Below are 57671 nucleotides of genomic sequence, written 5' to 3' on the forward strand. Positions count from 1 at the left end.
ACCGTGAGGCAGATGGCCGTGGGCGAGGAGTCGTTCTCCGGTTCGGGGTCGATGTCGGCGATCACCTGCCCGGCGGAGGCGGCCTCGCTGGCGCCGGGTGGGGAGGTGGCCTGCTCCGCGACGTACACGTTGACCCAGGCCGATGTGGACGCCGGCTCGGTGACCAACACCGCGACCGCCACCGGCATCCCGCCCTCGGGCACGCCGGTCGACTCTGCGCCGTCGACGGCGACCGTCACGATGGAGCCCGCGCCGGGGTTGACGCTGCAGAAGACCGCGGCGCCGGCGACGGTGCGGTGGGCGGGCGAGGTGGTGAGCTACAGCTTCCTGGTGACCAACAGCGGCAACGTCACGATCGAGGACCTCACGATCGAGGAGTCCGCGTTCTCCGGCACCGGAGAGCTGTCGCCGGTGACCTGCCCGGCGACCTCGCTCGCGGCGAGTGCCCAGACGACCTGCACGGCGACCTACACGGTGACCCAGGCTGACGTCGACGCTGGTGACCTGTCCAACACCGCGACCGCCACCGGCAGCCCCCCGACCGGGCCGCAGATCGAGTCGCCGCCGGACACGGCCTCGGTCACCACGCCGGACGCCCCGGGCCTGAGCCTGGTGAAGTCGGCCGCACCCAGCGGTCCCGACTCGCTCAAGCCCGGCGCCCAGATCACCTACTCCTTCGTGGTGACCAACACCGGCAACGTCTCGATCACCGGCGTCACAGTCGCCGAGCGGTCGTTCACGGGCACCGGGTCGATGTCGGCCATCACCTGCCCCGCGGCCGCGGCCCGGGTCGCGCCCGGTACGCAGGTGACCTGCACCGCGGCCTACACGGTGACCCAGGCCGATGTGGACGCCGGCTCGGTGACGAACACCGCAACTGCCACCGGGACCCCGCCCTCGGGCACACCGATCACCTCGCCCCCCGGCAGGGTGATCATCCCCCAGCCGCCCGCAGCGTCGCTGTCCATGGTCAAGACCGCCGACGTCGACCGGCTCGCCGCGGTCGGCCAGAAGATCACCTACTCCTTCCTGGTGACCAACACGGGCAACGTGACCCTCAGGGCCGTCGCCGTCGACGAGGTCGCCTTCACCGGGTCCGGCGAGCTGTCACCGGTGACCTGCCCGGCCGCGACCGGCTCGCTGGCCCCGGGCGAGCAGGCGACCTGCACCGCCACCTACACCGTCACCCAGGCCGACCTCGACCGGGACTCGCTGGACAACACCGCCGCGGCGACCGGCACCCCGCCCTCCGGCACGCCGGTGACGTCGCCGCCGGACACCGTGACCGTGCGCTCGACCGGTGCCGCCTCTCTCGAGCTGGCCAAGGAGGCCGACGCGATCGACGTCGACGGCGACGGCGCGATCGCCGTCGGAGACCGGATCGAGTGGACGATCCGGGTCACCAACACCGGCACGGTGACGGTCCGCGGCATCAACGTCTCGGACCCCACGGCCGGCAAGGCGACCTGCCCGCGCAGCATGCTCAAGCCTGCCCGGTCGATGACCTGCACGGTGAAGTCACACACGGTCAGTGCCGGGGACGTGAGGAGGAAGTCGGTGCGTAACACAGCCGTCGCCACGGGTAGCGACGCGGCGGGCCGGTTCCTGTCCTCCAACGACGACACGGCCACGGTCGTCCTGGCGGCCGACGAGTCCGACGATCCCTCCGGCGTGGTGCTGCCCGACACCGGCGCGGGACCCTGGCCGCCGGTCGCGGCCATCGCAGGGATCACGGCCCTCATGGCCGGCGCGTTCATGCTCCTCGCCGCGCGACGACGTCGGTCGACCGGGTCCGCCCGCTGACCTGGGCCCCGGTCTCAGGGTTCCGTTCCCGGGCCTCGATGTGGCCGAACGCCACCAGGCTCCAGAGGGTCGATTTTGGCTCAGGTCTGGCGGTCTGAAGCTCCGCGAGGCCACCACAGGCCGGCTGGCCCGGCTTCTGCTGAGGTTGCGCGATCAGAGCGTGAACCGGCAGCGCAAGGCCAAGGTCGTCCTCGGGGCCATGCTCGACCTCGCGGTCCGACACGATGCGGTCCCGACGAACCCGGCTCGCGGGACAAGCCGGGTTCACCGACCCAAGCAGGAGACCAAGGCCCTGCGGATCGAGGACCTGGTCGAGATCCGCGCTGCCGTACGCCGGTGGATCAACGCGGACCGCCCCGGACCCAGGGCCAACGGGAGACATGGCCGACATCATCGACCTGATGCTCGCCACTGGGTGCCGCATCGGCGAGATCCTCGCGTTGCGCTGGAGTGACCTGGAACTCGATGGCGACCTGCCCGTCCTCACGGTGTCGGGCACGATCAAGACCGAGACAGGAAAGGGCACCTACCGGAAGTCCACGCCGAAGTCGACGCAAGCCGACGCACGGTGGTGCTCCCCCGTTTCGCCGCCGAGTTGCTACGTGTGCGCCGGGAGTTCGCGACACCCAACGAGAACGGCGCCGTTTTCGCGACCCGCAACGGCACCTGGCACCAGGTGGTCAACATCGAGCGTCGGTGGCGCCAGATCCGCAAGGACACCGGGTATGAGTGGGTGACCCCCCACACGTTCCGCAAGACGGTCGCGACACTGATCTCCGAGGCAGCGACCTCCAAACTCGCCTCGCGCCAGCTCGGTCACTCCTCGAGCCAGGTCACCCGGGACCACTACATCGCCAAGCCGCCCGTCTCGGCCGACCTCTCCGAGCTCCTCGAGCGGCTCGCTGAGAACGACGACGCGAGCTCGGATTCGTAGGACGCCAAACCGTTTACGACTAGTAAACGACCACTATGGGGATCCACGTCAAAACGGAAACCGCCTCTGATCCCGCGTTTCCGCAGGTCAAAGGCGGTTTGTCGGTCGGGCTGACAGGATTTGAACCTGCGACCCCCTGACCCCTCGACATCAGAATCGATGTCATTGCGGCAGTTTGCGCTGGCCCGCCCGACTAGGCGGAAACGTGCTCTGACCTGCAGGAATGGCGACCAGCCGGCATTGCTTCGCTATGTTGCGCGCTGCTCCACTTTGCGGACTTTCGCGCCTCAATCCGTGTCCAAAGTGTGTCCACCCTCGAATCCCGCCGGCTGCACCTCTCGTTGGACGAGGTCGTCGACGAGCTCGACGTGGTGGACGGATTCGACCGCGGCGTGGGGTCGATCGAGTAGCGGAACCGTCGGGGCACTGCTGGGGCTGCTGATCGGGACGGCCCAGTCGCATCTGCTGAGTTGTCGGCGCGCTGGTTTCGCTAGACCGGCAGCGCGCCGACGTGGCCGCTGACGAGTACCCGCCGGTGCCGGTGCTGGCTGTTGTCGATCGAAATGACCGAGACCGAGGCGGCGGTAGCCGAACTGCGTGCGATCTCGACGCCGCCTGCGCTGGATGACCTCGTACGCCGCCCACTACGAAGCGGACTGAGTACGGGACTGTCTTCATCTCCCGCCAGGCGGAGAAGGGATGGAAGGACTGCCTCGCCACCTATCGCAATGCGCTGGTCGACGCATGGGATCGGCTTTGTTTGGAACCGGCCCACGAGGACGGCACCCGTGTCTACCGGATGAAAGCCAACCTGGCACCAGGCGTTTACCAGGGGCAGGAATACGACCGGTATCAGTACAAAATTCCAGGCGGTGGCCGCATCTGGTACTTCATTGACCGGAGTACCAACAAAAGGCCAAGGTCGCCGGATGGGTCCTCATTGAGGATGTACATACGGCGCACCCGAACGAGACCAAGTAGGACTGGAATCCGAAGCTACCCCGGTCCACGCTTCTCCGCCTCGGAGTAGCGAGCAAGCCGCCCATTGAAGCGCCGACCCCATCGATCGGGGCGAGACGAGTACTGCCGGGCAGGTGGCGGTATGAGCGGCGGAGTCGACCGGATGCGAACTTGGCGTACCTGCTGAGCAGGCGGGACCGGCTGATCAAGCCGGTCTCGATCACCCTCTATCGGATGAGTGTCGCGCGGTCTCAGCACGCGTGGCTCGCGTCCCAGCCCGCGAAGCCTGTATGCATGCCGGGATTGTGGGTCCCGTCGAACCCCATGGTCTGGGCACATGTGCGTACGTGCTGCCCGTAGTCCTGGCCGGTGCCAGCAGCGGTTGCCGCCCCAGCACCGGCGGACGTCGCTACTGCCGCCGCTATGGCCACGCCTAGTGCACTTGCCAACAGTCGCAACATTTCTCGCTCACCTCTCCTTGTTCCTCGGGTTGACGCCGGTTCCGGCACCGCTCTGCCAGGAGGCCGGCTCGGGCTCCTCGGGATGCTGTACCTCGTCGGTCGCCGCCGGTTCCTGGCCGGCCGCCGGGCGAGTAGCCGCCCTTGACCGTGACCTCGACCTGCTGCACGCCGCCGCGCCGCTCGGCGAACCGCACAGTCTTTGGGCCGAAGAAGACCCACGCCAGCACGGCGACCAAGACCGCCACGCCGGCGAGGACCAGGACATCCACGCCGTTCACGGGGCGCCGTGCTGGTGCTTGTGGTCATCGTGGTCTTGCACGCCGCGCATCATGAAGAACATCATCAGCGGGCAGGCCAGGACCAGCGGGAGCACGATCAGGGTTCCGGGAGGTACTCCAGCGAAGGCAAGCCCGACGATCAGTACTGCCAGTGCGACCACATAGAGGGGCAGTTGTTCTCTCTTCATCGTCTACTCCTTGCTCGGAGCACGGACTGCGGGCCGTGCCCGTTTCCCCACCTCCGATCCTCGTCCTCGCCACCCCACCCAGGCAGGGCAGCAGGTCCCCCGGGCACGGGCCCTTGGTCACTACCCCCCGGAGGTAGGCCACCGCAGACTGAAAGCAGGCCCCAACCACATCGGGGCATGCAGCAGTGAGGTGACAGCCATGCAGAACTGGAACGACGGGCACATGGACGACGGTTGGGGCATCGCGATGATGCTGACCATGCTGGGTATCTGGGTCGTGCTCATCGCCGCGATCGTGTTCGCAATCGTGTGGAGCGTGCGGGCCACCACAACCTCCGAGGGAGCCTCGACTCTGCCCCCAGCCACCTCGGTTCCGGGCTTGGGCAGTGCCACGAGGAGTGCCGAACAGATCCTGGCCGAGCGGCTGGCTCGCGGCGATATCGACGCCGAGGAGTACCGGACTCGGCTCGACGCTCTCACACCGCCTAACCAGCCGTGACCACCGAACACGTTGACGCGATTCACGATGCGATGGGCGACCCCGGTTACACCGCTCACAAGCACGGCCACGCCAGCCGGCTGACCACGCTGAGCCGGTTCGGCTGCTGCACCGCCGCCGAAGCCGAGGACGTCGTGGCACGGCTCTTGCGTCACGGTGCGGTGGTCACGCCGGCTGGGCACACCGTTCGCGTGGTCGCGTTCGGCAACGCCCACGGCTCACTCTCGAACGGACCTTGCCACGCGGTCACCCTGGACCACGTCATCGGCTACCTCCAAGATCACCCTCGCGCCCTCTGAGACCAGGTCGTCCACACCAGCTCATGCCCGCCGGGACTCCTGACGCGGCTGGAGAAGGCCAGTCGCGCCAGCCTGATGCCGAGGCGCCGCGATGACGCCGATTGCTTCCAGCTGCGACTGCGACCGGACGCACCACACCCGCCGCGTGGTGCTCACCGGTGGCCCGGGCACCGGCAAGAGGGCGAGTACCTGGAGAGCCAGGGCTACGAGCCGGCCGGCTGCCACCACCACGAGATCTACCTCAACGACCCGCACCGCGCTCGGCCCGAGAACATTCGCACCGTCCTCCGCATGCCCGCTCGTGAACAGTCAGCGTCTGCCGGTGGCGTGGCGTCGAGCCGATCGCCGAGTTGATGGCCGCCTCGACTCCCGACGCCGGGACGTGGTCGTCGGACCTGCTGCTGCCGAGGTCGATCGACTCCTACGTGATCACCGACGTACCGGTCTGCGCGCCGCACGACCGCGTCGTCGACGTCCGGGAGTCGCTGATCGGACGATGCTACGAGTCGATCGACGACGTCGCGGTCTGCGAGGACGGCGCGTTGGGACGTCTGGTCGGGCTGATCCCGATGGAGGCGGTGCTGTCGGCGATCTCACCCATCCTCCGGACTGGTCCGTTCGTGCACTTGCGTCCATTCGATCGCCCGGACGCGGCACGTCGGCACCTGCCAAGCGGCCCGAAGACACCTTCCGTAGGACCCCTTTGCCGATGGGACCATGGTCAGGAGCGGGTCACCGCGCGCGAGCTCGGGCAGGCGCCATCACGGTGGCGGCGGCGCACCCGGCGCGGACCGAGGCACGGTTAACCGGCGACGTCCATGGCGCTCGACCTCGCCCGACTGGTACCAATGTACGCCGCGTCCGCCGTCATGCTGTGGCGTCGAGCCGCGCGGGGCTTCGTCCTCGGAGCGCTGGCCCTTATCGCCGGGCTGCTGCATCAGGTGAGTTACGTCGTCGCGATGCCGTTCCAGGTCGCCGCCGAGGTCCCGGGCGCGGCCTCCTACGACCCGGGCGAACCGGTGATCGTGCTCCTGTACCTGCTCGGGTGCTTCTGCTGCTGCGCCGCCGGCGCGGATCGGTGATCGGCACCGTGACCGGAGGGCACCGATGACCCGGATCGAAAGCCGAACCGCCATCACCCGGACCCCTCAAGAGGTGTTCGATTTCCTGGCCGACACGCGCCACGAACTCGCGTACAACCCGGTCGTCGTCTCCGCACCAAGGTCACAACCGCCCCCATCGGGCCTGGGACACGCTACGTGCAACAGGTGAGGTCCATCGGCGGGCTGCGTCACGTGGAAATCGAAGTGCTCGAACACCACCAACCTTCCCGACTGCGGTGGCACATCACCTCGGCCGGTATGGACGTTGAGGGCGACATCAAGGTCCGTCCAGCGCCAACGGCAGCGTCGTCGACTTGAACTGGGAGTTCCGCCCCGCGAACCACAGATCTCGAATCATGGCCGACGACAACCGGCCGAATCGACTGGAGCCTGCGTCCTCGCCGAAGACGCTGGTGGGGCGGCTGTTCCCGCCGCGGAACTACGCGGTCGCGACTCGGTAGCCGCCCGCCGGGTGGTAGCAGCCAACCCGATCGGTGCCCCGCTCACCACGGCTGGGGCTGGCACCCTTGCGACGGGATCACCTTGGAGGTCCGTGGCCGGCGCACCGGACGGCCGCGGCGTACCCAACACGACCGCTCATCGGTTTCGCGGATTGTCGCGTTCCTCGACTCCTAGTGAGCGCAAGTTGCCAACCGAAGCGCTTACTGTGCCTCCTTCAACCTGCTACGGAACTCGAGAGCAGGGGCAATCCGGCTGGCGCACGCGACGACCAGCGCCTCGTCCTGATCCGTGAACTCCCGGTCGACAGCGAACCGCACGACCGACACACCGCCTATGAGTCGGTCGTCCAGCAGAATGGGGACCCCAAGGACGGCGCGGATTGGAAACTTCTCGAGAAACGCCGCTTGCTGTTCCGAGGCCTCGGCAGGCACATAGCCGCGGGGCATCCGCCAACGTCGAGGCTTACGCTCCTGCATCACAGGCAACCACAGACCGCTATCAGCGGGCTGGGTCGTTTCGCTCATGATGGACGCCATTGCGGAAGCGATCATGGGCTCTGGATGGTGGGCTGCTAGCGGAAGCAGTGACTGTCTGTCCTCCGAGAGCACACGCACGGTGACGGCATCCGACGTGGCAATGGCCAAGTGCTCCGCGATAAACCGAAGCAACTCCTCCACAGCCTCAACGCACTGCTTGTCCACTCGTGCGAGCAGCCAGAGGAGGCGCGGGTCATGAGCGAGGTCGTCCACCATCCGGACACCCCCTCTCCGGACCAAGTCAACGCTGAGCCCCTCGCATCGCGCAAGGGGGCATGCCACCTATAACTGACCCCGGGGCAGATATCGACCAGCGACGGAAAGTTCAGTTCGCCCCGCCCTCGGATTCGGGTTCGGCATGAGCGCCATCGTGCGTCCGGCACCGCGTCGGGCACGGCCCGAGATCCCAAACTGGCGGGACCTTGGACCCTCTTCGACCGCCTCGGCCACCGCGACGGGACCGCTGGCCGCCTCGAGGCCGTAAGCCGCCGGCGGCTCGCGTCCACCCGGCGCTCACTGCCCGGCCGGCGCGGGGTATGGACGTGGCGGCCAAGCCGCTCTCGGTCGAGAGGAGCCGAGCAGGCTGCCTTCGCCGGCGGCCGCATGTAGCCAGGGACCTGCCACGAGCCACTGCGCCCGCGCCTACCAGGCGTTCTGCGAGTTCGCCGCCGATGCCATCGACTCCGAGGAGTCCCCCGCCTGAATCGATTGGCGAGCGATCATCGGGCCGCCGGAGTGATCCTCACTAAACCCGGGCTGCCGGGTCCAAGGTCGACCCGCCGGTAGCACGCCGTTCCCACGGCCCCCCTGGTCAATGATGACTGAAGTGGTCGATCCTGGGATCCGACGGACTCGGCTCGGGCGGGCCGGGGCCCGTCGGGCTCGGATCTGTCGGGACGGCAGGCTCGGGGTCATCCGCCCCGGAGATCGCGGGTCCGATGACGAACGCCGACAGTGCGAACATCCCGGTGAACACCGCCACCGCGATCGTCGGTGCCCAAGGGGTCACGAAGCGACGCTGGATGCGCCGGAGCATCGGCGCCATCAGCACCAGACCGAGCACGTAGAACAGGACGTTCCCCGAGGCGCCGGTGATAACGGCAGCGCCGGCCAGGAGGCTGACATGGTGCAGCACATGGGGCGCGATGCCGAGGACGGTCCCGATCGTTGCTCCGGCGGCGTCACGGATCACCTTCAGCCGGCCTTGGCCGTCCGGTCGCGGCCCGTCTCCGAGGGCGGCCTGGCCGGGCTCGGCGACCGCCTGTCCGCCATGAGCGTGGTCGGTGTGCTGTCTCATCCCCCTCAGCTCCGGTAGGACAGCACGGTCATCATGCCCGTCTCTGCGTGGTAGATGTTGTGGCAGTGCAGCGCCCACTGGCCGGGGTTGTCGGAGTCCAGGTCGACCTCAAGCGACTGCATCGGCTTCACAATCACGGTGTCCTTGCGTGCACCGCCCTCCACGAGGCCAAAGGTGTGCCCGTGGAGGTGCACCGGGTGGAACATCATCGATTGGTTACGAATCCGAAGCCGGACCCGTTCGCCCGACGCGACGTCGAGGGCCCTGGTGTCAGGGAAGCTCGCCCCGTTGATCGTCCACCGGTAGGGCATTATAGTGCCGCCGAGGACGACATCGAACTGCCGGTCGACGGAGCGACGGACCAGGCCCACCCCGCTCGAGGCGGCCAGGTCCGTGCCCAGGAGGACCTGACGCCCGAGCTCGCGGATCCGCACTTCCGGCTCCGGAGCTGCGCCGGCGGCGGTCCGGACGAGCGCCATCCCGACCCCTGCCTTGCCTTCCGCGGCGGCCACGAGAGGGAACACGCCGTCCGCCAGGTCGACGGTCACGTCGTACCTCTCGCCCATGCCGATCAACAACGCGTCGGTGGTCACCGGGCGGACCGGGAAGCCGTCGCTGTGCGTGACCGTGAGCCGATGCCCGCCCAGGGCCAGCCGAAACGCGGTATCGGAGCCGGCGTTGATAATCCTGATCCGCGCGCGCTCCCCCGGCTTGCCGGACAACGTTGCCGGCGCCGCCGGCGTCCTCCCGTTGACCAGGTACTGCGGGTAGTCGACATCACCGGCGCCGCCGAGCAGCGACGAGAACATCCCCTCGCCCATGGCGCCGCCGTGCCCCATGCCCGACATCGACACCAGACCGACCAGCACGTCATCGGGCGTCCGACCGGTGCCGTCGACCCAGTCGTCGAGAACCACGACCCATTCCTGGTCGTACCCTCCGGGCTCGGCGCGGTCGTCGACCACGAGAACGCCGTACAGGCCCCGGTCGAGCTGCACCCCAGAGTGTGGATGGAAGAAGTAGGTGCCGGGATCCGGGGTGGTGAGCTCGTAGGTGAACCCGTCGCCGGCGCGGATCGGGTCCTGGGTGATGCCAGGCACGCCGTCCATGTCGTTGCTAAGCGCCAGGCCGTGCCAGTGGATGCTGGTCTCGTCCGGAAGGCTGTTGGTCAGCTCAACCCGGAGCAGGTCACCGGCAGTCGTGCGGAGCACAGGTCCCGGGACCGAGTCGCCATAGGCCCACGTCTCGACGGTTCGCCCGCCAAGGTCGACCGTGGTGGGCTGCGCCGTGATCCGATGCGCGACCACCCGCTGCCCCCGTGCACGACGTAGCCGCTCGGCGGCACGGACCTCTTCGGAGTGTGGGCCGATCAGCCGCGTCCCGGCCGGCCCCGGGCCGCTGCCTCCGCAGGATGCGACGGATCCGGCCGCCAGCACGCCGAGGGAGCCAAGCAGCACCGACCGCCGAGGAAGCTGGCGACTGGTCATCGGTCTGCCCGTCGCATCGTCGCGAGGCGCTCGTGGCAACCCATCCCCACTCGTGGTTCCACCCATGACGGCATCCCTTTCGACTTGATTCCTCCGCTTCGATCGTCGGCAACGGCGCCGGGGACGACCAGAGCAATTCGCACCACCGGGCCGGCCAAAGGTCCTGTCGCAGCGATGGTCAGCGCGAGCCGTCCTGGGCGCGCAGCCGTAGAGCGTTGCCGATGACGCTGACCGAGGACAAGGCCATGGCCGCTGCGGCGATCATCGGCGAGAGCAACATCCCGGTCACCGGGTAGAGCACTCCCGCCGCGATGGGGATGCCGGCGGCGTTGTAGGCGAACGCGAAGACCAGGTTCTGCCGGATGTTCGCCATCGTCCTCTCCGACAGCTGCCGTGCGCGGACGATGCCGGTCAGGTCGCCGTTGAGAAGAGTGACGCCCGCAGACTCGATCGCCACATCGGTGCCGGTCCCCATGGCGATGCCCACATCGGCCGCAGCCAGGGCCGGGGCGTCGTTGACGCCGTCCCCAGCCATCGCCACGATCCGGCCCTCGTCGCGCAGCCGGTTGACCACATCCGCCTTGTGCTCGGGCAGGACCTCGGCCTCGACGCGGTCGACCCCGAGGCGTTCGGCGACGGCCTCGGCGGTGACGTGGTTGTCGCCGGTGAGCATGACGACCGCGACGCCTTCGTCACGCAGCGCCGTGAGGGCGTCGAGGGTCGTGGCCTTGACAGGGTCGGCGATGGCGATCACCCCGGCGGGTCGTCCGTCGACACCGACGAAGATCGCGGTGGCCCCGTCGCCGCGCAGCCGGTCGGCCTCGTCGGCGAGTCCACTGGTGTCGACGTGCTGGCTCGTTGCGAAGGTGGCATTGCCGAGGAGGACCCGCCTGCCCTCGACGACTCCGAGTGCGCCGCGGCCGGCGGGTGAGTCGAAGTCGTTGACCTCGGGGATCGTGATGCCCTTCTCGGTGGCCGCAGTGACGATCGCCTCGGCAAGCGGATGTTCGGAGGCGCGCTCCACTCCGGCAGCCAGGCGCAGGATCTCGTCGGGGTCCAGGGAGTGCTCACCTCCGGCACTGCTCGCGGGAACGACCTGGGTGACCGCCGGGCGTCCCTCGGTCAGCGTTCCGGTCTTGTCGACGACCAACGTGTCGACCTTCTCCAGGCGCTCGATCGCCTCCGCGTTCTTGATCAGCACACCCATCCGGGCACCGCGTCCGACACCGACCATGATCGACATCGGCGTGGCAAGGCCGAGCGCGCAGGGGCAGGCGATGATGAGTACGGCGACCGCGACGACCAGGGCGTGGGCGAGCCGAGGATCGGGGCCTGCCAGCGCCCACACGACGAACGCGATCACGGCGACGCCGATGACGGCGGGCACAAAGATCCCTGCGACCCGGTCCGCCGCCCGCTGGATGGGTGCCCGGGAACGCTGGGCCTCCGCCACCATCGCCACGATCCGCGACAGCAGCGTGTCCCGACCGACCCGCTCGGCGCGCATCACGAAGGAGCCGGTGCTGTTGATGGCGCCGCCTATCACCAGGTCGCCCTCGGTCTTGGTGACGGGCATGGACTCCCCCGTGACCAGGGACTCGTCGACCGAGGACCGGCCCTCCTCCACGACACCGTCCACCGGCACCTTCTCGCCCGGCCGGACCCGGAGCCGGTCGCCGATCTGCACCAGGTCGAGGGCGACCTCCACGTCGGTGCCGTCCTCGCGCACCCGTCGCGCGGTCTTCGGGCTCAGGTCGAGCAGCGCCTTGATGGCCCCCGAGGTCTGTTCCCGGGCCCGGAGCTCGAGGACCTGCCCGAGCAGGACCAGCGTGGTGATGACGGCAGCAGCCTCGAAGTACACGTCGACGGAGCCGTCCTCGCGGAAGGCGTCCGGGAAGATCCCCGGCGCAACCGTGGCGACCACGCTGAACAGCCAGGCCACTCCGGTGCCCATGGCGATGAGGGTGAACATGTTGAGGCTGCGGGTGCGCACGGACGTCCACCCGCGCTCGAAGAAGGGCCAACCGCCCCACAGCACCACGGGGGTGGCCAGCACGAGCTGGGTCCAGCTCGACTCCGTCACCGAGAGGAGGTCGTCGATCGGCTGGAACAAGTCCGAGCCCATGCCGAGGACGAGCACCGGGACGGACAGGACCACGCCGACCCAGAACCGGCGGGTCATCGAGGCCAGCTCCTGGGACGGACCGGCGCCGGCGCTCACCGTGACCGGCTCCAGCGCCATCCCGCAGATGGGGCACGCGCCCGGTCCCGGTCGCCGGACCTCGGGGTGCATCGGGCACGTGTACTCCGCCGCTTCCCCAGTGCCAGCGAGAGCCGCACCTCCGAGGTCGACGGGATCAGGTCCGTCGCTGGGCGCGGTCACGGACCGATTCATCACGTTCCACCGGTCCATGGGTCACTCACCGCCACAACCGCCTCCTCAACGGCGATCGACGTATTCATCGAAGCCGTCGCGTTCGGTGGTGTCCGAGTGCCGATGGTTCTCCTGCGAGCCGTGCATTCCGGGCATCAGGAACATCATTGCCAGCATCATCAGCGGGCAGGCCAGCACAAGCAGGTAAATCGCCGGCAGTCCTGCCAGGAGCGCCAGCCCGGCGGCGCCGACGATAGCCAGACACAGCCCCCAGTGCTTCATCATCATGACGTCCTCCTTCATCGAGACCAGTCTGATCTCGGCGATCCGAGCACGGCAGGGCCGAACGTCCCGGACCCGGCGCCGGAGGTCACCTGGCGTCCGAGCCAGGGTCACTGTCACCGGCTCGGTGTCGTCCCATCGCCCAGCTCACCCGCTCATCACGTGGTTGTCGACCCAGCGCTCCAATTGCGGTACGAGCAGCAGAGTGAAGACTCCGGCCACCATGACGACGTGCACGAAGACATTCCACGTCACGGTGCCCGCGGTCTCACCGCCCGCCCGGGCAGCGATCCGGAACGGGACCAGCGCGATCAGGCCGAGCGCCGCCGATCCGAGCGCCACCGCCTCCCACCAGCCATGACGAGCAAAGAGCCCCCAGGTCGCGACGCAGAACGCGGCGACGGTGAGCAGAGACAGCACCCGGGTACTCGCCCAGAGAAGCCCGGTAGTAGAAACGTCGCGGCCAGCGAACGCCGGCGTCAGCCACAGCCAGGTAGTGCCGGCCAGGAACAAGGCGACACCACCCAGGTTTCTAATGGTGAACATGACCATCACCTCCAACGCCAGCATGCTTCGAGGGACTGCTCCTCGACAGGGCCATTGAGCCCGTCCCCCAGGGACATCGGTCATGCGTACGAAGTGCGGTTCCACGTGCCACATCCGCCCACACGCGTGTCTCACTCGGCAGTGATGGCCTGCAGGACATCGACCTTGCTGGCGCGCCGGGCAGGCCCGATCGCGGCCAGCACGCCAATGGCAGCCGCGATGACGAGGTACACCGCCAGGGTCCCCGTCGGAACCGCCACGGTGGTGATGCCCTCCGCTGCGAGGGCGCGACTCAGTGCAACACCGGACACGGTGCCGAGAGCGATGCCGGTCAGAGCTCCGAGCACGGCCATCAGCACGGACTCGCGACGGACGACGGTCCGCACCTGGCGGCGCGTCGCGCCGACGGCCCTCAGCAGGCCGAGCTCCCGGGTGCGTTCGACGACGGAGAGCACGAGGGTGTTGACGATGCCGAGAATCGCGACGAGCACTGCCAGGAGCAGGAGCGCGGTGACGATCCCCAGCAGCTGGTCGACGGAGTCCTGCGCCTTCTCGGTGATGTCCTCGGGATCGTTGACCGTGACGTTGGGATAGTCGGCCAACGCGGTCTCGATATCTGCTTTGGCGCGCGCGGCGTCGATGCCGGGAGCGCTGTTCACAGGATGGCGCCGTCGAGCTTCGACGTCACGTTGGCGGCGAGGTCTGGCATCGTCATCAGGTAGGAGCTTCACAACGCGGCTGAGCTGGATCGTCAACGGGCTGGGCGGACGATCCGCCTCGGCCGTCATAGCGGCGATCTCGGCCAGCGTCGTGCGCTCGCCCACGGCCACCACCACGGCACGCCCCTCGCCCGCGATCACGAAGGTGCCTGCCATCAACCGATCGCCGACCTTGCGGGGCACGGCGCCGCTCTCGCCGGTCACCAGCGACTCGTCGAGAGCGAGACCGTGCGCCTCGGCGAGCACCATGTCGGCGCCGATGCGGTCGCCGGCGGCGAGCAGGACGAGGTCGTCGATGACGAGCTCGGTCAAGCCGATCGTGGTCGTCGTGCCGTTGCGCATCACCCTCGTCGCGGTCGGCAGGAGAGCACGCAAGCGCTCGGTCGAAACGTCGGCGCGGTACTCCTGCCAGAACGCGAACAACGCGTTGAGGACGACGATCACCACGATGGCGACCGCGATCTGCGGCATCCCTGCAAGCAGCGCGATGCCGGCACCGATCCACAGCAGAACTGCGAGCAGGTGGGTGAGCTGTCGGGCGAGCAGCGTCCAGGGTCTGGGCCGGGGGGCCTCGGGCAGTCGGTTCAACCCGTCACGCTGACGTCGCAGGGCGACGTCCGCCGTCGTCAGGCCTGACGACGGGAGGTCGAGAGGACGTCCAAGCTCCTCGGTGGCCGACAACGACGGTACGGACATGACACCTCCCTTCCGCCAACAGTCTCGATTCGTGCCAGTCCTCGTCGCTCGGGGCGAAGGTCGCTCACCCGAGGGACCATGTGCTCTGCCTCCGAGCCGCGGTCTGGATGAGGCTGGTCGCATCCGACCGATGGGAGGCGACCATGAAGGCTCTACGACTCGAGTCGTGGCACAGCGCGCCAGTGCTGCGGGACGTTCCCGTGCCCGCGCCTCGGGCAGGCGAAGTAGTCGTCCAAGTGGGCGGCGCCGGCGCCTGTCATTCCGACCTCCACCTGATGCGCGACTTCTCCGAGGGTCAGCTGCCCTGGGGTCCGCCGTTCACGCTCGGTCACGAGAACGCCGGCTGGGTGCATGCCGTCGGCGACAGTGTCCACGGACTGGAACCCGGCGAAGCGGTCGCGGTGGTGGGTGCGTGGGGCTGTGGCTCCTGCCCACGTTGCCTCGCCGGTCTGGAGACCTACTGCGACCACCCCGAGCGCGCTCGGCCACCCGGTGGCGGTGCGGGACTGGGGCTGGACGGCGGCATGGCTGAGTTCCTCCTCGTGCCGAGCTCACGTCACCTCGTCCCACTGCCCGCGGGACTCGATCCAGTCCACGCGGCACCGCTCACCGATGCTGGGCTGACGCCGTATCACGCGATCAGACGATCACGGGAGAAGCTCGCTCCCGGCTCCACGGCGGTGGTCATCGGCATCGGCGGCCTCGGCCACCTGGGCGTGCAGATCCTGCGCGCGACCACCGCGGCCCGGATCGTGGCCGTCGACTCACGGGCGTCCGCCCGTGAGCTCGCCAAGCGCTGCGGCGCCGACCTCGTGCTGGAACCCGGTGAGCACCTCGCACAGGCTGTCCGCGAGGCCAGCGACGGACTCGCTGCAGACGTGGTCCTGGACTTCGTCGGATCCGACGAGACCCTCGCTTCGGCAGTGGCGTGCGCACGACAGCTCGCCGACATCACGATCGTGGGTCTCGGGGGCGGTTCGTTCCCGTTCTCGTTCTTCAACGTGCCCTACGAAGCGAGCATCCAGACGACCTACTGGGGCAACCGCGGCGAGCTCGTGGAAGTGCTCGACCTTGCCGCGCGCGGCCTCCTGCACGCGGACGTGACTACGTTTGGACTCGAGGAAGCACCGCTGGCCTACGACCAACTGCGCGACGGGAAGGTGAACGGCCGCGCGGTCGTGGTCCCCAATACGGAGTACCGGCCGTGACGCTTCACCTGCCGGTGTCGGCAGGGATGCTTCACCTGCCGGTGTCGACAGGCAGAAATCACTTGCAACCCTGAGGGAGGAAACACCATGGACTGGCCGACAGCTGTCGTCATCGTCGCGGCGCTCATCGCCGTGGCAGCGATCGTGAGCTCGTACTTCGCCTCGCGCAGCCCCAAGTAGTCCCGCCCTCGGGACCTTGTGCTCTCCTCCGCACGACCCAAGAGGTTGAACATCGAGGTATGTCGACGACTTTCGACGTCCCCGATGAAGGTGCGAGCCCGAGCGGCTGTCGGAGTGGCCGCGGGTCCCCCGACCGCGCGACCATTACGGCCAGGAGCTGTTGACCAACGTCCGCCGCGAGGCTCCGCACCGGGCATACCTGCCGCTCGCAGTGGCCGGTTTGGACCTCGCCGCGAAGCTCCTACTGAATGTCTTCCTGATCCTGGCGGTCATCGATCCGTCCTAGGGGAACGTGAAGCCAAGCACCGGTCGCGCATCCAGGCATGCGACGAGGTGGACCGGCCCGCGACACCTTGTCCTTCAACGGCTTTGCGGCCGCCACCGTGGTGAGGATCGCCTGACCTCCGGCCCAACCTCGCGCGTCGCGTCAGTCGGGCTCCATCTGCGAGAGGCGGCGTGGGCGGGCGTGCGGCGGGGCGTGGGGCCGGATGCGCGAGCAGGCCACCTCGAGACACTCTGCGCGGCTGCCGCCAGTGTCGATCGCGTGGCTCGTCGGCCAGGGATCGGCGGCTTCGCGAAGGGCCGCTGCGATGATCTCGTCGGCATCGGAGACATCCGTACGGCGGCGGATCCTGTCGTCCGCCGTTCTCGCATCGACCTCGCATCGGAGCGCGACGAGGTCGGCGCTCACGCTGTCGGCCAGACGGGCCGCGGCGGCGCGCGCGGTCGCAGTCGTCCAAGAGGCGTCTAGGACGACCGACTCGCCCCGTCGAAGCAGCACCTCGGCTCGATCCTGGAGTGCTGCGTAGGTCATCTCGGTGTGCACGGCGTCGTAGATCCCGCCGCCGACCGGCGCGGCCGCTGCACGACAAGGGTCGATGCCGATCAGCTCCTTGCGTACGCGGTCACTGCTGAGGACGACCATGCCCAAGCGGTCGGCGACATCGCCGGCGAGCGTGGTCTTGCCGGACCCGGGCGGGCCGCCGACCAGGACCAGCGTGACGGCGCCTGCCCGGAGGTGGGCCAGGGCGGCGTCGGCGTAGACGCGTGGGCTCGCTGCCGGCCACCCATGTGCCGCCCCGGGGAGGCAGCCGACTTTGGCTCGGACGAACGCCCGGTAGGCGATGAAGTGGTGCACCAGGGAGGCAGGCGCGGGATCGTCGAGGTGCTCGGCCCAGGTCTCGATCAGCGTCGCTGCCGCTTCGGGGGCGCCCAGCCGCTCGAGGCCCATTGCCAGGAATGCGATGTCGTCGAGTCGATCGACGTACCGGAGACGGTCGTCGAAATCGAGACAGTCGAGCAGGCGCGGGCCATTGGGGAGGCAGAAGACATCGTCTGCGGTCAGGTCACCGTGACCGTCGACGATTGCTCCTCGAAGGATGCGATCGTCGAAGAGGTCCTCTCGACCGTCGAGGAAGCGCGTCGCCAGCGCGGCGACCTCGTCAACGGTCTCTGCGTCGAGCAGGTCTCCGGCGTAACTGCGCGTTTCGTCGATGTTGGCGCGCCACCGCCGCCGCAGGGCGTCGCGCGTGCCTTCTGCGACCACCTCGGGGCCGCTCCGCGCCCGGGCGTGGAAGGTCGCGATCTGTCGAGCGACCCGCTGAACCTCCACGGTGACGTCCGCGTGGTCGCGCACCATCCGCGAGAGCTGGAGACGGCCTGGCATCCGACGCATCACCACGACCGGCTCCGCGGACCCGGACGGATCCCGCAGCTCGCCGACACCGAGGTAGACGTCTGGCGATAGTCGCCTGTTGAGGCTGACCTCGCGCTCGCAGGCCTGCAGGCGCGCCTGCGGGTCGCGGAAGTCCAAGAAGGCCAGGTCGACCGGCTTTTTAAACTTGTAGACACGGTCCCCGAGCATCACGACCGCTCCCGAGTGGGTCTCCTCGAGCCAACACCAGGGCATCCACACGGCGGATCGCTCGTTCATGCTTCCGAGCGTGGTTGCCCGTTGCAGATTCAGCCATGGGCGTAGTGCCCGGCGTCATAGGACCAACGACCCTCCACCGAGATCACCCGTCGCAGAGACGACCGAGATCACTCGTCGCAGAGACGCTGGTCTTGACCCAGAAGGACCGCAAGTGACAACTTCGACAAGAAGGGCAGCCTCGCGCACGACGGCGGCGAAAGCGTCGAAGACGATCGTTCTGACGGTCGTCGTTCCTGCTGACTGGACAGCCAGACGGACTCCCGGCGGCGGTCTCGTCGTCGGCTTCAAAGAGCCCGGCCACGCGGAGGCCTCCTCGACGCAGCCTTCGAGCGCGCTTCGACGGCGTCGGCTGCTCGCCGCGCGCCACTGGCCGGCTCAGGGATGCCGCATCTCGCGGGCCTCTCTCCCTCGCGCTAACGCGCACGCGACGACGCTAGTCCTGTGGATAGTCGCGGTCGCTGTGCGGGGGCGCTGACCCAGCTTGCTCTCCCGCTGCTGGGTGTCGCCGCGCTGTTCGGGATGATCACGCCGGGCATCGGCGACCTACTCGAGCCGGAGCTCGCGCCGTCGGTGGTCGACCGGCTCGGTGGGGCCCTGGTCGCCGCGATCCTGTCCGTGATCGCCGTGGTCGTCGCCTACTCCGTCTCGACGGTGATCAGGCACGCAGACGAGACGAGGACCAGGGGCGCACAGAGCTTTGCTGTCCACTGCCGTCGGCCCGTCACGCTGGGTTCGCGGTCACGGCGGGCCTCGCGTTCGTGGGAGCTGCCTAGTTGCTCGCTGTGGCCGGCACCGCGCCCTGGATCGGCTACAGTCCGGCCGGAGGCCCAGGGATCGGCAACCTCGCGCTCGCTGCACTGGCGCGGCGCCCGCTACGTGGGGCGTGAGCGCTGTTTGGGCCTTTGTCTCGCGATTCGCCGGTTCTGGCCTGTTGCCGCGTGGGCACGGTCAGCCCTCTTCCTGAGGCTGGCATTCGTCGGTGAGTTGCTCGAAATGCCCGGCTGGATCATCAGCCTCTCGCTGTATTCACACGTGCCGGCACTAGCTGGGGCCTCCTGGGCTTGGGGGCAGAACTCGGCCCGACCGCGGTGGCGTGGGTGCTGACGCTCGCAGCAGGATGGCGGTTCGAGCGTCGCGACCTCGGGTAGGACCAAACCCCGGTGCTGGTTTCAGCACCTGACCGCCGCTCTCGCAACGCCGAGCGTCACGCCTCGTAGCCGAGGTCGTACCTCCTCCATGCGGCCTCCCAGGCCCGGCCGCGACTCCGTCCAAGTCCGCACCGCACGCCCAGGAGAGCGACCCACACCATGGTCATCGCGGCCAGCAGAACTGTTATGGCGGCGATGCCCGCCCTCGCCCCCGCCTGCGACGAAGTGAGTGGCGGATCGCTGAGATCGCCGTCGGTAGTGGTCCACACCGTGACGTCGCTACCGCGAAGCGCCGTCAGCGGGACGGGCACGGTGGCTCGCAACTCGCGGCTGTTCGAACCGACCCACACAACTTCCGCGGTGGTCGACGTCTTGCCCGGCATCGGTGTGGCGGGCACGGGGTCCCCGACCAGGGTCGCCGTGACGAGTTTGCGGTCGATTGCCTGCGAGCGCGCCTCAGCGAGCGAGCGGTCCCTCACCTCCGCCCCGACGACACCGGCGACCGGCAGCGCCGCCACGCACAGCAGCACCGCCGAAAGCAACACGGCAACCTCGACGCAATCGCTCCGTCGGCACAGCGGACTACGGCTGAGGACGAGCCGGATGACCCGGAGCGACCAACAGCGCTGGAGCAGCGATAGATCTGGCCTGAGATGTGACCGGCGCTCCGGCCCGGTGCGCGTGTACATGTCCAGCACCGTGCCGCGTTTCCGGAGGCACGGGTACGGCCATGGGGCCTGGTCGCCACAGGACTTCGGTCCCGAAGCGGCGGCCACGGCACGAGCAATAGGTACCCGCTGTCGCCTGATTGCGAACGGGAGACCAAGCAGCGTGACACCGTCCGTGCGTTGACCGATGCCATCTTCATCACCTCGATCGAGGACGAGGCATGAGCGAGCACCACAAGCGGATGAGCGGCCGCCAGCGACAGGCGCGCGACCACAAGATCCCGGGAGGTACGTAGCCTGTTCATCCGCGGGGGATCGACCAGAAAAGCGCGGTGCCGGCACCCGGCGCGGACTCGATTGTCAGTGTTCCTCCGCGTTGCTCGGCGCGGGCACGGATGTTGGCCAAGCCGCTTTCGACCACGTCGGGGCCCATGCCCCGCCCGTCGTCGCGGACGCTGAGCGAGATCAGGTCCGCAGCGGCGAGCACCACCTCGACCGCTGTGGCCTCGGCGTGACGGCTCGCATTGGACAGCGCCTCAGCGAGCACAGCCAGCAGGTCTGGGGTGACATCGGAGCTGATGAGCGAACGGACCGGTCCCTCGAACCGCAAACTTGGGCGGAACTTCAGTGTCGAGGCCGCCCGCTCGACCAGCCGGGTGACCTCTCCCTGGATGTCGTTGGACTGCTCGGCCGAGCCCAGGCCGAAGATCGCGCGCCGGATGTCCTTGATCGTGGCATCCAGGTCGTCCACCGCCTGTTCGACGCGCGCGGCCACTTCCGGGCGATCGGTTAGTCGCGCGGCACCCTCCAGGCCGAGGCCTACCACGAAGAGACGCTGGATGACCAGGTCGTGGAGGTCTCGGCCGATCCGATCGCGGTCCTCGAGGACTGCCAGACGGCGCTGGTCGTCCCGTGCCTCGCCCAGCTGGAGGGCGAGCGCGGCCTGCTCGGCGAAGCTGGCAGCGAGCTGCGTGTCCACCGTGTAGTACCGGTCCTCGTTGGACCGCCGCCACGCGAGGGTCAACGCGCCCTTGGCACGGGCGGACGGGTTCAGCGGGACGGCGAGCAGCGGGCCGACGTCTGGCAGCCCGGGCAGTTGCAGGACCTCGCCACCGCCGTCCAACTCGGCAACGTCCTCGACCGACGCTGGCTCGCTCTTCTCGAGCACCAGCCGCGCCATCGGGTCAGCGACCGAAAGCGCAGTCAGGTCGGCGCCGCTGAGCTGTGCGCCAGAGATCGCAGTGACCTCGACGTGGTCCTCGTCATGGCCAGCGACGGTCCACACAACATCGGCACCGGCCACTTGGCACGCAAGGTCGGCGATGGTCTGCATCGAGTCGTTACCGCGCTTCGGGTTCGATAGGAGCGCGACCACACCCGCCGTCGCTGTCCCCCACTCCTCCCGGGTCCTCGCCTCCTCGTAGAGGCGGGCGTTCTCGATGGCGACACCCGCCGCGGCCGCGAGTGCGACCACGACCTCCTCGTCCTCGGCAGTGAAGTCGCCCCCACCCACCTTCTCGGTGAGGTACAGGTTGCCGAACACCCGGTCCCGGATCCGAACGGGCACCCCCAGGAAGGACCTCATCGGCGGATGCTCAGGAGGGAAGCCGTACGACGACGGGTGCTCTGCGATGTCGTGCAATCGCAGGGGCTCCGGGCGGTCGATGATCAGGCCGAGTAGTCCATGACCCGTGGGCAGGTCGCCGATCGTCGCAGCTACGTCGTCGGAGATCCCGTGGTGGACGAAGGTCCGCAGGCGGCGTTGGCGTCCTGCGCTGAGAACGCCCAGGGCGGCATAGCGGGCATCGGCCAGGCTGGTCGCGATGGCGACGATCCTCGACAGCACACCGTCGAGGCTCAGATCTGCCGAGATCGCGACGACCGCATCGAGCAGCAGCTGCAATCGCGCCTGCTGGTCCAGCGCGCCGTGCATCCGGTCGAGCACCGCGCGGACCAGCTCCTCGAACTCGACCTCGTCGAGCCCTGGCACCTGGTGGGCTTCGTCCCTCTCGCCGGATCCCGTCGCGTCCATCCCCTACTCCTGCCGCGTAGTCCCCGTCGCACCACGCTAACAGCGCACGTGGGGCGATGGGTCGAAAGTCCCCCGCCTGCAGGACCCATGCACCTGTTCGTCCATGGCCTGCGAGAAGAGCATCGAGGTCAAGGAGGTGCGCGATGGACGCGGCGGACGAGAAGCGGGGAAGGCTCGTTGAGCTGACCCAGGACGAGTGCTGGGAGCAGATCCGGTCCCGACCCGTTGGACGAGTTGCCTGGATCGGCACTGAGGGAGTCAGCGTGCTCCCCGTGAACTTCCTTGTCGACGGGCGGGAAGTCGTGATGCGCACGACTCCCTACTCCGCGCTCGCCCGCGAATGTCCAGACCGGGAAGTGGTCTTCGAGGTCGATGACCTGGATGAGGAGCACCGTGCGGGGTGGAGCGTGCTCCTCCGGGGCCGGTGCCGACGGGAGGAGCGGACGAGCAGCGGAGTCACCCCATGGGCGAGCGGACGGCGGATACTCGGGCTGCGCATCGAGGTGCGCTCGGTGACCGGCCGACGTGTGCTTCCTACCTGAAGCGCTCAGTCGCCCTTCGGGTCGCCATGCTTGACCGCGAAGATCGCTGCCTGGGTCCGGCTCGACATGCCGAGCTTGGCCAGAAGCGAGGAGACGTAGTTCTTCACGGTCTTCTCGGCCAGATGAGTCTCCCGGGCGATCTCGCGGTTGGTGAGACCTTTGCCGATCAGTTCGAGGATGCGCTGCTCCTGGTCGGTGAGCGCCTCGAGCTCCTTGTTGACCGGCGGTCCGGTCCGGATCCGCTCGAGCACCTGCGCGGTCACCGAGGGATCGAGGGTCGACTGACCCGCGGCGACCCGGCGGACCATGTCGACGAGGGCGTGGCCGCGCACCTGCTTGAGCACGTACCCGGCCGCGCCGGCCATGATGGCGGCGAAAAGGGCGTCGTCATCGTCGTATGAGGTGAGGATGAGGGCAGCGATGCTCGGATCCTGCGATCGCACGTCGCGGCACACGTCGATTCCGGAACCGTCAGGGAGGCGACCGTCCAGGATCGCGACGTGTGGGCGCAGCGCCGGTATGCGCCGGGCCGCCTCCGCTGCCGATCCTGACTCGCCGACGACCACGATGTCGTCCTCAGCCTCCAAGAGACCGCGGATGCCCCGCCGTATCATCTCGTGGTCATCCAGGAGATAGACCCTGATCTCGTCACCGGTCTCGCGGACCGGCGCCGTCTCTTCTGCCTCGGTCACACATCCACCGTAGCCCCCGACCGCCTACGCGTCAGGGCGGATCGACCCGCGAAGCAAGGGACCTTCGACTCTGCCCCACCGCGGCTGGACAGCCGACTCTGGATCGGAAGGGACAGGTGTGACGAAATGACGACCAAGAGGACCGCGAATCGCGACGAAGCCCCGACGACGGCAGTGGTGGAGCGGCTCGTCGAGCTGGCCCGCCACGCCCCCAGCGTGCACAACACCCAACCCTGGATCTGGCGCCGCAGCCCGACCGGAGTCGACCTCCACGCTGACTTTGCCCGGCACCTGCCCGCGGAGGACCCCAGCGGGCGCAACCTGGCGATCAGCTGTGGCGCCGCGTTGCACCACCTGCAGTTCGCGGCACATGCCCTCGGCTGGGAGACGGCAGTTTCACGGCTTCCGCTGACAAACGACGAAAGTCTTCTGGCCCGGGTGGCCCTGGGCCGGAGTGCACATCCGATGGTTTCACCTGAGGCTGTGGAAGTGCTACGTCAGCGGTGCACGGACCGCCGACGCTTCACTGCCTGGCCCATGCCGACCGAACGGCTGCAGGCCCTGTGCCGGATTACTGAGGAGTGGCGGACACACGCCGTCGCGATCACCGACGCGGCAGCGAAGTTCCGCCTGGAAGTAGTCGTGAATCGCGCCGTCACCGAAGGAGAGCTCGACGGGAGACGGCTGCGTGAACAGGATTCGTGGGTCGGCAGGCGAACCTCCGACGGGATCCCGCTCGCCGTCCTTCCGGCCGCTTCAGACCCGCTCCGGGCGCGCTCCCGATTCGGCCCCGGCCTGCTCGAGGACGCCCGCATGGCGATCGCCGGCGGAGACGGGCTGATCGTCCTGGGCAGCGACGCGGACGACGTCGGCAGCTGGTTGCGAACCGGCGAAGCACTCAGCGCGCTCTGGCTCGAAGCCACACGTGCCGGCCTGTCCGTGGTGCCGATGAGCCAGCCGATCGAAATCGACTCCACCCGCCGCGAGATCCGCGACGAGGTGCTCGACAACTCTTTCGTCCCTCATCTGCTGCTGCGGATCGGGTGGCAGGCGATGGGTCGCAGCGACCTGCCTCGCACGCCTCGGCGACCCGTTAGCGACATCCTGCGTTGATGTAGCGGCGCCGGACCGCGGTCCGCATGAACCGCGGTCGTGAGCTGGCGCCCTCGTCGACCGCACAGTCGTCGTCAAGTATCCGGGGGCGGAGTCGAAGGTCCCGCTGGATGAGGGCCCTCCGACCGTACTCGCCCGCGACCCCTAGGGCGCACGCTGGAGCCATGAGCGATCACATCAGTCCTTCCAGCATCATTGTCGGCGTGGACGGCTCCGACGACTCCGACCGCGCCCTCCAGTGGGCCGCGGAGCAGGCGCACCTCGAGCGTCGACCTCTCGTTGTCGTCACCGCGGTCGCCGCCGGTGCGACGACTGCGGCCAACGTCCGGGGCATCACGCTGTCCGGCGTCGGGGCGGTGTATGCCTACGCCGACGACGACCTCCTTGCCTTCGGGAAGGAGGTCGCGATGGACGCCGTCGACACGGCACGTCGGCTTCGGCCCGGTCTCGAGGTCGGAGCCCACGTCACGTTGGGGGATGCCCGCGAGGTCCTGGTGGACCTCTCCGCGCGCGTCTACCTCATCGTCCTCGGGTCCCGCGGCCGCGGCACGGTCCGGAGCAAGATCCTGGGCTCGGTCAGTGCGACCGTCAGCCGCCAGGCTGCCTGCCCAGTGGTCGTCTGCCGGCCGGATGGCCTGGGCACGCACGACGCCGGCGTGCTCGTAGGCGCCGACGGCACGGCGGAGTCGGGCCCGGTGGTCGAGTTCGCCTTTCGGCAGGCGTCGCTCCGCGGCGCCCCAGTGACTGTGCTCCACTGCATGTGGGACTCAGTAGCGGCGGTGCACGGGCCCGCCTTGGCCCCTGCCACTGAGCCTGGGCTCGAGGAGCAGCGCATGCTGCTCTCCGAGACCATCGCCGGCCTCGCCGAGAAATTCCCGGAGGTCCGAGTCGAACTCCAGTTGGCCCACGGGTTCGCCGCCGAGTGCCTTTCCGCCGGCTCACCGCGGTGGGGACTGATCGTGGTGGGGCGCCACCCCGTCGACTCCATCCCCCGCCTCGTGGCCGGCTCGATCGCCACCTCGGTGATGGAGCAGGTCCGGACGACCGTGGCGGTAGTACCTGAGGCAAAACCCGCCTGACACTTGGTACCTGCGAGTCGGCGGATCTCAGCCCCACACCCTGCGCACCGGAACCTCGGCCTAGCAGTCCCACCCCGTACCGATCCGGGCGGCCGGCGAGCTCGCACCAGCGCAGGCGGATCGTCGACCCCTTCGCCCCTCCGGCCCGGCAGGCACCGGTGACAGGGGCCGAAGGTCCCTCCAAGTCGGGATCTCAGCCCGTTACCTCAGCGCGATCGAGCGAGCACGCTGGAGCCATGAGCCACTACATCCAACCGGGCAGCATCGTCGTCGCCGTCGACGGTTCGAAGCACGCCGAACGCGCCCTGCACTGGGCGGCCGAACAGGCGCGCCTCGAGAACCGTCCCCTGGTCGCAGTCACGGCAGACGAGGGACAATCGCACGACGTCAAGGACGAGGTCACGCGACTGATCCGCGAGGCCCGTCCGGACGTCGAAGCACGGACGATCACCGCCGTCGGTGATCCGCGCCCCGTGCTCGTGGACCTCTCGCGGCAGGCCCATTTGCTCGTCATGGGTTCCCGCGGCCGCGGGACCCTGCGAAGCATGCTGCTCGGGTCCGTCAGCACAGCGGTCACCAAACTCGCGTCATGCCCGGTGGTTGTGTGCCGGCCGCGCCGGGGCGAGGACGGCGGCCAAGGCGTCCTCGTCGGAGCCGACGGAACGCGAGAGTCGCTTCCCGTCCTCGAGTTCGCCTTCGAGCAGGCGTCGATCCACGGAATGCCACTCACAGTGGTCCATTGCATCTGGGACGTGGTCGCCGCCGTCGCCGGCCTGCGCACCGTGCCCGTCGAGGACCTCGACCCGACCGACGTCGACGAGCTGCAGGTCCTCCTCGCCGAGTCGGTCGCTGGCTTCGCGGAGAAGTACCCGGACGTCCGTGTGACCCGTCGGGTCGCCCACGGCCTCGTCGACGAGGTCCTCGTCGGCCGCGGTGACAAGTGGGACCTGGTAGTCGTCGGTCGGCATCCGGTCAACTCCCTCAGTCGTCTGGTCACGGGCTCCATCTCGACTGCCGTCGTCGAGCGTGCGCACACGACCGTCGCGGTGGTGCCAGAACCACCTGGGGACGAATCATGAGCACCGCAGAGCTTCAGGCGCTGGTCGCGTACGAGTCGATGTTCGACAACACCGCGCACGCCGCCGAGGCAATCGTCAAGGGCCTGCAGAAGGCCGGATTCGAAGCCCACAGCGTGCCCGTGACGTCCCTGGCGTCCACGGGACCGTTCGACGTGGACCTGGTGGTGCTGGATGCACCGACCCATGCATTCTCGCTGAGCAGGCCGGCGACCCGCGCCGATGCCGTTCGTCAGGGTGCGCCAGCGGAGCGGGCCGGGATCGGCGCCCGGGAGTGGATCGCGACGATCAACCCCGAGCGGTTCGGCACCCCGCTGATAGCGGTCTTCGACACCCGCGTCGCGGAGGTCCGTCGCCTTCCGCTGGCGGCCGGCCTCACCGCCGCGCGCCTGCTGAGGCGCAGGGGCTTTCGGCTCCTCCGCAAGCCCGTCGCCTTCCTCGTCGAGGACACCCGGGGGCCGCTTAGCGCCGGCGAGGAGGCGCACGCCGAGCGCTGGGGCCAGATGATCGGCGACGCCTGCCGCGACGAGCTCGACAACGCCGCCTGATCACGACGCCATAGGGTCGCACCATGACCCGATCCGACGTGGTCTTGGTCCTCAACGCTGGCTCGTCCTCGCTCAAGTACCAGGTCGTGCGCCTGCCCTCGGGGGAAGAGGTGCGCGGTGACCACGTCGAGCGTGTCGGTGCCGACGGCTGGGACGCCGCCGTGAACGATGTCGTCACTGCCGTCGAGGCCGCCGGCCTCGCCGACCACCTCACTGCGGTCGGCCATCGCGTGGTCCATGGCGGTGACCTCCACAGAGTGCCGACCGTCATTGACGACGCGATCGTCGGCGATCTGGAGGCACTAGGTCGGCTCGCGCCGCTGCACAACCCGCCCGCCGTCGAAGGCATTCGGCGCGCCCGCACCGCCTACCCACGTGTGCCCCACGTCGCCGTCTTCGACACGGCCTTCTTCAGCGACCTTCCTGCGGTAGCGACGACCTACGCGATCGATCATGATGTCGCCGCGGCCGAGGGCATTCGCCGGTTCGGCATGCACGGCATCAGTCACGAGTACGTCGCCGGGCGAGCTGCAGAGCTCCTCGATCGCGACCCGACGGCCCTCAACCAGATCACGCTCCACCTAGGCAACGGGGCGTCTGCCGCCGCCGTACGGGCCGGCCGGCCGGTCGAGACGAGCATGGGGCTGACACCGCTGGAGGGCCTGGTGATGGGAACCCGCGGGGGCGATCTCGATCCTGGGGTCCTCCTCCACCTACTGCGACACGGCGGCTACGACGTCGACCGGCTGGACGACCTGCTGCACCATCGCAGCGGGCTGCAGGGCATCGCCGGGGCGAGCGACTTCCGTGACCTCGTCGCCGCGATCGATGGCGGCGACGACCGGGCACGCCTTGCGTACGACGTCTACTGCCACCGGATTCGCAAGTACGTCGGCGCCTACCTCGCCGTGCTCGACGGCGCCGACGTCGTCGTCTTCACCGGCGGTGTCGGCGAGAACGTGCCACGGGTGCGCGAGGACGCGCTGGCCCGACTGGACCGGCTCGGCATCGAGGTGGACACCGAGCGCAACCGCGCCGCCGGAGCAGGCCCTGCCGTGATCAGCGGATCGTCGTCGCGGGTCACGGTGCTCGTCGTACCCACGAACGAGGAGCTGGCCATCGCTCGGAAGGTCGCCGCCCTAGCCGGCGGCTGAGCCCGGCCAGCGCCACTGCTGCACCTCGGGCAGGTCCTCACCGTGCTCGCGCGTCCACGCGCGAGCGCGTCGCCGGGTGTCCTCCATGAACTGGCGGACACCCGCCGCCCGCTGGCCGAGGCCGGGCACGCGGTCGATGACGTCCATCACCAGGTGGTAGCGGTCCAGGTCGTTCATCATCACCATGTCGAAGGGGGTCGTCGTCGTCCCCTCCTCCAGGTAGCCGCGGACGTGGATGTTGTCGTGGTTGGTGCGGCGGTAGGTCAACCGGTGGATCAACCACGGGTAGCCGTGGTAGGCGAAGACGACCGGCTTGTCGGTCGTGAAAACCGCATCGAACGCGCGGTCTGACAAGCCGTGTGGGTGGGCGCGCTCGTCCTGCAGGCGCATCAGGTCGACCACGTTCACGAACCGCACGGCCAGGTCGGGCAGGTGCTCGCGCAGCAGTGCTGCGGCGGCCAGTGACTCCAGAGTCGGCACGTCTCCGGCGCATGCGAGAACCACGTCCGGCTCCGGGCCGCCGGTCGAGGCCCACTCCCAGATCCCCAGTCCACGAGCGCAGTGCAGGTCCGCCTGCTCGGCGTCGAGCCAGTCGTACGACGGCTGCTTGCCCGCGACCACGACGTTGACGTAGTGCATGCTCGCAAGGCAGTGCTGCATCGTGGAGAGCAACGTGTTCGTGTCCGGCGGGAGGTAGACACGCACCACCTCCGCCTTCTTGTTGACCACGTGGTCGATGAAGCCGGGATCCTGGTGAGAGAACCCGTTGTGGTCCTGCCGCCACACGTGAGAGGTCAGCAGGTAGTTGAGGGACGCGATCGGCGGTCTCCACTCCAGGGTGCGCGTGGTCTTCAGCCACTTCGCGTGCTGGTTGAGCATCGAGTCGACGAGGTGGATGAACGCCTCGTAGCAGCTGAACAGGCCGTGGCGACCGGTGAGCAGGTAGCCCTCCAGCCAGCCCTGGCAGGTGTGCTCGGACAGGATCTCCATGACCCGTCCGGTGTGCGCCAGGTGCTCGTCGGACTCGAGGATCTCGGCACCGAAGACCTTGTCGGTCACCTCATAGACCGCGTCCAGCCGGTTCGAGGCCGTCTCGTCGGGCCCGAAGAGCCGGAAGTTGTCGGCGTTGCGGCGCATCACCTCGGCCAGGTAGGTGCCGAGCACACGGGTCGGCTCATGGATCGAGCCTCCCGGCTCGGCTACCTCCACCGCTGCCCCGGAGAAATGCGGAAGGTCCAGGGGATTGCGCAGCACACCGCCGTTCGCATGCGGATTGGCGCTGGTCCGGCGCGGACCGCTCGGGGCGATCTCGAGGAGTGCCGCCACCGGGCGGCCATCCTGGTCGAACAGCTCCTCCGGACCGTAGGAACGCATCCACTCCTCGAGGAGCTTCCGGTGCCCGTCGTCGTCGCGGGTGCCGGCCAGCGGCACCTGGTGGGCACGCCACGTGCCCTCGACCTGCTGGCCGTCCACCATGCCCGGCCCCGTCCACCCCTTCGGGGTGACCATCAGGATCATCGGCCAGGGCCGTCGTACGACGTCACCCTCCTCGCGCGCGAGGCGCTGGATCTCGCGGATCCGGTCGTGGGCGGCGTCCATGGCGACGAGCATCTGCCGGTGCACGTCCATCGGGTCATCGCCCTCGACGGTGAGCACCTCGTGACCGTAGCCACGCAGCAGCGACTCAAGCTCCTCCCGCGGGATCCGCGCAGGGATGGTCGGGTTAGCGATCTTGTAACCGTTGAGGTGAAGGACCGGGAGCACCGCGCCGTCATGCGTCGGGTCGACGAACTTGTTGGCGTGCCATGACGCGGCCAGCGGCCCGGTCTCGAACTCGCCGTCACCGATCACGGCCACGGCGACCAGGTCCGGGTTGTCCAGGACCGCGCCGTAAGCATGGGACAGGACGTACCCGAGCTCGCCACCCTCATGGATCGATCCCGGTGTCTCCGGAGCCACGTGGCTGGGCACTCCGCCAGGGAAGGAGAACTGCCGGAACAGCCGCCGCAGCCCCTCCTCGTCCTGCCCGATCTGCGGGTACACCGCGGAGTAGACGCCCTCAAGCCAGGCATTGGCGACCGCAACCGGTCCGCCGTGGCCAGGGCCGGCGAGGACGATCGCGTTCACGTCGCGCTCGCGGATCAGCCGGTTCAGGTGGGTCCACACCAGGTTGAGGCCGGGCGTGGTTCCCCAGTGGCCCAGCAGTCGGGGCTTGATGTCCGTGGGCTCGAGCGGCCGCCGGAGCAAGGGGTTGTCGAGCAGGTAGATCTGCCCGACGCTCACGTAATTCGCTGCACGCCACCAGGCGTCCAGCGTGTGCAACCGCTCATCGAGAGCGTCTGTCATGAGGTCGACCTCCAGCTCGTGACGACAACCACGATGTCAACCCTCAGCAGGCGTGGACAGCGGTGACGCCCGGCGTCGCGGTCACCATGTCGAGGGCCCGGACGAGCTCCGCCCGGTCCCGGGTCCCGGCGGTGCGGAGCTGGACCACTCCGTTGCGGACCTCCACTCGGTAGCGCGACAGGCCCGCGAGGGCCAGCGCATCGGCGATGTCCTGCTCCAGCGACTCGTCGTCCCGGGCGAGCGCACGCACGACGTCGCTGCGGCTCACCACGCCCACGACCTGGTCGGCCGCGTCAACCACAGGCAGGCTCTTGACGCCGGTCGCGGTCACGATGCGCTCCACCTCCTCCAGGTCGGTCTCCGGGTGCACGACCACGATCGGACGACTCATCACGTCCTCAACCAGGTCTCCGGCGCGCGTCCTGTTCCGGCGAGCGAACGGACCCGGCGCGCTGCCGAGCAGCGGGTCGGGCTGGATCCGGCCGAGGATCAGGTCGGCCTCGCTCACGATGCCGACGATCCGTGCTGTCGGGTCGACCACGGGGAGCGCGGTCACCCCGTGGCCAGCCAACAGCCGGATCGCCGTGCCGACGGTGGTGTCGGTGGTCACCGTGACGGGTCGGGGGCTCATCACGTCCTTGACGCGCATGGTTCTCATCTCCTCGCGCCGACGGTGTCGGCATCGCGTGTGGTGTCAGCTGTGACGCTCCTGGAATCGGTCTTCGTGCCGACTTCGGCCTGTAGCCGTGACCCGATCGCGGCCGGCTCGCTTCGGTGCAGCAGGGCCGCACGACCCGCTTCGAGCCGGGCAACGGGGATCCGGAACGGGGAGCACGACACGTAGTCGATGCCGATCCCGTCGAAGAAGTGGATCGAAGCCGGGTCTCCCCCGTGCTCACCGCAGACGCCTGCCGCGATCTCCGGACGGACAGCGCGCGCCTGCTCAACCGCGCTCTTCACCAGGCTCCCCACGCCGTCGACATCGATCGATGCGAAGGGTGACTGCCGCAGCACGCCGGCGTCCAGGTACCGGGGCAGGACGGACCTCTCCACGTCGTCGCGGGAGAACCCCCACGTGAGCTGCGTCAGGTCGTTGGTGCCGAAGGACAAGAACTCGGCAGATCGCGCCAGCTGACCGGCGGTGAGGGCAGCACGCGGGGTCTCGACCATCGTGCCGAACCGGAAGTCCACGTCACCACGGCGGCGGGCGACGTCCTCGGCGACCTCCATGACCAGCGTCTGCACGAACTCGAGCTCTGCCGCGGTGCTCACGAGAGGGACCATCAGCTCCAGGTCCACTCGACCACCGCGGTCACGGACGTCGGCGGCTGCCTCGAAGAGCGCGAGCGCCTGGGTCCGTACGAGGTCGGGGTGCACGATGCCGAGCCGCACGCCACGGAGCCCTGTCATCGGGTTCTCCTCGTGCACCCGTTGCGCGTCGGCGAGGCGCCGACGGTCCAGCCGCGTGGCACCGCCGCGCTTCTCAGCGAGAGCCACGCGGACCGCCATCTGGGTGAGGTCGGGCAGGAACTCGTGGAGCGGAGCATCGAGCAGCCGGATCGCCGTGACCTGTCCGTCCGTCTCAGCCAGTAGGCTCTCGAAGTCGCCACGCTGGAGTCTCAGCAGCTGTGCGAGCGCCGACGTACGCTCGTGCTCGTCGGCGGCGAGGATGACGCGCTGGAGATACGTGCGGCGGTCGCCCAGGAACATGTGCTCCGTGCGGCACAGCCCGATCCCCTCCGCGCCGAAGCGCATGGCCCGGGCGGCGTCCTCGTGGGTGTCGGCGTTCGCGCGGATCCGGAGACGGCGTACGGCGTCGGCGTGATCGAGCAGGCCTGCGACGGCGGAGATAAGCTCGCCGTCACGGAGACCGCCTTCGAGCCATTGGACCACCTCCGAGTCGACGGTCCGCCGAGCGCCGAGGAACACCCCGCCGCTGGCGCCGTCGAGGGAGATCACGTCGCCCTCGGCGATGGTTCGGCCAGCGCCCACGGAGACCTGCCGCTTGTCGAGATCGATCTCGAGTGCGCCCGCTCCGCAGACACACGGCAGTCCCATCGCGCGCGCAACGACAGCTGCATGCGACGTCCGGCCCCCGCGGCTGGTGAGCACCCCCTTGGCCGCGACCATCCCGGCCAGGTCCTCGGGCCTGGTCTCCTTGCGGACCAGGATCACGTCCTCGCCGCGCCCTGCCCATTCGACGGCGGTCGCCGAGTCGAGGACGACCCGACCGACGGCTGCCCCGGGCGATGCGGCGAGTCCCACCGCCAGCTCCTTCCGACCATCGGGGGCCTCGAACCGGGGAAACATCAGCTGGGTGAGCTGCTCGCCCGTAACACGCAGCAGCGCCTCGTCGCGCGTGATCCATCCTTCCTCGACGAGATCCGCGGCGATCCGGAACGCCGCCGCTGGACTGCGCTTGCCGACCCGGGTCTGCAGGATCCAGAGCCGGCCCTCCTCGATGGTGAACTCGATGTCGCACATGTCGCGGTAGTGGCGTTCGAGCGTGCCCATCACCGATCGCAGACGCCGGTACGACGCCAGGTCGATGTCGCGGAGATGTGCGAGCGGGACGGCCGTCCGGACCCCGGAGACCACGTCCTCACCCTGGGCAGTCGGGAGGTACTCGCCGTAGTCACCGAGGTCGCCGGTGGCGGGATCGCGGGTGAAGGCCACTCCCGAGCCGGACCGCGGCCCACGGTTGCCGAAGACCATGACCTGGACGTTGACCGCTGTGCCGAGGTCGTCGGAGATCCCGTTCCGGCGGCGGTAGAGGGCGGCTCGGTCGCTGTGCCACGAGCGAAACACGGCGTCGACGGCGAGGCTCAGCTGCTCTTGGGGATCCTGGGGCATCGGCCGGCCGGCGTGCTGGTCGTACAGCGCCTTGTTGCGCTCCACGACCACACGCACGGCGTCCGCGTCCAGCTCGAGGTCCTGCTCGACACCGCGCTCAGCCTTCACCGCGTCGAGCACTCCGGCGAAGAGGTCGTCCGGGATGCCGAAGACCGTCTCGCCGAACATCTGAAGCAGCCGCCGGTAGCAGTCGAGCGCGAAGCGCTCGTCCCCCGTGACCGCCGCCAGGCCAACCACCGTTCGGTCGTTCAGGCCGATGTCGAGGACGGTGTCCATCATACCGGGCATCGAGGTGGCGGCACCCGATCGCACGGCGAGCAGCAGCGGGTTCGCGATGTCGCCGAGCCGGTGGCCCACCTGTTCCTCGAGCAGCGCGAGGTCGCGGGAGACCTCGCGCTGAAGGCCTGGCGGCTCTGCGCCGTTCTCCAGGTAGTGCCGACAGGCTTCAGTGGTGATGGTGAAGCCTGGCGGGACAGGAAGTCCCAGCTGGACCATCTGTGCGAGGTCGGCCCCCTTGCCGCCGAGCAAGAGGCGGTCGGGAGTGCCGAAGGAGCTGAAGGAGTGGACATAACGGATCACAACTCGATCGTGCCGCCGTTGCGTCGCTTCCCAGCAGGGTCGAAGGTCCCGAGAGGGCTAGGCCTAAGCCCGTTACGGCGCGTGCCCCTGTCGACCGGCTCCCAAGGACGCGAGCATGCAGAGGGCGTCGTTCAGCCGACGGGTGGCGAGGGCGGAAACGACGCCTTCACGTGGTGCCATCAGTGCACTGTTCTCAGCGAGGGCTACTGACCGGACGCCGCTCGGTGAGGGCATCCCGGAGCTGGCGGTACTCCTCCACGTCGATCTCGCCTCGGGCGAGGCGGTCGCCGAGGATCCGACGGCAAGTCGCTCGAGCCTCGGAGCCAACGCACCATGAGGACCAGCCCGACGGCCAAGAGAGTCCAGAGAAGGGGCATGATGAGCAGCATCGCTGGCCAGCTGCTGACGTCCTGCCTGTCGTCCCACATCATTGGACTGCTCCTCTCGGGTGTCGCACCACATGGTGCTGACTCGATCGTGACCTCCTGGTAGGACTGGCGGAAGGGCCGTGGCGCCTTCGGCAGCGGGCCGGAGGTCCTGTGCAGGAGGGAAATCCGCCCGTACCGCCGGCCCCTCAGCGGACCCACGCTGGATCCATGGCTGACCTACCGATGCACGTCTCCGACGCGCCCGCAGCCGGGTTCGCCGAGCGGTCCCGCTCTCTCCGGCCGCTGGGAGCAGCGCTACTCGTCCTTTCGGCAGCCCTGGTCGTCAACACCCTCGCTGGTCCGCTCGTCATCGGATGGATCGACTATCCGATCACGGAGTCCATGCTCAACCAGCTGCTCGGCCTGGAGCTGGTGACCGTCCTCCTCGTGGTGCCGGTCGCCGTGACGGCAGGAGTGTTTGCGATCCGGGAGCGGCCGTTGGCGCCGCTCCTCGCGATCGGCCCCAGCGCGTACACGGCCTACATGTTCGCGCAGTACGTCGTCGGGCCGCTGTACGACCGATACTCAGCGACCGTCCTCTTCCAGCTCGCCATCGCCTCTGTGTCCGGCATCGTGACCGTCTGGTGCTGGGTGCGTGCGGCCGAGGTGCGGCTGCCGGCCGTCGGAAGACGGCGCCGACGCAACGGGACCGCCTGGCTGGTCTTCCTCGCGGTATTCGTGCTGTTGCGTTACTCCACGACCGTGACCGGGGCCCTGAGCGGCGATCGCATCCCGGAGGAGTTCGGCGACTCACCCGCCTTCTACTGGTCGATATTCCTGCTCGACCTCGGCGTCGTCGTACCGGTCACGCTCCTCGCGGCCGGAGCTCTCTACAGTCGTCGCCGGCTCGGCCAGCACGCCTACTACGCGCTGATCGGCTGGTTCACCATGGTGCCGCCGTCGGTGGCAGCCATGGCCGCAGTGATGGTCGCCCGCGACGACCCGCATGCCTCGGTGCCCACCTTGATCCTCACGGCCAGCGCCAGCGTCCTCTTCGCCATCCCCGCCATCGCGGCGGTCCGCCAGCTCTCTCGCAAGGAAGGCGTCACACCATGAGCGCCACATCCCATCCCGTCCTGCACAACTCCACCTCCTCCGCACGGCCGACAGGTCGCGACCGGTCGCGTGTTGGAAGGTCGGTCGTGGGTGGGTTCTACCTGATGATGGCTGGGGTCCACCTCGGGATCGTCGCCGCCGATGCCGAGACCTACCGCGGCTTCGCGGACGGGGGGCTCTTCGCCTTCGTGCGCGACGGATAATCCGAGGTGTTCATGGCCCGTCCGGCGATCTACGGCCTGCTGCTGATGGCCGGGGAGGCGACGCTCGGGACGGCACTCCTCGTGGGCGGTCGCGCCGCGCGGTTCGGCTGGGCCGGCGTCATCGTCTTCCACCTCCTCCTTGTCCTCTTCGGGTGGTGGACCCTCCTCTGGGTCGTGCCCGCACTGGCCGTCGTGCTTCCGCTCGCCCGGCGCGATCTCCGCGCGCAGGTCGCGTGACCCTGCCATGCCGGGACCTTCGGCCCTGCTCCCCCGCACTTCCGCCCGACAGGCTGGGAAAGAATGAAGGAGGCAGCTGTGGAAGCTGAACGAACCCGCCGCCAGGTCCGCCGTGAACTCACGGACCGCCTGATGGTCGAGTACGCCGGCGCAGTCCCCGCAGGCCAAGTACTGGCCGCGGTGGTTCGCATCGACCGGCTGCTGTCGTCATACCACCCCAGCGCGGCGGACCGGATGGCGCTGTGCGAGGAGCTCGTGCGCCACCGCCTCGTCGAGCGCATCGCCCGCACGCACCAGCCGCGGCTCGCGCGCGCCGCCTCCTGACACAGCCACTGTCCACCTCCAATCTTCGGAGGAGACCGATGAAAGCCGCAGTCGTCCACCAGTTCACCGCTCTCCTCTCCGTGGAGAATCGCCCCCGTCCCCACTCCGGGACCCGGCGCGGTCCTCGTCCGGATCGAGACCAGCAGGTTGTGCCACACCGACATCCACGCCACCCGACGACCCGCCGATCAAGCCCCGTCATGCCACCGGTGTTCGAGCCGGCCGCGTCGCTGCGAGGCGGCACCGCCTCCTCTGCGTGGGCTTGCCCTTGGAAGGCGTAAAGCCCGATGGACCTGCCGATCTTCCGCACGGTCGTGAAGGGGACCTCCGTGGTGACTGTGCGAATCGTCTTCGAGCTCTGATTCGGTGCGATCACCGCGGGTCCGGCTCGTGCGGGCGAAACCCCGTGATCACGACGGAGCCGGACACACGGTCCGCGGCGAGGTCCGCGAGCGCGCTGTCGACCTGGCCGAAGCCGTACTCGGTGACGTGGACGTCCAACGGCACCCGGGTGGCGATGCGCAGCAGTGCCTCACCGTCGGCCCGGGTGTTCGCGGTGACCGACTGGATCGTGCGCTCCTGGAACAGGTGGCGCGGGTAGTCCAGCTCCGGTACCGCGCTCATGTAGATCCCGGCAAGCGCGAGCGTGCCGCCCCGGTCCAGCGCCTCGAGCGCGACGGGCACCAGCTCGCCGGCGGGCGCGAAGATGATGGCGGAGTCGAGAGGGGACGGCGGCTGGTCGGTGACCCCGCCGACCCAGGTCGCGCCGAGGCTCCTGGCCAGCGACTGGCCGCTCTCGCCCCTGGTCATCACGAACACCTCGACCCCGGCCGCCATCGCGACCTGCGCGGTTATGTGCGCGCTCGAGCCGAACCCGTAGATGCCCAGGCGCCCCGCCGGAGGGACGGCCGCGCGGACGAGAGCGCGGTAGCCGATGATGCCTGCGCACAGCAACGGCGCCACCTCGAGGTCCGACATCGAGGCCGGCGACCGGTAGGCGAACGCCTCCGGAACGACGGTGTACTCGGCGAACCCGCCGTCGGCGTCCCACCCCGTGTAGGTCGAACCGGGACAGAGGTTCTCGGCGCCGTTGCGGCACCAGCGGCACGACCCACAGGTACGTCGCAACCAGGCGACCCCCACCCGGTCCCCGACTCGGAACCGTCGGGCCGCACCCCCGGTCGCGACGACCCGTCCGACGACCTGGTGGCCAGGCACCGTGTCCGGGCGACGGGGCGCAAGGTCACCCTCGGCCAGGTGGAGGTCGGTCCGGCACAGCCCGCAGGCCGTGACCTCGACGAGCACCTCGTCTGGAAATGGCACCGGGACCGGGCGCTCCCCCAGTCGCAACGGACGAGACCCCAGCGCGCCAGGCGCGCGCACGGACCACGCCCGCATCAGCCGATCGGACGACGGAACTGCTGATTGCATGTGGTCACCTCTGCCGGTTGCGGAGCCCTTCAGTCGAGCCGGACTCGTTCACCGAGCCGCGGAGCGACGGCGCAGATGCCCAGCTCGTCCTCGATTCGACGTGCGAGCGACTCCGAGGCGTCCGGCTCGCCGTGGACGACGTACACCATCCGTGGCAGTGCCTGCGCCGAGGCCACCCAAGCCACGAGCTCGTCGGCATCCGCGTGGACGGAGAAGTCAGGGATGTCCACCACCTCGGCCCGCACCGGCGTGTAGCGCCCGTGCAGCTTGACGTGGCGTGCGCCGTCAAGGAGCTGGCGACCGCGTGTGCCCGGGGCCTGGTAGCCGGTCAGCACGACGCAGTTGCGTTCGTCTGGCAGCTGGTGGGCGAGGTGGTGGACGACGCGACCGCCCGTGGCCATGCCCGACGCCGACACGATGATGCAGGGAGAGTCAGGTGCGTTCAGGCGCCGCGAAGCTGTGGCATCGCGCACCGCGTGCAGGTCGAGCCGCTCGAGGTCGTCGAGCGCTCCGCACCGGTCCCCCCTGAGCTGAGGCGAGCCCTGGTGCAACGCGCGGAGGTAGACACCGAGGGCATCGAGCGCCATAGGGCTGTCGACGTAGATCGGCACCCTCGGGATGGCACCAGTCTCCTCCAGCCGCTGCAGCTCCAGCAGCACCAGCTCGGTGCGGTCGACCGCGAAAGCCGGGACCAGTACGACGCCACCGCGGGCAACCGTCCGGCGGATCGCGTCGCGGAGCAGGTCGGGGTTGGGCGGCGGATGGAGGCGGTCGCCGTACGTCGACTCCACCACGAGAGCCGCGGCTGCGACCGGAGGACCCGGAGGCCGCAGCAGGGGGTGGCCGGTCCGCCCGAGGTCCCCGCTGAACGCGACGCGACGGTCGCCCACGTCGATGGTCGCCGTCGCGGAGCCGAGGATGTGTCCGGCCGGGTCGAGCGTGACCGCGAGTGCGGCACTGATCTGGTGCGAGGCACCGTAGGCGACGTCCCTGAGGTGCGGCAGGGCGCGCTCGACGTCCCCGGCGGAGTACAACGGCAGCGCCGGACGGTGCCGAGACCAGCCCGCCTGGTTCGCATAGCGTGCCTCCTCCTCCTGCAGGTGTGCGCTGTCCCTGAGCACGATGCCGGCGAGGTCCGCGGTCTCCTGGGTGCACAGGACGTCACCGGTGAACCCGTCGCGCACCAGGCAGGGCAGGTATCCGCAGTGGTCGAGGTGGGCGTGCGTCAGCACGATCCCTTCCAGTGCGCCGGGATCGAACGGTGGCGGCTCCCAGTTGCGTCGCCGCAGGCTGGACGGGCCCTGGTAAAGGCCGGCGTCGACGAGGAGGGCCTCCTCCCCACGCTCGACGAGGAACCTGCTGCCGGTCACCGTCCCCGAAGCGCCGAGGAATGTCAGGACAGGGCTTGCGGAGCCGGTGAAAGCAGTCATGACGCGACCACCCCGACCACCATCAGGATCACGACAACGACTGCTGCGGACAGCGCGATGGCCACGAGGGGCGATTCCACGGCATGCGGGACGCGACTGCGGTGCTCGCGGTCCTCGTGACCCCTCGCTATCGACAACGCGCCCACGATGAGCAGGACGCCGGCGCCAAGGAGCGCCAAAGGAGCGGCAACCGAGCCATCGAACCAGCGCGCTACGGCGGTCGGAAGTGCCAGCAACAGGCCCAGCGCTCCGATGGCTACGAGCAGCAGGTCGCGCAGCAGCAGACCCACGGCGATCGCGCCGGTCGCTGTGAGCAGCGCTAGGCCTGACCCAGCATCGGTCGACATGCTCAGCCATCCACCCAGGACTGCGGCCGTCAGCCCCAGCGCCATGCCGGCGCGCGCCGGCCGGATCACCTGGCCCCACGAGAGAACGAGCCACACGATGCCAACCGCCCACACACCGAGGCCGGGGAGCCGACCGGTGTCGTCGACCTGGACGACCGTTGTCGCGGCGGCTGCCGCCACCGTGAGGATGGCGACCAGGTGCTGGGCCAACGTCGGGCTCCGCAGCCACAGGACAATCGCCGGCACCGCGGCCCCGAGGGTGGTGACGAGAGCTGCGTGGTTCTCGCTCATCGCCCAGCCGTCGGCGGCCACGACACCGAGGAAACCCGCCCACGCCAGGACGGCGCCCGCCCACAACACGCCCCGCAGGCGGCGTCCGGCTTGGCCTGCGCGCTTCGGCACCGCGGCGCCGGCTGTCAGCAGGGCCGCCGCTGCGGTACCGACCAAAAGAAGTCGCGAGACGAGGGTGAGGTCCGCCCAGAGCTGGCCGGCGAGCAATGCCGCGGCGACGAGCACCACTACTCCGCCGAGGTAGCCAAGTGCCTCCGGGAGCAGCGACGGTCTCGCGGGGTCGCCTGCCGGGTGGCCCGAGCGGCTCTCGTGTGCTTCGATCCGTCGAGCCTGCGCCTCGGTGATGATGCCTTCAGATACCCAGGCATTCAGCCGGTCCACCAGCTCGGGACCGCGACCCATGTGGCGGGCGCGGACTACGCCAGCCTTTGTCACGATCGTTGTCATGAGCTGCCCTCCGCCGAATAGGTGATCGCGGGTTCGATCCTTCGACGGTAGTTCCGTCAGAGACCCGGAGTCAGGGTCCTAGGTCCCGACCTGTGAGGGCCGCGAGCCCATTCGCGCGAGGTGATGCGACCGCCGGCAGGTCGCGACGGGGCAGTGCGCGCGTCGCAACAGCTCGCGTGCCACTGGAGCGAGGCCGCCTGCGGGAGCCCGTGCGATGACGAGGAGGTCCGCGAAGCGGCTCAGCTCGACGAGGTCGTCGAGACGGTGCCGCGACCGGATGTGGACCTCCTCGACGACGCCGTCGGGCAGGAGCGATCGCAGCTCCGCGTCATCGGCTGCATCCACGTCCGCGCCCGCACCGCGCACGATCGTGATGCGCGGCACCGTCCGGTGCCACGGTGCCCAGAACTCCGGGACGACGACAACAGGCACCGAAGCGCGCGCGGCGAGGTGCGTGCTCAGCGAGCCTGCGAGCAATCGGCGTGGCCGCGAGAGCGAGCGCCGCATGACGACGACGACGCAGGCGCCGTCTGCGAGGCGGACCAGCCCGTCGCGAACCGCTCCGGTCCACTGGACGCGCTCCGTCTCCAAGGCCTGCCGAGGGGCCGACTCCGGGCGAATCGCGCCGACTGAGGCGGCGTAGCGTACGGCGGCTTCGAGCTCTGCCAGGTCGGGCGTCAGGATCTGGTCACCGACCGCCGGTCGTCCCTCGCGGTCGACGTGGACCAGGCGCAGGGGCTTCCCCATGCGGAGCGCGAGATCGGTCGCGAAGACGAGACCGGCGTCCGGACGGTTGCCGGTCGCGACGCACGCCATCACTGGGCGGACCCTTGTCGTGCTCATGGCGCGGCTCAGCCGCTCTTGGGCCGAAGAGCCGCCCGAAGCCCGACAGCGCCGGCAGCTCCCGCAAGGACGCCGCAAGCCAGCAGCGCCAGAGCGACCTCACCGACCCACGGCACGCTTGCCCCGACCCGGACGTCGACATCGACCGGCGCCGCACCGTCCGCGCGCATCACCGCCACGGCCCACTCACCAGGATTTGGGTCGACCACCAGCGCCTGGCGACCTCTGCCCTGCACCGACTCCACCCAGATGTCGACCGTCCCGGGCGCCACTGGCCGTGCGGTGCCGCGGTGCTCGACGTACCAGACCTCGCGACCCTCGATGACCTCCCGGACGGCGGAGTAGCGCACGTTGTCCAGGTAGGTCCGGAGGTCTTCGCTCTCGGCGACACCGATGAACACCTCGTGACCATCCGCCCGCGCCTCGATCTTCACCTCACCGACCAGACGGTCCGGCAGCTCCGAGTACCGCGCAGGCAGCTGGATCTCGATGTCCTCCGAAACGACGGCATGGCCCTCACTCCGGGCTCCGACCGCGACCCCCGTGAGGAAGCCGTCAGCATCACGCGCCGTGGAGTCGACGAGGCGGAGCGCGAGACCCCCGAGCAGAAGGAGCGCCGCAACGAGGATGGCCAGCGACGCGACCACGACTGTGAAGACCCGTCCGGCGCCCCAGTGCGGCGACGGAGGCGGCTGGTGCGAGTACTCGGGCGAGGTCGTCGGTACGGACTGCACCCCGGCGTCCGCGCCGGCGGTCACCCCCATTCGGGAGCGGTCCAGGGCGAGGCCGCCGGGCTCGTCGCTCCCCTGATCGAGGCGGAACGGAGGATAGGTGTCGGTCATCAGGCTTGCGTACGTCACGACCCGGATGACCCATCGATTCAGGCCCAGGACCAGGTCGAACACCGGGCGTGGGTAGCTGCCGGTCACCAGGAGCACCACTCCGGCCACGATGACGAGGATCTCGATCAGTCCCAGGCCGCGGACGAACGGGACTCCCTCCGACGCGGCGTACCACCCGCCCCCGAGCAGCAGCCCGACCACCAGGTAGTGCGGGGTCGCGAGGAGCCACCACTTCACGAGCGCGAGACCGCGCGAGAGGCGCTCCGGGTAGGTGACCTCGAGGTCGGCGGGGTAGTCGGGCCGGGACTCCAGCGTGAACGGCGGGTACTGGTCGGTGCCGAGCCCGCCGTACGCGTAGTACGCGACCCGCCAGGTCCAACGCAGGACGCCGACGTTGAACTCGAAGATCGCGCGGGGATAGCGACCGCTCACGAGGATGGCGCCGAGGGCGACCGCCGTGAGCACCACGTAGGCCGCCCAGAGGAACACGAGGATGACGTAGTGGGGCAGCACCGCCGCCCACTTGACCGTCCACAGCCACCGGCTGAGATCGGGTTGGAGCGTGGCCCGGACGGCCACCGGGTAACTGGAGCTCATCAGCGAGCCTCCTTCTTGATGATGACGGGTAGGCCCCGTCGCGCAAGGGCGACGACGACCCCGGGAAGTGCCGCTGCGAGCACAACGGCGCCCCAGCCCTGGACCGTCAGCATCTGCGTGCCGAGCAGCCCCTGCAGGGGCGACCAGGTCAGGGCGAGCACCTGCAGCGCGGCTGCGATGACCACGGCGACCTCGAGGCTGCGCTCGCCGCGCTCCTTCCCAGGCCGGGGCGCCCGGAGGGCGAGAGCCACGCCGAGCTGCGCGAGGCCGAGCGTTGCGAAGACCGCGGACGGGACGTGCCACTCCTGGCCGTCGGCCAGGATCCCGATGCCCAGGCTGGCGGCGGCGATGAGGGATCCCGTGGCCACGATCCTGGAGACGAGGCCGCTCCCCAGCACCGACCGCTCCGGCGAGGGGGACGGACGTCCCATCAGCCTCGAATCAAGAGGCTCGCCACCGAAGGCCACACCGGGCACTCCGTGGGTGATCATGTTGATCCACAGGATCTGGGCGGGCAGCAAGACGATCGGCATGCCGAGGAACGGAGCCAGCAGGATGACCAGAACCTCGGCGAGGCCGCCCGAGAGCCCGTACTGCAGGAACGTGCGCACGTTGGCGTAGATGCGACGGCCCTCGCCCACGGCGGTCACGACGGTTCGCAGGTTGTCGTCGGCCAGGACCAGGTCGGCGGCCTGCCGCGCCACTTCCGTGCCACGGTCACCCATCGCCACCCCGATGTCAGCCCTCCTGAGGGCGGGAGCGTCGTTGACGCCATCACCGGTCATCGCGACGACATGGCCACGCGCTTGCCAGGCATCCACGATGTCGACCTTCTGCTCGGGCCGGATCCGCGCGTACACGTCGATCGACTCGACGTCGGCGAGGTGTTCGCCCCGGCCGACTGCGGCGCCGTCCGTGACCCCGCCGCCCGTCCGGGCGATGCCCAGCTCGGTGGCCACCGCCAGCGCCGTTGCCGGGTGGTCGCCAGTGATGAGGATCAAGCGGATGCCGGCGTCCTGGCAGGACGCCACGACCGCCGCCGCGTCCGCTCTCGGGGGATCGACGAGGCCGACCAGGCCCACGAGGTCCAGGGCCTCCCTTGAGCCGGTCTCGGTGTCCGCGACGGCCAGGACCCGGAACCCCGCCTCGGCGAGTCGGCTGGCCTCGGCCTCCGCCTCCAGCACGGCGAGTCCCGGCTCGACCATCTCGATCAGCACCTCGGGTGCGCCCTTCACGACGGTCAGGCGGTTGCCGTGGCCGTCCTCGTGGACAGTCGTCATCGACCGTCGCTCGGCGTCGAACGGGATCTCGTCGACACGACACCACTGGCTCGGCAGGGTGAGCAGATCCTCGTCGTACTTCGCCGCCGCGACCAGCAGGGCGCCCTCCATGGGATCACCGATCACCGACCAGCTGTCACCGTCCTCGGTCAGCCGGGCGTCGTTGCATAGCACGAGGTCGCGCAGCAGCTGGCGCGCCCTCCCGCGGGCGTCGCCGCTGCCCTCCAGCGCTCCCCCTCGGTCGTACGCCGCGCCGGTGACCTCGCAGGCACCCTGACGCGTCCACAGACGGCGGACCGCCATGCGCCCCTCCGTGAGGGTGCCGGTCTTGTCCGAAGCAAGCACCGACACCGATCCCAACGTCTCCACCGCTGGTAGCCAACGGACGATCGCTGACCGACGCGCCATGCGATAGGCACCCAGCGCGAGTGCGACGGACACGACCGCGGGAAGGGACTCCGGGATTGCCGCAACGCCGAGGCTGACGGCCAGGATCAGCGAGTCGGCGAAGGACCCGCCCCGAGCGAGGGTCAGCAGGAAGACGAGCAGGCAGAGACCTGCGGTCAGCACGACCAGCTGACGGGAGAGCCTGAGTAGCCTCTGCTGCAAGGGCGTCGCCCGGACACTCGTCGACGCGATGAGCTGGGCGATCCGCCCCAGGCCGCTGGCCGCGCCGGTCCTCACCACGACCCCGAAGCCGCGGCCCCGGGTGAGCACCGTGCCCGACATCAGCTCGTCGTCAATGGCGCGCGCGACGGGTTCCGACTCACCGGTCATCGAGGCCTCGTCGACCTCGACACCGACAGCCTCCACCAGCTCCATGTCGGCCGGCACGATGTCGCCGGCCTCGAGCCGGACGACGTCTCCGACGACGAGGTCTCGCGCGGGCGCCTCCCGCACGACGCCGTCCCGCCGGACCAACGCGCGCGGCGCCGCCATCTCGCCGAGCGCGGCGATGGCGTTCTCAGCGCGAACCTCCTGGATGACGCCGATAGCCGTGTTGACCACCACCACCGCCGCGATGATGATCGCGTCGGCGACGTCGCCGAGAGCGAGCACAACCACGAGGGCCAGGCACAGGACTCCCGACATCGGATCCGTCAGCTGGGCCGCGACCCGCCAGACCAGCTTTCGCGGCTTCGCCCTGGGAACGTCGTTGGGTCCATCGCGCTCGAGCCGACGCTGTGCCTCCGCCGAGGTGAGTCCCATCTCGGTCGGCGGCGCCGTGTCCACCGCCGTCATCGCAGCAACCGGGCTTCGCGCTCCGCCTCCGCCGCCTGCGCCTCTGCGGTGACGGCGGTGTCGAAACGATAGATCTCCACCCCCTCCTCGATGCACCGGTTGAGCCGGAAGCCCGCATCGTCCAGCACCCGCAGCATGCCCTGGTTGGACGGCAGGACGTTGGCCTCGAACTCGCGGATTCCGCGGTCCCGCGCAAGCGCCGCGAGGTGCTCGAGCAGCAGGGTGCCGAGACCGTGACCCTGGAAGTCGTCGGCTGCGAGGAACGCCACCTCGGCGACATGGGGCAGGTGGGGTGGCAGCGGTTCAGCGGTGGCGAACCCGGCGAGCCGCCCGTCGACCTCGGCCACCAGCGCGAGCTGGTACGGCTCCTCCAGCACGTGGTCGACGTACTTGTGGGCCGCGGCGCGGGCGAGCGTGAAGAAGCGGAGCTGCGCGGACCCGTCGGAGACGCGGTCGTGGAGATCGTGCAGGGCGTCCGTGCCTTCGGGCGTCAGCGAGCGCACAACGGCGAGGGATCCGTCGCTCAGGAGGACGTCAGCTGCGGTGCGATCGATCGTCATGGCACCCACTCTCCGAGGGGTCAGGCTCCGTTGCGAGGGCCGAAGGTCCTGAGCGCGAGGGCACTCGGGACCGTCGCGGCATACCCCCGGTCGCGAGCAGCGAGTGAGCACCGACTGTCGTCCTACGGGTGGTCCACCTGCCTACCCGGCAGTGACTTTCGACCCTGTCGGCGGGCGGCCGGTCGCGCGAACGTGGCACCAGGAACTCGAAAGGAGACGACGATGTTGGTCTTCGAAGTGATGACGCAGGAACCAGTGGCCGTGCGACCCCACACGCCGGTCAAGACCGCTCTCGGACTGCTCGCCCAGCACCGGGTCACGGCGATGCCCGTCGTCACCACAACCGGAAAGGTGTGCGGCGTGGTGAGCGAGGCCGACCTGGTTCGCGACCTGCTCCCCCGTGACGCCAGGGCCTACGAGATCCCACCTGTCGACCAACGGAGCCGGCCGGCCACGGTCGAGGAAGTGATGAGCCGGCACCCGGTGACCGTCTATCCCGAGACCGACGTCGTCGAGGCGGTCGACCTGCTGACCTCCACGACCGTGAAGAGCGTCCCGGTGGTGGACCGCCGCGGTCACCTGCGCGGCGTCCTCAGCCGCAGCGACATCGTGCGCCTCCTCGCCCGGGCAGACGCCAAGATCCAGAGCGAGGTCGATGAACTCCTCCGGTCCGCCGGCCTCGACGGCTGGCTGGTCGACGTCCAGGACGGCGCCGTTCAGCTGCTCGGCCCGGAGAACTCCAAGGACACCGTGGCTGCGCGGCTCCTTGCAGCGACGGTGCCGGGCGTGGTCGAGGTGACGATCAGGTCGGACTTCGCCTGACCCGAGGCCGACCTCTCCGGGCCACGGCACCCGTCCCACCAGCGAGCAGCGCGTCAGTTTGAGTCATCGCCACACTCTCCGCACCGGCATCTCTGCGAGCGGGCTCCACCCGTTGCCGACCCGCCGTCCGGTGAGAGTGATCCACCGCAATCTGATCCATGATTCGGGCTCGCGGCTGACCCACCGGGGCGGGCCGGGTACCCGGCGCTCCTCGTCGGTGAGCTGACTCTCTGTGACCCGCTCTGCGCGACCACGAGCAACCACCGACCAGCCGTGGCCTTGCTCGTAGCTCACCTGGTCGACCTCGAACACGACTGAGCTACCGTCGGCGTAGCGGTCCAGGAGTGCTCCCGGTGCGGTCCGCACCAACACCGCCTCCCCAGCGACCACGTAGTTGACCGGCACGATCTCTGGGCCAGTCGGCCTGGTCAGGACGAACCGGCCGAAGGCGCCGGCAGAGAGCAGTTCCTCGCACTCGTCGTAGGTGAGTTCCACGATCTCGGACATCTCCCGATCGTCCGCCGGATGGAGGCCAGCGAGGAGGGCCAAAGGTCCCGATCTGAACAGGCACTTCGCTCGTGCATCCCGCGTTCCGTGCCCTCCGTCGGTGACAGGAAAGCCGGCCCGGTCGGGGTCGCGTTGGAGCCGGCCGGTCAGCAGGCGCGGCCCGCCACGGTGAGCAGGACGACCGCGTCGCCGCGCGCCTCCAGGTCGTGCGAGCCGGTGGGATGTGCAAGTAGTCGCCCGCCGATCCCTCCCATGTCTCATCACCCCTGTGAAGGCGGACGTCGCCGCGCAGCACCTGCAAGGTGGCCTCTCCTGGAGAGTCGTGCTCCCCCTAGCGAGCGTCCCTGAGCCAGCGCGATCACGGTCTGGCGCAGATCATGTTCCTGGCCGCCGTAACGGTGACCGCGGCGCGACCGCTGCTCGACGCGCGTGTGTCCACAATCAACTCTTCCGCCAGAATCGTCAGTTGCCCGGTTGGCCGCGTCGGCGGGCTCCAACCCATGGGCGGTCTTGAGGTAGGCCGGAAGGTAGTTAGGGAAGGCGACGTAGCCGCCGAACGCAACGGCGCAGAGCAGGCAGGCCTGCCAAGTGATCGACAGCCGGGCGTTGGTCGACAGCCGGTTCACGAACGAGCCCGCAGGGATCACCCTGCTCGGCGCGTCGCGGAGCATCACCCAGGCGGCCACCGCGTACACAGCGAGCGCGGCAGCGGTGAGAAGGAAGGGGACGCTGTCACCGGCGTTCTCGTACAGCTTCACGGTGGTGAGTGCGCTGATCGCCGTGCCGACCATGCCGGCGCCGATGACGCCGACGGCCAGGCCGCGAGGCTCGGGCGGGAACCACGCGTTGACGAACGGCACACCAACCGCGAACGCTGTGCCGCCGATCCCGAGGAAGAACCCCGCGACCAGCAGCCCCACGTAGGAGTCCTGACCGAATAGGCCCGACGTAGAGGAGGGGGACGATCGTCGCTGCCGAAACCAGCGGGAACATGACGCGCGCGCCGTACCTGTCGGCGAGCGCACCAACCGGAATCCGGCCGAGGGCGCCCACGATCACCGGCACCGCGACCAGCAGTGCCACATCCGACTCCGAGATCCGACCTTATCGCCCCGAGGCCCGATAAAGGGGTCCGAGGAGCGCCCACGCTTAGAGGTTGATCGCAAACCCACGGTCGCCAGGGCGAGGATGCCGTACGGCGAACAGGGGCCCTCCGCCACGCCTCGGCAGGTCACTGTGTCGGCACCCGAGCGTTCCGTCACTACCGCGACCCTCCTTGATGGGTGGCACCACCACGGCAACACTTCCTCGCGACGGAAGCGCGCCGGCACAGGTGCGGCGCGCTCACGGCACGAGGTTTCGCCGAAAGGTCAACAAGGGTCAGAGGCTCCGGACCCGTCACGGAGGGACCAAAGTCCATCCGACGTCGGGTCCCGCGGACGTCGATCGAACTCTCGTCGCGGAATGCGCGTCCGGTCGTGGGTCCAAGGTCCCCTCGGTCGAGGAACTCCGACCGTACTCCGCGGACGTTGAACGGACCAGAGTCGGGGCATGAGCCTCGCCTTGGAACCCGGAACCATCATCGTTGGCGTCGACGGCTCGGCTGACGCCGACCGGGCGCTCCGCTGGGCCGCTGTGCAAGCATCCCTGGAACGTCGGCCCCTCGCCCTCGTGGCTTCCGCGAGCCTCGACCAGTTGGGCGACGTCGCCTGGGCCGGCGTCGGCGGGTATGTCGTACCGGCCACCGACCTCGTCGAGCGGGCGCAGGGAGTGGCTGAGAAGGCGGCCGCCGCCGTGCGCCGCCTCCGAACTGGCCTGGCCGTGACCGCCCACGCCGCCCAAGGTGACCCTCGGGTGGTGCTCGTCGGCCTCTCCCGCAACGCCCACCTCCTCGTGGTCGGATCGCGCGGTCGCGGAGTGCTCCGCAGCCGACTGCTCGGCTCGGTGAGCACCGCTGTCAGCCGACACGCCCACTGCCCAGTGGTCGTCTGTCGCCCGGAGTCCCCGGGGAAGGTGCGTCGAGGTGTGCTCGTCGGCGCGGACGGCACAGCCGAGGGACAGGCGGTCCTGGAGTTCGCCTTCCAGCACGCCTCGATGCACAGGCTGCCGCTGACCGTGCTCCACTCCTTCAGCGACGTGGTCGCGGCGCTGCACGGTGCCCACGTCGTGAACGCGCTTCAGGAAGACCTCGAGGAGGAGCGACTCCTTCTGGCCGAGGCCCTCGCCGGCTTCTCGGAGAAGTACCCCGAGGTCCACGTCGAGGGCCTGCTCGCTCGCGGGCTCGCCTATGAATGTCTGGCGGCCGACTCCGAGCGCTGGCACCTCGTCGTGGTGGGACGGCACCCCACGGAGTCGCTGGGACGAATGGTCTCCGCCACCGTCGCCACGGCGGTGGTCGAGCGGGCCCACACGACGGTCGCCGTCGTCCCCGTGCCAGCGCCGCACTGAGGGCCCATCGGCACCCGCAGAGCGGGACCAAGTACCCACGCAAGCGCTGTCCCTCGACCCTGCACCAGGCGCCCGGCAACCGGAAGGGTTTGTGTCACAAGAAGCCACAAGGACTTCAACCACCCGGGGCCATCGGCCCCACGACCAGGAGGCCATGAGATGACCGCCGTGCAGCACCACTCCGACGCCGACGTCCTCGTCGAGCGAGACGTCGTCACCCACGAGAACGCCCGCCGAGGACTGGCCGTCGTGCGGATCGGCTTCGGCCTCACCTTCCTGTGGGCCTTCTTCGACAAGCTGCTCGCCCTCGGCTACGCCACCGGCAAGAACGCCGACACCGGCGTCGTCGACCGGTTCGGGCCAGACGCATGGATCAACGGCGGCAGCCCCACGTTCGGGTTCCTCACCTTCGGTGTCCCCGAGGACAACCCGTTCCGCGAGTTCTTCAACAACATCGCCGGCGACGGCTGGGCCAACTGGCTATTCATGATCGGTCTGCTCGGCATCGGCCTCGCACTCACGTTCGGTGTCGGCATCCGGATTGCCGCCATCACCGGCGCCGCGCTCTACGTGGCGATGTGGATGGCGTCGCTGCCGCTGGAGAATAACCCCGTCCTCGACGTCCACCTGCTTGGTGCCGTCACCGTGGTGGTCCTGGCCCTCACCCTCGCCGGCGACACCTGGGGTCTCGGCAAGCAATGGGCCAAGATGAAGTTGGTGCGGAGGTTCCCCGTCCTGCGGTGACCCCGCATCCGCAACCAACGACCGGAGTCCGTGAGCCTAGGCTCACGGACTCTGTAGGTTCGCCTCCGTCCGAAGGTCAGCCGCGGTGCCGTGAGCGCCCCGACCCGGATCATTAGCCGTGCTGCCTCAGTCCCAGGGACTCGGTAGCCGGACAGGCGATCTCAGACTCCCAGCACACTGACACCGTCTGGATGGACCGAGGACAGAGGGAGCCTGACGGCGCGTGGTCTCCATGATGGCGGGTGCGCGGCCGCACTCATCTGCCGCTGTCGGGGCAAGCGGACCACGCGGTGACAGGTGACCACCGGGCGTTGACCGGTCCAAACACGCTCGTGTGCAGCACCAGTAGTTGTGCGCCAACCTCTTGCGCTCGTCTTCAACATGACATCGGCCGCGGCATACGAGAGAGCCACGACGTCGCCGTCTGTGCGGTCCAGCTACTCGATCAGTAGCGACCGCTCACAGGCGGGAGGTGGGCGCACCAGCGGCGGTTGTAAGAAGCACCTCCGCGTTTGAAGGGGAATCGAGCGAATTCGCGAGGGATCACAGCACTTCGCAGGAGAGGACTGGGTTTTCCCGGTTAGACGACCTGCCCGAACGAACGACCACCCCATGTCCGGTACAGGCCGAATGCAGTGAGTTCGCGGAAAGTCGGACCTCGTGAGCGTCTGCATCCAGTCGACGTCCCGATCGAAACGCCATTCGGCCGATCGCTCACTCATCGAACGTCAACCCGTGATCACGCAGTTTCCGGATGTCCTCCGGACGAAAGCGCACATTCCTACCCATGCGGACTGACGGGATGCGCTCGGCCCGCGGCGCGATACATCCAGTCCGGCGCGACTCGGAGGATGGCTGCAGCCTCCTCGACCAGCATCAGTGGTTCGATCGTCGCGACCGCTTGGGACGCGGCGTGGCGGGAGCCCGAGCGATCGGGCCCGGCCCAGGTCACCGGAGTTCCCCCTTTCTTCCCGAGAAGTTCGATCTGCTCGACCAAACGTCGACGGGCCTCCTTCCACTCCCGAAGGTGATCCTCACGAAACTCGGTGACGAACTGACTGAGGTAGTCCGCGGTCGGGCGCTTCGGAACCTCCCTGACCCATCGCTTCAGCAATGTCTTGGTGGCCCGCGCAGAAGTCTCTCGGCGGCCGGGACATCGGTCTCCGCGGGACGACCGGCGCTTCTCTGTACGGCGATCAGCGTCTGGTGCTGGGCCCACTCCCGTTCGAGGTAGAGCCTGTGCGGCCGTCGTGCGCGGTTGATCAGATCACGGATGTCCTTGTGCGAGAGCCAGCCACGGAACTCGACGTTCTGCCCGAAACGAGATGGCGGGCGGCGAGGAGCGGGCGCGCGCGATGTGGGCGGTCGCGCCAGTCTTTGTTCGGCGCACTTGAGTTGGACACAGGTGAAAAGTCTGAGTCCTGAATATGTGCGCTCGTTGTCCTCGCTACTTGCGCGCCTCGAGCGGCTCGGGCTCCTTCTTTCGGAGAGGGTCGCGACGCTCGCGTCCAACGATAGTCGGCCTTCTGACGAGGAACTCGCGGGCGCCTACTGGCGTCTGAGCGACTTTGGTTACGGCGTTCTGGACGAGCTATGGCGCATCGGCGATGATCGACGAGTAGGTCCACCGTCCCAGCTCGGACCTGCCGAGCTCAGCCCTCGTCTCGCACCTGTGATGTCCTGAGACATCACAGGGTAGCGGGGGCAGGATTTGATTCTGCGAACTCTGGACGCCTTCGAGAACATGACGAGCGCCACTGCCGAGTCCCGGAAGCTACGGAAGTCCTCCGCGTGGTGAGGGATTCGCCCTCGCTTCCAGTCTTCATGTTACCGGACTGATGTCGAGGAGTGCCGGTCGTTTCTGGAGTATAGATGGACACCGCTCGAAACGGTCGACCCAGCTCGATGCGAGCGGTATCAAACCTGAGTGCGCGTCAACTTGGCCCGTTCGGGCAACACGGTTCGCGCGAATGGAGGTTCGTCGAGTCCTGCCAGTGATCTGAGGCTGGTTGCGAGACTGGTCCATTGCGGCCGAGGAGTCGTCATGGGAGGCGAAATGCCCGCGCACGCTTCCCCGAACCCGGTTCCGCGGCAGCAGAACAGTGACGGGGAGTCGACGCGTCGAAGCCGAGTCGGCGACCCAAGCCAGTACGTCGCGCCGGTGAATCGGGCCGCCTACGTGCTCGGCCTGCAGGGCTCCGCCGGGAACCGTGCGACGACCTTGCTCGTCAGCCGGCACGCCGTCCAGCGCGACCGCGCCGGCGCGGGCAGGCCAGGCTCCGACGACGCCAACCGGTTCCTCGTGCACTACTTCGTCGGCCAGGGCCACCAGCGCCGGCGGGACATCGACGGCATCGCCGCCGGCTTGAAGGAACGAGTTCGCGGCCAGCAGTACGGACTGGTCCGCGCGGTCGTGCAGGAGGTCGAGGCGCGGATCGAGGACAACGTCGTGTCAACGCTCATGAACCTGTTGCTCGACGTCGACCTCGGGCGGGCAGCAGAGTCAGGCGACGGGCGGGCAATGCTCGACGTCATGTACGACGCGCTGGTCACCGGGGACGTGAGCAGCGCGGAGCGGAAGTCCAGCACCCGGATCCTGGATGCGAAGCGCAAGCAGGTGCCACAAGACACATTCCTGAGCGGAATGGACCGACGGATGATCTTCCCGATCCGCAACATCGGGATGACCCGGACGGCGAGCGCCACCTTTCGCGCCGAACTCCTGCCGAACGGCAAGGTGAAGGTCCGGTACACCTCGATCAAAGTCGACCAGTACCAGATGTTCGCAGACGACCTGAAGACCCTCGGCGGTTGGAGCGCGGTGAGAGAAGGGCTCGTGCTGGAGCCCGAGCATATCGTGGCCGTGCGCCTACACGACGAGGGCCTCACGACGCCGGTCGACATCCCCGCCCTCGCGCTCATCGACTACGGTCAGCAAATCCAGGACAAGACGCTGAGCACGGCCGCCACCGCGTTCTTCCTCGGTCTCACGGTCGGTCTCGGAGCGTTGGGCGGCGGTGCGATCCGCGGGGCACAGACCCAGATTGCGAAGGGCAAGGCGTCGAAGGCGGCGCTGTGGGGCGCGCGCGGGCTGGTGTGGGCCGAGCGTGCGGCCTTCGGCATCCAGGCCGGTGCGTTGTTCATCAACGACCGTCGTGACTGGATCCTAAAGAACTGGCCGGACGGCGGTCGCACGCTACTGGACGCGGTCGACACGGCCAACCGGATCGCCGGCTTCTACGGCGCCTGGGGACGGCTGAGCATCGAGTCCATCATCGCGCTCCGGACCAAGGCATTGGCCGCGTCGCAGGCATGGAAGTCCTCGACCGCCCAACCGCGCGCCCTGAAGCCGCAGGAGCGGCAGACGGTCAAGGCCATCGACGACGAGATCGACCTGCTCGCGGCGGAGCTCCTCCACGCCCAGCAGCTCGCGGCCAGGCACCCGGCGCCCGCGCCCAGAGGCCGGGCCGGATTCGGCGACTCTCCTCGGGTGGTCGAGGCGAGGCGCCCACCGCGGATCGATACGGCCGACGCCTACGAGCACATCAAGCGCGACAGCGGAGGGTTCGTGAAGCTGAAGCGGGACGGTCACGCCATCGTCTGCCAGCGCTGCGCCGAGACGCCCTCCTGGTCGGCGGGGATCGAGAAGGACTACCGCAAGGAGCTGAGGGACCACGCCGCCGCCCCCTACCGCACCCGGCTCGCCGATCTGAAGCTACGCGAGACGGCCACACCGGCGTCGGAGGCGGCGGCGCGAGAAATGCTGGCCCGGGAGTTCGGAGCTCTCGTCGATGATCTGGACGCGTTCCGGATTCGCGCGCGCATCATGGAGCGCAGCCACCTCGATCCGCAGCAGGTGGACGCTCTGATCCGGCTCTCCGGCGGGCAGCCGGACGTCGTCGAGGGGCTCCTGCACCTCGCGCGGTACGACCACCGACGCGTACGCGCACTCCTCACCTGGTCCTCGGCGAACGGGTCGCCGGCCAGACGCATCTGGGAGCTGGCCAAGAAGTTCGAGAAGCGAACCGCCGCACCGAAGACGCCGTTCTCGTCCACGCGACTCGGGCCCTACGCCACCGAGGCGAACATCTCCCACTTCCTGGAAGCGCACCACTACAGGTACTTCGAGCCGGACGCGATCGCCGGCCGACCGCCGATCACGACGATGTGGTCACCGAAGGTCACCGTCCAGGACCTCGAGAACCATCTCCTCGAGGCCGTCGACAAACTCAAGGCGAGACCGTGGCACCCGCGGCCAAACGAGATGAGCACGACGGTCAAACTGGACAACGGCGTCGTCGTCCAGCTCGGCGTGCACCACAACGGCTACATCGGGCAGTTCTATCCCGTATCTGGCCCAGCTGACCTGGTCGAACAGGTCGCCTGGGACGAGCTTGTCGAAGCCTTCGGCGTCCTCTTCGGGCAAGCAGCCCGCTGAGTCGCTGACGATCCGTTACCGGGACGCGGGTGGCAGAGGAAACCCGCAGGCACCCGCACGGCAGTCGACTGACAGCACGTCGGCTTGGAGAAGCGGGCAGCCCCTCCTCCAATGAGACCGTGCCGCCGCGTCATACTGCCACGGTGACGCCGGTGGTCTAGCTCGCTCAGGTCATGGCGGCTCCGTGCTCAGAGAGCAGGATGGCGCTCTGCAACGGAACGAGGGATCCGCATACGTCGACGGAGGAGTCTGATCGGTAATGCCGCATCCCGCGGCTCAGCGTCCGGAGGTGAACTTGCCTACGTAGAGACCATCGAGGCCCGCAAGCGGTCCGGTCGAGGGCGCCTGAAGAACGAATGCAAGCCGACGGCCGTCCGGTGCCGGGATCGATTGATTGGCCTGCCCACCGATGGCGCTGACGTGGGTCAACCTACGCACTCGGTTGGAACCGTCGAGTGCGACGACGAAGAGATCGAAGGGCCCGCCGGCCAGTTTCACTGCGCCGAAGAGTCCACTGACGCCGCGTGCCGGATGCGTGTCCGAATGCGCGGTTCGACTCTTCGAGGCCGAACCGCTCGCCCGGAAACAGGTGCGTCTCGTTGTGGGGACGGTCGCGGTAGAGGCGTCGCGTCGCGCCCGTGGCGAGGTCTAGCTCGAACATCTCGCCGTTCACCGGCAGCTCGAAGCCCAAGCCCCAAAACATCACGGCCGCGTCGTCGCGGGCAAAGTCGTACGGTTCTCCATAGCCGCCGACCGATCCGCCCGCCCGCGGTAGCGGAGTGGTGATCGCACGTTGATTGACGATGGCCGCGCGCTGTCCGTCGTGCACCAGCTCGCCGAGCCTCATCTGACCGAGAGGGTCGCAACTCCTGACCATGCGATTCGGAAACTTTCAATCGAGGGTGCGGTTGCCACCTGAACCCGCCCTTCTCGGAGAGCGGCCGCGCGATGTGGGTCGTTGCTCACCGACGAGGGGGGCGGATGTGACCCGTGCTCGACTCGACGACTCGTCCACGATTCAGGACCTACAAGGCTGTCTCGAGCAGCCGGGTGCTGGTCGTCCTCGTGACAGCCGCCCTCTGGGCGTTCGGACACCGGGACCCCACAACCCCTAGCAACGGCACAGCCCGCCCACCTTCACCGGTGGGCGGGCTGTACGTCTTTTACGGCCCGAGGGGGCCGTTCGGAGGGATTGTCTAGGCCATTGGCCCTGGGTGCCACGCAAACCTGCGAACCCAGGGTCTGGGACTGCCTACGTTGAGCCCCGAGCGACCGGGACTCACGGGGGTACTCGGGCTCCACTCGGAAGGTTCGATCCAATGCAGAAGTCCACCAAGATCATCGCCGCCGCCAGCGCGGCAGGGTTCGTCGCGTTCAGCGCGTCCGCGTTCACCGCGACCAGCACCGTCGACGACGCGGCCATCAACGTCGGCTCAGTCGTGCAGACCGTCAGTGGCGCCACCATCACCAACGTGGCCCACACCTACACCGACTCCACCGACACCACGACCGCGATCTCGGCCAAGGCCGAGCAGCTCCTCTCCACCGCCACCGGCGTAGTCAAGGTCTCCATCAACTCCGGCACCTCGCAGAACTGCACCGTGACACTGACTGACGTCGCCCCCCTCGGCACCGACGAGGGCGCCTCGGACTACAGCACCCTGAACTGCGACATCACCGACGTCGCGAACGTGACCAACGTCCGATTCATCGTCAACGGCTGAGTCAGAGCCTGAGGCGGGAGCAGGCCGCTGACGCATACCCCAGCTCTGCCGGTGAGCCTGTCCCCCGCCGGCAGTAGGCGGCTACATCTCGGGTAGCGCCCACGCACCCGCGAGCCGCCGGTCGGGTGGGGCCAAACCCCGGCCCCGCCCGACCGACGTACTTCCCACCCGGCCAAGTTCCTCTCCAACGAGGACGCGCGCACCTCACCGTCGGAACCTCCGCCGTGACCTGCCGGCCGTCCCTTTTGGCAATCCTGGCGCCTTGGTCCCGGCAGCGTCTGTGGTCCTCATCGCCGGGCAAAGCCCTATCAGTCGCTCTCGGCCCTACGCACGGCTGACCGAGATCGGCCAGACCCCGGCCCGTCTAAAGCAAACGGCGGCCGGGGTCGCCCGCTGGCTAGCACCACTCACGCCGAAGCCATCAGGTTCCTGGCCTTCTCCGCGCTCCCGCGTCATCGGCGCCAGCGGCACCGGCCTCGTGCCGCCGAGCTGACGTGCCGTGCCCACCCCAACAGCACCCCCTCCTTACCCGAATTTGGGTATACGGATGGCCAGTTCGGGTTACCGGCCGACCATGCCCAACGCGAGCGCCGCCTTGATCGCCGACGCCGTCCAGGAGCGCGCCCGAGACCAGGCCGCCTGAGAGAACTCCGGCCACAGCGCACCTCCTCCCGGGCGGGGTGCGCTGTGGGCCGTCTAGGGTCACGCCACCACCAGCTCGACCCACGCTTCCGCCACGCCTGACCGGTATCTGGGCCGACCTCAAGCTCGCCTACTTGCTCATCTTCGACGAGCACCCCGACCTGGGGCCACGTCCAAGGACGTATCCCGAACCGCCTGGGTGGCGGTTGTGGGCATGATCAGCTCGTATTCAGCCGGGGTCAACCTTCCGAGCGCCGCCTGTCGTCGACGACGGTGATAGGTGCGCTCGATCCAGGTGACGACCGATCCGCAGTTCCTCGCGGGTGTCCCAGATACGGCGGTTGAGGACGTTCTTCTGCAACAGCGAGAAGAACGACTCCATCGCGGCGTTGTCGCCTGCGGCTCCGAGCGGCCCATCGATTCGACCATCTCATGACGGTTGAGCTGGTGGACCAGCTTCCTGGAGCGGAATCGCGATCCGCGGTCGGTGTGCGCAGGACACAGCCGGCCACATCAGCACCCTCCGCGCGGCGGCGGGCGACGGCGTTGTCGAGCGCCGCGACTGCGATGCGGGACTTCATCCGTGAGTCGATGGAGTAGCCGACGATCCGGTTGGAGTAGACGTCCATGTTGGGGATAACCGTTAGATGCGGCCATACTGGACCTTCCAGTAGAGGGGAAGGTCAAGCCCGAGTCGGCACAGGGAGGCAAAG

46 protein-coding genes and 1 pseudogene are annotated in these 57671 nt (G+C 68.8%); 21 read left to right on the forward strand and 26 right to left on the reverse strand.

Annotated features, from left to right (window positions below; genetic code table 11):
* On the forward strand, positions 1 to 1803 hold a 1803-nt coding region (locus E7Z54_RS06105), incomplete at its 5' end, for a DUF7507 domain-containing protein (RefSeq protein ID WP_206056041.1).
* Between the two features lie 568 nt (positions 1804 to 2371).
* Positions 2372 to 2737 (forward strand): tyrosine-type recombinase/integrase, encoded by a 366-nt coding sequence (locus E7Z54_RS22995; RefSeq protein WP_168798193.1) that lies wholly within the window; start codon positions 2372 to 2374, stop codon positions 2735 to 2737.
* A 1695-nt stretch (positions 2738 to 4432) separates the two neighbouring features.
* Here the strand turns inward: E7Z54_RS22995 and E7Z54_RS06130 are convergent.
* On the reverse strand, positions 4433 to 4624 hold the full coding sequence (locus E7Z54_RS06130) for a DUF2933 domain-containing protein (protein ID WP_136432121.1): 192 nt from the start codon (positions 4622 to 4624) through the stop codon (positions 4433 to 4435).
* 199 nt (positions 4625 to 4823) lie between these two features.
* Between E7Z54_RS06130 and E7Z54_RS06135 the strand changes: the two genes are divergently transcribed.
* The 3 genes from E7Z54_RS06135 (at position 4824) to E7Z54_RS06150 (ending at position 6504) form a co-directional block, all read left to right on the forward strand.
* Positions 4824 to 5123, forward strand: a complete 300-nt coding sequence (locus tag E7Z54_RS06135) for an SHOCT domain-containing protein (RefSeq protein WP_136432122.1) — start codon at positions 4824 to 4826, stop codon at positions 5121 to 5123.
* Positions 5120 to 5422: a hypothetical protein gene (locus E7Z54_RS06140; RefSeq protein WP_136432123.1), complete on the forward strand. Its 303-nt coding sequence runs from the start codon at positions 5120 to 5122 to the stop codon at positions 5420 to 5422. The genes E7Z54_RS06135 and E7Z54_RS06140 overlap by 4 nt, the downstream gene beginning before the upstream one ends.
* An 848-nt stretch (positions 5423 to 6270) precedes the next feature.
* Positions 6271 to 6504, forward strand: coding sequence for a hypothetical protein (locus E7Z54_RS06150; RefSeq protein WP_136432125.1), 234 nt, complete (start codon positions 6271 to 6273; stop codon positions 6502 to 6504).
* Between the two features lie 683 nt (positions 6505 to 7187).
* Here the strand turns inward: E7Z54_RS06150 and E7Z54_RS06155 are convergent.
* From E7Z54_RS06155 to E7Z54_RS06185, 7 genes are all read right to left on the reverse strand, one after another.
* Positions 7188 to 7739, reverse strand: coding sequence for a GAF domain-containing protein (locus E7Z54_RS06155; RefSeq protein ID WP_136432126.1), 552 nt, complete (start codon positions 7737 to 7739; stop codon positions 7188 to 7190).
* A 595-nt stretch (positions 7740 to 8334) separates the two neighbouring features.
* Positions 8335 to 8820, reverse strand: a complete 486-nt coding sequence (locus E7Z54_RS06160) for a hypothetical protein (RefSeq protein WP_240769542.1) — start codon at positions 8818 to 8820, stop codon at positions 8335 to 8337.
* 5 nt (positions 8821 to 8825) lie between these two features.
* Positions 8826 to 10307: a multicopper oxidase family protein gene (locus tag E7Z54_RS06165; protein ID WP_136432127.1), complete on the reverse strand. Its 1482-nt coding sequence runs from the start codon at positions 10305 to 10307 to the stop codon at positions 8826 to 8828.
* A 178-nt stretch (positions 10308 to 10485) separates the two neighbouring features.
* The gene (locus tag E7Z54_RS06170) at positions 10486 to 12600 is read right to left on the reverse strand and encodes a copper-transporting P-type ATPase (RefSeq protein WP_240769543.1); all 2115 of its coding nucleotides are present in this window, start codon (positions 12598 to 12600) and stop codon (positions 10486 to 10488) included.
* A gap of 147 nt (positions 12601 to 12747) precedes the next feature.
* Positions 12748 to 12984: a hypothetical protein gene (locus E7Z54_RS06175; RefSeq protein ID WP_136432129.1), complete on the reverse strand. Its 237-nt coding sequence runs from the start codon at positions 12982 to 12984 to the stop codon at positions 12748 to 12750.
* A gap of 126 nt (positions 12985 to 13110) precedes the next feature.
* On the reverse strand, positions 13111 to 13533 hold the full coding sequence (locus tag E7Z54_RS06180) for a hypothetical protein (RefSeq protein WP_136432130.1): 423 nt from the start codon (positions 13531 to 13533) through the stop codon (positions 13111 to 13113).
* 107 nt (positions 13534 to 13640) lie between these two features.
* Positions 13641 to 14924, reverse strand: coding sequence for an FtsX-like permease family protein (locus E7Z54_RS06185; protein ID WP_168798194.1), 1284 nt, complete (start codon positions 14922 to 14924; stop codon positions 13641 to 13643).
* Positions 14925 to 15067: 143 nt separating this feature from the next.
* Between E7Z54_RS06185 and E7Z54_RS06190 the strand changes: the two genes are divergently transcribed.
* Positions 15068 to 16132, forward strand: coding sequence for an NAD(P)-dependent alcohol dehydrogenase (locus E7Z54_RS06190; protein ID WP_136432132.1), 1065 nt, complete (start codon positions 15068 to 15070; stop codon positions 16130 to 16132).
* 607 nt (positions 16133 to 16739) lie between these two features.
* Here the strand turns inward: E7Z54_RS06190 and E7Z54_RS06195 are convergent.
* From E7Z54_RS06195 to E7Z54_RS06205, 3 genes are all read right to left on the reverse strand, one after another.
* On the reverse strand, positions 16740 to 18245 hold the full coding sequence (locus E7Z54_RS06195; RefSeq protein ID WP_206056042.1) for an AAA family ATPase: 1506 nt from the start codon (positions 18243 to 18245) through the stop codon (positions 16740 to 16742).
* A gap of 1204 nt (positions 18246 to 19449) precedes the next feature.
* Entirely contained in the window at positions 19450 to 20082 is a 633-nt protein-coding gene (locus E7Z54_RS06200) for an Rv1733c family protein (protein ID WP_431188799.1), read from the reverse strand.
* 280 nt (positions 20083 to 20362) lie between these two features.
* Positions 20363 to 22093 (reverse strand): sensor histidine kinase, encoded by a 1731-nt coding sequence (locus tag E7Z54_RS06205; RefSeq protein ID WP_136432134.1) that lies wholly within the window; start codon positions 22091 to 22093, stop codon positions 20363 to 20365.
* Positions 22094 to 22236: 143 nt separating this feature from the next.
* Between E7Z54_RS06205 and E7Z54_RS06210 the strand changes: the two genes are divergently transcribed.
* Positions 22237 to 22635, forward strand: a complete 399-nt coding sequence (locus E7Z54_RS06210; protein WP_168798195.1) for a pyridoxamine 5'-phosphate oxidase family protein — start codon at positions 22237 to 22239, stop codon at positions 22633 to 22635.
* Positions 22636 to 22640: 5 nt separating this feature from the next.
* Here the strand turns inward: E7Z54_RS06210 and E7Z54_RS06215 are convergent, their stop codons facing one another.
* A complete protein-coding gene (locus E7Z54_RS06215; RefSeq protein ID WP_136432136.1) occupies positions 22641 to 23249 on the reverse strand; it encodes a response regulator in 609 nt (202 codons plus the stop codon).
* 3 nt (positions 23250 to 23252) lie between these two features.
* Between E7Z54_RS06215 and E7Z54_RS06220 the strand changes: the two genes are divergently transcribed.
* The 5 genes from E7Z54_RS06220 (at position 23253) to E7Z54_RS06240 (ending at position 28297) form a co-directional block, all read left to right on the forward strand.
* Positions 23253 to 24440, forward strand: a complete 1188-nt coding sequence (locus tag E7Z54_RS06220) for an Acg family FMN-binding oxidoreductase (RefSeq protein WP_136432137.1) — start codon at positions 23253 to 23255, stop codon at positions 24438 to 24440.
* Positions 24441 to 24604: 164 nt separating this feature from the next.
* The gene (locus E7Z54_RS06225; protein ID WP_168798196.1) at positions 24605 to 25519 is read left to right on the forward strand and encodes a universal stress protein; all 915 of its coding nucleotides are present in this window, start codon (positions 24605 to 24607) and stop codon (positions 25517 to 25519) included.
* A 236-nt stretch (positions 25520 to 25755) separates the two neighbouring features.
* Entirely contained in the window at positions 25756 to 26598 is an 843-nt protein-coding gene (locus E7Z54_RS06230; RefSeq protein ID WP_136432139.1) for a universal stress protein, read from the forward strand.
* Positions 26595 to 27143, forward strand: a complete 549-nt coding sequence (locus E7Z54_RS06235; RefSeq protein WP_136432140.1) for a flavodoxin/nitric oxide synthase — start codon at positions 26595 to 26597, stop codon at positions 27141 to 27143. The genes E7Z54_RS06230 and E7Z54_RS06235 overlap by 4 nt, the downstream gene beginning before the upstream one ends.
* Positions 27144 to 27166: 23 nt before the next feature.
* Positions 27167 to 28297 (forward strand): acetate/propionate family kinase, encoded by a 1131-nt coding sequence (locus E7Z54_RS06240; RefSeq protein ID WP_136432141.1) that lies wholly within the window; start codon positions 27167 to 27169, stop codon positions 28295 to 28297.
* On the opposite strand, the gene E7Z54_RS06245 is transcribed toward E7Z54_RS06240, so the two are convergent.
* The 3 genes from E7Z54_RS06245 to ppdK are packed head-to-tail and all read right to left on the reverse strand — an operon-like array spanning position 28283 to position 34075.
* The gene (locus tag E7Z54_RS06245; RefSeq protein ID WP_136432142.1) at positions 28283 to 30643 is read right to left on the reverse strand and encodes a phosphoketolase family protein; all 2361 of its coding nucleotides are present in this window, start codon (positions 30641 to 30643) and stop codon (positions 28283 to 28285) included. The two genes, E7Z54_RS06240 and E7Z54_RS06245, sit on opposite strands and share 15 nt — an antisense overlap.
* A 43-nt stretch (positions 30644 to 30686) precedes the next feature.
* Entirely contained in the window at positions 30687 to 31292 is a 606-nt protein-coding gene (locus E7Z54_RS06250) for a CBS domain-containing protein (protein ID WP_168798197.1), read from the reverse strand.
* A 5-nt stretch (positions 31293 to 31297) separates the two neighbouring features.
* Positions 31298 to 34075, reverse strand: a complete 2778-nt coding sequence (gene ppdK / locus E7Z54_RS06255; protein ID WP_136432144.1) for a pyruvate, phosphate dikinase — start codon at positions 34073 to 34075, stop codon at positions 31298 to 31300.
* A 596-nt stretch (positions 34076 to 34671) separates the two neighbouring features.
* On the opposite strand from ppdK, the gene E7Z54_RS06265 reads away from it, so the two are divergent.
* The 4 genes from E7Z54_RS06265 (at position 34672) to E7Z54_RS06280 (ending at position 36323) form a co-directional block, all read left to right on the forward strand.
* Positions 34672 to 35559, forward strand: a complete 888-nt coding sequence (locus E7Z54_RS06265; protein ID WP_136432145.1) for a hypothetical protein — start codon at positions 34672 to 34674, stop codon at positions 35557 to 35559.
* Positions 35556 to 35762, forward strand: coding sequence for a hypothetical protein (locus tag E7Z54_RS06270; protein ID WP_136432146.1), 207 nt, complete (start codon positions 35556 to 35558; stop codon positions 35760 to 35762). Before E7Z54_RS06265 ends, E7Z54_RS06270 begins: the two co-directional genes overlap by 4 nt.
* Before the next feature lie 12 nt (positions 35763 to 35774).
* Complete coding sequence (locus E7Z54_RS06275; RefSeq protein ID WP_136432147.1) at positions 35775 to 35999, forward strand: hypothetical protein; 225 nt, start codon at positions 35775 to 35777, stop codon at positions 35997 to 35999.
* Between the two features lie 78 nt (positions 36000 to 36077).
* Positions 36078 to 36323, forward strand: coding sequence for a hypothetical protein (locus E7Z54_RS06280; RefSeq protein ID WP_136432148.1), 246 nt, complete (start codon positions 36078 to 36080; stop codon positions 36321 to 36323).
* Positions 36324 to 36695: 372 nt separating this feature from the next.
* Here E7Z54_RS06280 and E7Z54_RS06285 read toward each other — a convergent pair whose 3' ends face one another.
* From E7Z54_RS06285 to E7Z54_RS06315, 7 genes are all read right to left on the reverse strand, one after another.
* Positions 36696 to 37754: a zinc-dependent alcohol dehydrogenase family protein gene (locus E7Z54_RS06285; protein WP_346763533.1), complete on the reverse strand. Its 1059-nt coding sequence runs from the start codon at positions 37752 to 37754 to the stop codon at positions 36696 to 36698.
* 29 nt (positions 37755 to 37783) lie between these two features.
* A complete protein-coding gene (locus tag E7Z54_RS06290; RefSeq protein WP_136432150.1) occupies positions 37784 to 39184 on the reverse strand; it encodes an MBL fold metallo-hydrolase RNA specificity domain-containing protein in 1401 nt (466 codons plus the stop codon).
* Positions 39181 to 40269 (reverse strand): DUF2157 domain-containing protein, encoded by a 1089-nt coding sequence (locus E7Z54_RS06295; protein WP_136432151.1) that lies wholly within the window; start codon positions 40267 to 40269, stop codon positions 39181 to 39183. Before E7Z54_RS06295 ends, E7Z54_RS06290 begins: the two co-directional genes overlap by 4 nt.
* Positions 40270 to 40347: 78 nt before the next feature.
* Positions 40348 to 41112 carry a universal stress protein gene (locus tag E7Z54_RS06300; protein ID WP_136432152.1) on the reverse strand — a complete coding sequence of 255 codons (765 nt, stop codon included), beginning with the start codon at positions 41110 to 41112 and terminating at the stop codon, positions 40348 to 40350.
* Positions 41113 to 41120: 8 nt separating this feature from the next.
* Entirely contained in the window at positions 41121 to 42551 is a 1431-nt protein-coding gene (locus E7Z54_RS06305; RefSeq protein ID WP_136432153.1) for a DUF4389 domain-containing protein, read from the reverse strand.
* Positions 42551 to 45073: a cation-translocating P-type ATPase gene (locus E7Z54_RS06310; RefSeq protein ID WP_136432154.1), complete on the reverse strand. Its 2523-nt coding sequence runs from the start codon at positions 45071 to 45073 to the stop codon at positions 42551 to 42553. The genes E7Z54_RS06305 and E7Z54_RS06310 overlap by 1 nt, the downstream gene beginning before the upstream one ends.
* Positions 45070 to 45633, reverse strand: coding sequence for a GNAT family N-acetyltransferase (locus E7Z54_RS06315; RefSeq protein WP_136432155.1), 564 nt, complete (start codon positions 45631 to 45633; stop codon positions 45070 to 45072). Before E7Z54_RS06315 ends, E7Z54_RS06310 begins: the two co-directional genes overlap by 4 nt.
* A gap of 222 nt (positions 45634 to 45855) precedes the next feature.
* On the opposite strand from E7Z54_RS06315, the gene E7Z54_RS06320 reads away from it, so the two are divergent.
* Positions 45856 to 46455, forward strand: coding sequence for a CBS domain-containing protein (locus E7Z54_RS06320; protein ID WP_136432156.1), 600 nt, complete (start codon positions 45856 to 45858; stop codon positions 46453 to 46455).
* Positions 46456 to 46518: 63 nt separating this feature from the next.
* Here the strand turns inward: E7Z54_RS06320 and E7Z54_RS06325 are convergent, their stop codons facing one another.
* Positions 46519 to 46962 carry a pyridoxamine 5'-phosphate oxidase family protein gene (locus E7Z54_RS06325; protein ID WP_136432157.1) on the reverse strand — a complete coding sequence of 148 codons (444 nt, stop codon included), beginning with the start codon at positions 46960 to 46962 and terminating at the stop codon, positions 46519 to 46521.
* 260 nt (positions 46963 to 47222) lie between these two features.
* Positions 47223 to 47987, reverse strand: a complete 765-nt coding sequence (locus E7Z54_RS23990) for an MFS transporter (protein ID WP_276606205.1) — start codon at positions 47985 to 47987, stop codon at positions 47223 to 47225.
* 526 nt (positions 47988 to 48513) lie between these two features.
* On the opposite strand from E7Z54_RS23990, the gene E7Z54_RS06340 reads away from it, so the two are divergent.
* The 3 genes from E7Z54_RS06340 (at position 48514) to E7Z54_RS06350 (ending at position 54592) form a co-directional block, all read left to right on the forward strand.
* The gene (locus E7Z54_RS06340; protein ID WP_136432158.1) at positions 48514 to 49410 is read left to right on the forward strand and encodes a universal stress protein; all 897 of its coding nucleotides are present in this window, start codon (positions 48514 to 48516) and stop codon (positions 49408 to 49410) included.
* A gap of 159 nt (positions 49411 to 49569) precedes the next feature.
* Positions 49570 to 50154, forward strand: a complete 585-nt coding sequence (locus tag E7Z54_RS06345) for a hypothetical protein (protein ID WP_240769545.1) — start codon at positions 49570 to 49572, stop codon at positions 50152 to 50154.
* A gap of 2161 nt (positions 50155 to 52315) precedes the next feature.
* Complete coding sequence (locus tag E7Z54_RS06350; protein ID WP_136432159.1) at positions 52316 to 54592, forward strand: hypothetical protein; 2277 nt, start codon at positions 52316 to 52318, stop codon at positions 54590 to 54592.
* 430 nt (positions 54593 to 55022) lie between these two features.
* Here E7Z54_RS06350 and E7Z54_RS06355 read toward each other — a convergent pair whose 3' ends face one another.
* Positions 55023 to 55439: a hypothetical protein gene (locus E7Z54_RS06355; RefSeq protein WP_136432160.1), complete on the reverse strand. Its 417-nt coding sequence runs from the start codon at positions 55437 to 55439 to the stop codon at positions 55023 to 55025.
* Positions 55440 to 55911: 472 nt separating this feature from the next.
* On the opposite strand from E7Z54_RS06355, the gene E7Z54_RS06360 reads away from it, so the two are divergent.
* Positions 55912 to 56316: a hypothetical protein gene (locus E7Z54_RS06360; RefSeq protein WP_136432161.1), complete on the forward strand. Its 405-nt coding sequence runs from the start codon at positions 55912 to 55914 to the stop codon at positions 56314 to 56316.
* A 780-nt stretch (positions 56317 to 57096) separates the two neighbouring features.
* Here E7Z54_RS06360 and E7Z54_RS06365 read toward each other — a convergent pair.
* Positions 57097 to 57584 (reverse strand): annotated as a pseudogene (locus E7Z54_RS06365) (transposase); the annotation flags it as partial.
* Positions 57585 to 57671: the final 87 nt, after the last annotated feature.

Origin of the sequence: Nocardioides sp., assembly GCF_004803405.1 — a bacterium.
Lineage (GTDB): Bacteria > Actinomycetota > Actinomycetes > Propionibacteriales > Nocardioidaceae > Nocardioides > Nocardioides vastitatis.

Bases quoted from the DNA above. Each gene is read 5' to 3' on its own strand.
- E7Z54_RS06130 (WP_136432121.1), bottom strand. From the start codon at position 4,624: ATGAAGAGAGAACAACTGCCCCTCTATGTGGTCGCACTGGCAGTACTG.
- E7Z54_RS06135 (WP_136432122.1), top strand. From the start codon at position 4,824: ATGCAGAACTGGAACGACGGGCACATGGACGACGGTTGGGGCATCGCG.
- E7Z54_RS06150 (WP_136432125.1), top strand. From the start codon at position 6,271: ATGTACGCCGCGTCCGCCGTCATGCTGTGGCGTCGAGCCGCGCGGGGC.
- E7Z54_RS06155 (WP_136432126.1), bottom strand. From the start codon at position 7,739: ATGGTGGACGACCTCGCTCATGACCCGCGCCTCCTCTGGCTGCTCGCA.
- E7Z54_RS06160 (WP_240769542.1), bottom strand. From the start codon at position 8,820: ATGAGACAGCACACCGACCACGCTCATGGCGGACAGGCGGTCGCCGAG.
- E7Z54_RS06165 (WP_136432127.1), bottom strand. From the start codon at position 10,307: ATGACCAGTCGCCAGCTTCCTCGGCGGTCGGTGCTGCTTGGCTCCCTC.
- E7Z54_RS06170 (WP_240769543.1), bottom strand. From the start codon at position 12,600: ATGCACCCCGAGGTCCGGCGACCGGGACCGGGCGCGTGCCCCATCTGC.
- E7Z54_RS06175 (WP_136432129.1), bottom strand. From the start codon at position 12,984: ATGAAGGAGGACGTCATGATGATGAAGCACTGGGGGCTGTGTCTGGCT.
- E7Z54_RS06180 (WP_136432130.1), bottom strand. From the start codon at position 13,533: ATGCTGGCGTTGGAGGTGATGGTCATGTTCACCATTAGAAACCTGGGT.
- E7Z54_RS06185 (WP_168798194.1), bottom strand. From the start codon at position 14,924: ATGTCCGTACCGTCGTTGTCGGCCACCGAGGAGCTTGGACGTCCTCTC.
- E7Z54_RS06190 (WP_136432132.1), top strand. From the start codon at position 15,068: ATGAAGGCTCTACGACTCGAGTCGTGGCACAGCGCGCCAGTGCTGCGG.
- E7Z54_RS06195 (WP_206056042.1), bottom strand. From the start codon at position 18,245: ATGAACGAGCGATCCGCCGTGTGGATGCCCTGGTGTTGGCTCGAGGAG.
- E7Z54_RS06200 (WP_431188799.1), bottom strand. From the start codon at position 20,082: ATGTACACGCGCACCGGGCCGGAGCGCCGGTCACATCTCAGGCCAGAT.
- E7Z54_RS06205 (WP_136432134.1), bottom strand. From the start codon at position 22,093: ATGGACGCGACGGGATCCGGCGAGAGGGACGAAGCCCACCAGGTGCCA.
- E7Z54_RS06210 (WP_168798195.1), top strand. From the start codon at position 22,237: ATGGACGCGGCGGACGAGAAGCGGGGAAGGCTCGTTGAGCTGACCCAG.
- E7Z54_RS06215 (WP_136432136.1), bottom strand. From the start codon at position 23,249: ATGATACGGCGGGGCATCCGCGGTCTCTTGGAGGCTGAGGACGACATC.
- E7Z54_RS06225 (WP_168798196.1), top strand. From the start codon at position 24,605: ATGAGCGATCACATCAGTCCTTCCAGCATCATTGTCGGCGTGGACGGC.
- E7Z54_RS06230 (WP_136432139.1), top strand. From the start codon at position 25,756: ATGAGCCACTACATCCAACCGGGCAGCATCGTCGTCGCCGTCGACGGT.
- E7Z54_RS06235 (WP_136432140.1), top strand. From the start codon at position 26,595: ATGAGCACCGCAGAGCTTCAGGCGCTGGTCGCGTACGAGTCGATGTTC.
- E7Z54_RS06240 (WP_136432141.1), top strand. From the start codon at position 27,167: ATGACCCGATCCGACGTGGTCTTGGTCCTCAACGCTGGCTCGTCCTCG.
- E7Z54_RS06245 (WP_136432142.1), bottom strand. From the start codon at position 30,643: ATGACAGACGCTCTCGATGAGCGGTTGCACACGCTGGACGCCTGGTGG.
- E7Z54_RS06250 (WP_168798197.1), bottom strand. From the start codon at position 31,292: ATGCGCGTCAAGGACGTGATGAGCCCCCGACCCGTCACGGTGACCACC.
- E7Z54_RS06265 (WP_136432145.1), top strand. From the start codon at position 34,672: ATGGCTGACCTACCGATGCACGTCTCCGACGCGCCCGCAGCCGGGTTC.
- E7Z54_RS06270 (WP_136432146.1), top strand. From the start codon at position 35,556: ATGAGCGCCACATCCCATCCCGTCCTGCACAACTCCACCTCCTCCGCA.
- E7Z54_RS06275 (WP_136432147.1), top strand. From the start codon at position 35,775: ATGGCCCGTCCGGCGATCTACGGCCTGCTGCTGATGGCCGGGGAGGCG.
- E7Z54_RS06285 (WP_346763533.1), bottom strand. From the start codon at position 37,754: ATGCAATCAGCAGTTCCGTCGTCCGATCGGCTGATGCGGGCGTGGTCC.
- E7Z54_RS06290 (WP_136432150.1), bottom strand. From the start codon at position 39,184: ATGACTGCTTTCACCGGCTCCGCAAGCCCTGTCCTGACATTCCTCGGC.
- E7Z54_RS06295 (WP_136432151.1), bottom strand. From the start codon at position 40,269: ATGACAACGATCGTGACAAAGGCTGGCGTAGTCCGCGCCCGCCACATG.
- E7Z54_RS06300 (WP_136432152.1), bottom strand. From the start codon at position 41,112: ATGAGCACGACAAGGGTCCGCCCAGTGATGGCGTGCGTCGCGACCGGC.
- E7Z54_RS06305 (WP_136432153.1), bottom strand. From the start codon at position 42,551: ATGAGCTCCAGTTACCCGGTGGCCGTCCGGGCCACGCTCCAACCCGAT.
- E7Z54_RS06310 (WP_136432154.1), bottom strand. From the start codon at position 45,073: ATGACGGCGGTGGACACGGCGCCGCCGACCGAGATGGGACTCACCTCG.
- E7Z54_RS06315 (WP_136432155.1), bottom strand. From the start codon at position 45,633: ATGACGATCGATCGCACCGCAGCTGACGTCCTCCTGAGCGACGGATCC.
- E7Z54_RS06320 (WP_136432156.1), top strand. From the start codon at position 45,856: ATGTTGGTCTTCGAAGTGATGACGCAGGAACCAGTGGCCGTGCGACCC.
- E7Z54_RS06325 (WP_136432157.1), bottom strand. From the start codon at position 46,962: ATGTCCGAGATCGTGGAACTCACCTACGACGAGTGCGAGGAACTGCTC.
- E7Z54_RS06340 (WP_136432158.1), top strand. From the start codon at position 48,514: ATGAGCCTCGCCTTGGAACCCGGAACCATCATCGTTGGCGTCGACGGC.
- E7Z54_RS06345 (WP_240769545.1), top strand. From the start codon at position 49,570: ATGACCGCCGTGCAGCACCACTCCGACGCCGACGTCCTCGTCGAGCGA.
- E7Z54_RS06355 (WP_136432160.1), bottom strand. From the start codon at position 55,439: ATGAGGCTCGGCGAGCTGGTGCACGACGGACAGCGCGCGGCCATCGTC.
- E7Z54_RS06360 (WP_136432161.1), top strand. From the start codon at position 55,912: ATGCAGAAGTCCACCAAGATCATCGCCGCCGCCAGCGCGGCAGGGTTC.